Source organism: Mesorhizobium sp. CA15 (genome assembly GCF_020165215.1).
Lineage (GTDB): Bacteria > Pseudomonadota > Alphaproteobacteria > Rhizobiales > Rhizobiaceae > Mesorhizobium.
In genome coordinates, this window is the sequence record NZ_JAIUHQ010000004.1 from 57480 (window position 1) to 114139 (window position 56660).

Annotated in this window: 55 protein-coding genes and 1 tRNA gene (1 of these 56 only partly in view); 38 read left to right on the plus strand and 18 right to left on the minus strand. The window is 64.5% G+C overall.

What is annotated here, in order from left to right:
* Nucleotides 1-607 carry the 3' portion of a phosphotransferase family protein gene (locus tag LB515_RS09555; protein WP_224707545.1) on the plus strand. Its footprint begins 254 nt before the window's first position, so only the last 607 of its 861 coding nucleotides appear in the window; its start codon lies off the left edge, out of view; it ends in the stop codon at nt 605-607.
* A gap of 202 nt (nt 608-809) precedes the next feature.
* Here the strand turns inward: LB515_RS09555 and gyrB are convergent, their stop codons facing one another.
* Nucleotides 810-3281 carry a DNA topoisomerase (ATP-hydrolyzing) subunit B gene (gyrB, locus tag LB515_RS09560; RefSeq protein WP_224707546.1) on the minus strand — a complete coding sequence of 824 codons (2472 nt, stop codon included), beginning with the start codon at nt 3279-3281 and terminating at the stop codon, nt 810-812.
* Nucleotides 3282-3553: 272 nt separating this feature from the next.
* Between gyrB and LB515_RS09565 the strand changes: the two genes are divergently transcribed.
* Complete coding sequence (locus LB515_RS09565) at nt 3554-4924, plus strand: cytochrome P450 (protein WP_224707547.1); 1371 nt, start codon at nt 3554-3556, stop codon at nt 4922-4924.
* Between the two features lie 9 nt (nt 4925-4933).
* Here LB515_RS09565 and LB515_RS09570 read toward each other — a convergent pair whose 3' ends face one another.
* The 6 genes from LB515_RS09570 to LB515_RS09595 form a co-directional block, all read right to left on the minus strand.
* On the minus strand, nt 4934-5917 hold the full coding sequence (locus tag LB515_RS09570; RefSeq protein ID WP_140844809.1) for a complex I NDUFA9 subunit family protein: 984 nt from the start codon (nt 5915-5917) through the stop codon (nt 4934-4936).
* A gap of 374 nt (nt 5918-6291) precedes the next feature.
* Nucleotides 6292-7293 (minus strand): Ldh family oxidoreductase, encoded by a 1002-nt coding sequence (locus LB515_RS09575; protein WP_224629001.1) that lies wholly within the window; start codon nt 7291-7293, stop codon nt 6292-6294.
* Between the two features lie 101 nt (nt 7294-7394).
* Nucleotides 7395-8204, minus strand: a complete 810-nt coding sequence (locus LB515_RS09580; protein WP_224707548.1) for an ABC transporter permease — start codon at nt 8202-8204, stop codon at nt 7395-7397.
* The gene (locus LB515_RS09585) at nt 8204-8917 is read right to left on the minus strand and encodes an ABC transporter permease (protein WP_411962520.1); all 714 of its coding nucleotides are present in this window, start codon (nt 8915-8917) and stop codon (nt 8204-8206) included. Before LB515_RS09585 ends, LB515_RS09580 begins: the two co-directional genes overlap by 1 nt.
* A 145-nt stretch (nt 8918-9062) precedes the next feature.
* Nucleotides 9063-9860, minus strand: coding sequence for a transporter substrate-binding domain-containing protein (locus LB515_RS09590; protein ID WP_095769365.1), 798 nt, complete (start codon nt 9858-9860; stop codon nt 9063-9065).
* 57 nt (nt 9861-9917) lie between these two features.
* The gene (locus LB515_RS09595; protein ID WP_318011852.1) at nt 9918-10733 is read right to left on the minus strand and encodes an ABC transporter ATP-binding protein; all 816 of its coding nucleotides are present in this window, start codon (nt 10731-10733) and stop codon (nt 9918-9920) included.
* A 211-nt stretch (nt 10734-10944) separates the two neighbouring features.
* Between LB515_RS09595 and LB515_RS09600 the strand changes: the two genes are divergently transcribed.
* From LB515_RS09600 to LB515_RS09615, 4 genes are all read left to right on the plus strand, one after another.
* Entirely contained in the window at nt 10945-11817 is an 873-nt protein-coding gene (locus LB515_RS09600) for a dimethylarginine dimethylaminohydrolase family protein (RefSeq protein ID WP_224707549.1), read from the plus strand.
* Nucleotides 11787-12455: a TetR family transcriptional regulator C-terminal domain-containing protein gene (locus LB515_RS09605; protein ID WP_224707550.1), complete on the plus strand. Its 669-nt coding sequence runs from the start codon at nt 11787-11789 to the stop codon at nt 12453-12455. The genes LB515_RS09600 and LB515_RS09605 overlap by 31 nt, the downstream gene beginning before the upstream one ends.
* Nucleotides 12452-14032, plus strand: a complete 1581-nt coding sequence (locus tag LB515_RS09610; RefSeq protein WP_224707551.1) for a 5-guanidino-2-oxopentanoate decarboxylase — start codon at nt 12452-12454, stop codon at nt 14030-14032. Before LB515_RS09605 ends, LB515_RS09610 begins: the two co-directional genes overlap by 4 nt.
* Before the next feature lie 198 nt (nt 14033-14230).
* Nucleotides 14231-14938, plus strand: coding sequence for an SDR family NAD(P)-dependent oxidoreductase (locus LB515_RS09615; RefSeq protein WP_095769360.1), 708 nt, complete (start codon nt 14231-14233; stop codon nt 14936-14938).
* 119 nt (nt 14939-15057) lie between these two features.
* Here LB515_RS09615 and rpsA read toward each other — a convergent pair whose 3' ends face one another.
* The 3 genes from rpsA to aroA all read right to left on the minus strand — a co-directional run bounded on the left by rpsA (nt 15058) and on the right by aroA (nt 19215).
* The gene (rpsA, locus tag LB515_RS09620; protein ID WP_095769359.1) at nt 15058-16755 is read right to left on the minus strand and encodes a 30S ribosomal protein S1; all 1698 of its coding nucleotides are present in this window, start codon (nt 16753-16755) and stop codon (nt 15058-15060) included.
* A 194-nt stretch (nt 16756-16949) separates the two neighbouring features.
* The gene (cmk, locus tag LB515_RS09625; RefSeq protein ID WP_224545355.1) at nt 16950-17600 is read right to left on the minus strand and encodes a (d)CMP kinase; all 651 of its coding nucleotides are present in this window, start codon (nt 17598-17600) and stop codon (nt 16950-16952) included.
* Between the two features lie 256 nt (nt 17601-17856).
* On the minus strand, nt 17857-19215 hold the full coding sequence (gene aroA, locus LB515_RS09630) for a 3-phosphoshikimate 1-carboxyvinyltransferase (protein WP_224707552.1): 1359 nt from the start codon (nt 19213-19215) through the stop codon (nt 17857-17859).
* 196 nt (nt 19216-19411) lie between these two features.
* On the opposite strand from aroA, the gene LB515_RS09635 reads away from it, so the two are divergent.
* Both LB515_RS09635 and LB515_RS09640 read left to right on the plus strand, forming a co-directional pair.
* Entirely contained in the window at nt 19412-19807 is a 396-nt protein-coding gene (locus LB515_RS09635) for a TIGR02300 family protein (protein ID WP_224707553.1), read from the plus strand.
* Nucleotides 19808-19968: 161 nt separating this feature from the next.
* A tRNA-Ala gene (locus LB515_RS09640) sits at nt 19969-20044 on the plus strand.
* A gap of 22 nt (nt 20045-20066) precedes the next feature.
* Here LB515_RS09640 and LB515_RS09645 read toward each other — a convergent pair.
* Together LB515_RS09645 and LB515_RS09650 are read right to left on the minus strand one after the other, a co-directional pair.
* Nucleotides 20067-20567 carry a DUF6496 domain-containing protein gene (locus LB515_RS09645; protein ID WP_224638091.1) on the minus strand — a complete coding sequence of 167 codons (501 nt, stop codon included), beginning with the start codon at nt 20565-20567 and terminating at the stop codon, nt 20067-20069.
* Between the two features lie 63 nt (nt 20568-20630).
* Complete coding sequence (locus LB515_RS09650; RefSeq protein ID WP_224707554.1) at nt 20631-21089, minus strand: YbhB/YbcL family Raf kinase inhibitor-like protein; 459 nt, start codon at nt 21087-21089, stop codon at nt 20631-20633.
* A 503-nt stretch (nt 21090-21592) separates the two neighbouring features.
* Here LB515_RS09650 and LB515_RS09655 point away from each other — a divergent pair.
* Nucleotides 21593-21949, plus strand: a complete 357-nt coding sequence (locus LB515_RS09655; RefSeq protein WP_224707555.1) for a hypothetical protein — start codon at nt 21593-21595, stop codon at nt 21947-21949.
* A gap of 35 nt (nt 21950-21984) precedes the next feature.
* On the opposite strand, the gene LB515_RS09660 is transcribed toward LB515_RS09655, so the two are convergent.
* On the minus strand, nt 21985-22296 hold the full coding sequence (locus LB515_RS09660; RefSeq protein ID WP_224707556.1) for a hypothetical protein: 312 nt from the start codon (nt 22294-22296) through the stop codon (nt 21985-21987).
* Nucleotides 22297-22365: 69 nt separating this feature from the next.
* Between LB515_RS09660 and LB515_RS09665 the strand changes: the two genes are divergently transcribed.
* From LB515_RS09665 to LB515_RS09675, 3 genes are read left to right on the plus strand one after another with little or no spacing between them, the layout of a single operon-like run.
* Nucleotides 22366-22917, plus strand: coding sequence for a MaoC family dehydratase (locus LB515_RS09665; protein WP_224602356.1), 552 nt, complete (start codon nt 22366-22368; stop codon nt 22915-22917).
* A gap of 3 nt (nt 22918-22920) precedes the next feature.
* Nucleotides 22921-24081, plus strand: a complete 1161-nt coding sequence (locus LB515_RS09670; RefSeq protein ID WP_224707557.1) for a CaiB/BaiF CoA transferase family protein — start codon at nt 22921-22923, stop codon at nt 24079-24081.
* Between the two features lie 14 nt (nt 24082-24095).
* The gene (locus tag LB515_RS09675) at nt 24096-25223 is read left to right on the plus strand and encodes an extracellular solute-binding protein (RefSeq protein ID WP_224707720.1); all 1128 of its coding nucleotides are present in this window, start codon (nt 24096-24098) and stop codon (nt 25221-25223) included.
* Between the two features lie 40 nt (nt 25224-25263).
* Here LB515_RS09675 and LB515_RS09680 read toward each other — a convergent pair whose 3' ends face one another.
* The gene (locus LB515_RS09680) at nt 25264-26100 is read right to left on the minus strand and encodes an amidohydrolase family protein (protein WP_224707558.1); all 837 of its coding nucleotides are present in this window, start codon (nt 26098-26100) and stop codon (nt 25264-25266) included.
* Between the two features lie 167 nt (nt 26101-26267).
* Nucleotides 26268-27056: an IclR family transcriptional regulator gene (locus LB515_RS09685; RefSeq protein WP_095769349.1), complete on the minus strand. Its 789-nt coding sequence runs from the start codon at nt 27054-27056 to the stop codon at nt 26268-26270.
* Nucleotides 27057-27221: 165 nt separating this feature from the next.
* Between LB515_RS09685 and LB515_RS09690 the strand changes: the two genes are divergently transcribed.
* The 17 genes from LB515_RS09690 to LB515_RS09770 all read left to right on the plus strand — a co-directional run bounded on the left by LB515_RS09690 (nt 27222) and on the right by LB515_RS09770 (nt 43710).
* Nucleotides 27222-28538 (plus strand): ABC transporter substrate-binding protein, encoded by a 1317-nt coding sequence (locus LB515_RS09690; RefSeq protein ID WP_224707559.1) that lies wholly within the window; start codon nt 27222-27224, stop codon nt 28536-28538.
* 120 nt (nt 28539-28658) lie between these two features.
* Nucleotides 28659-29555, plus strand: a complete 897-nt coding sequence (locus LB515_RS09695; RefSeq protein WP_224631391.1) for a carbohydrate ABC transporter permease — start codon at nt 28659-28661, stop codon at nt 29553-29555.
* A gap of 2 nt (nt 29556-29557) precedes the next feature.
* The gene (locus tag LB515_RS09700; RefSeq protein ID WP_224707560.1) at nt 29558-30424 is read left to right on the plus strand and encodes a carbohydrate ABC transporter permease; all 867 of its coding nucleotides are present in this window, start codon (nt 29558-29560) and stop codon (nt 30422-30424) included.
* Between the two features lie 5 nt (nt 30425-30429).
* Nucleotides 30430-31527, plus strand: coding sequence for an ABC transporter ATP-binding protein (locus LB515_RS09705; protein WP_224545368.1), 1098 nt, complete (start codon nt 30430-30432; stop codon nt 31525-31527).
* Nucleotide 31528: 1 nt separating this feature from the next.
* Nucleotides 31529-32641 (plus strand): mandelate racemase/muconate lactonizing enzyme family protein, encoded by a 1113-nt coding sequence (locus tag LB515_RS09710; protein WP_224707561.1) that lies wholly within the window; start codon nt 31529-31531, stop codon nt 32639-32641.
* A gap of 10 nt (nt 32642-32651) precedes the next feature.
* Nucleotides 32652-32981, plus strand: coding sequence for an L-rhamnose mutarotase (locus tag LB515_RS09715; protein ID WP_135886830.1), 330 nt, complete (start codon nt 32652-32654; stop codon nt 32979-32981).
* Nucleotides 32974-34047 (plus strand): Gfo/Idh/MocA family protein, encoded by a 1074-nt coding sequence (locus tag LB515_RS09720; RefSeq protein WP_224707562.1) that lies wholly within the window; start codon nt 32974-32976, stop codon nt 34045-34047. Before LB515_RS09715 ends, LB515_RS09720 begins: the two co-directional genes overlap by 8 nt.
* Nucleotides 34048-34055: 8 nt before the next feature.
* Nucleotides 34056-34502 (plus strand): MaoC/PaaZ C-terminal domain-containing protein, encoded by a 447-nt coding sequence (locus LB515_RS09725; protein ID WP_224707563.1) that lies wholly within the window; start codon nt 34056-34058, stop codon nt 34500-34502.
* Between the two features lie 18 nt (nt 34503-34520).
* Nucleotides 34521-35252: an SDR family oxidoreductase gene (locus tag LB515_RS09730; RefSeq protein ID WP_224707564.1), complete on the plus strand. Its 732-nt coding sequence runs from the start codon at nt 34521-34523 to the stop codon at nt 35250-35252.
* Between the two features lie 52 nt (nt 35253-35304).
* Nucleotides 35305-36582 carry an L-fuconate dehydratase gene (locus LB515_RS09735; RefSeq protein WP_224707565.1) on the plus strand — a complete coding sequence of 426 codons (1278 nt, stop codon included), beginning with the start codon at nt 35305-35307 and terminating at the stop codon, nt 36580-36582.
* Nucleotides 36583-36650: 68 nt separating this feature from the next.
* The gene (locus LB515_RS09740) at nt 36651-37310 is read left to right on the plus strand and encodes a DUF2161 domain-containing phosphodiesterase (protein WP_095769340.1); all 660 of its coding nucleotides are present in this window, start codon (nt 36651-36653) and stop codon (nt 37308-37310) included.
* A 134-nt stretch (nt 37311-37444) separates the two neighbouring features.
* Complete coding sequence (locus LB515_RS09745) at nt 37445-38176, plus strand: FadR/GntR family transcriptional regulator (protein ID WP_224545376.1); 732 nt, start codon at nt 37445-37447, stop codon at nt 38174-38176.
* Nucleotides 38173-39375 (plus strand): PLP-dependent transferase, encoded by a 1203-nt coding sequence (locus LB515_RS09750; protein ID WP_224707566.1) that lies wholly within the window; start codon nt 38173-38175, stop codon nt 39373-39375. Before LB515_RS09745 ends, LB515_RS09750 begins: the two co-directional genes overlap by 4 nt.
* A gap of 24 nt (nt 39376-39399) precedes the next feature.
* Nucleotides 39400-40677: an ABC transporter substrate-binding protein gene (locus LB515_RS09755; RefSeq protein ID WP_224707567.1), complete on the plus strand. Its 1278-nt coding sequence runs from the start codon at nt 39400-39402 to the stop codon at nt 40675-40677.
* Between the two features lie 190 nt (nt 40678-40867).
* Nucleotides 40868-41791: a carbohydrate ABC transporter permease gene (locus tag LB515_RS09760; protein WP_224531429.1), complete on the plus strand. Its 924-nt coding sequence runs from the start codon at nt 40868-40870 to the stop codon at nt 41789-41791.
* A complete protein-coding gene (locus LB515_RS09765; protein WP_095769336.1) occupies nt 41791-42639 on the plus strand; it encodes a carbohydrate ABC transporter permease in 849 nt (282 codons plus the stop codon). The genes LB515_RS09760 and LB515_RS09765 overlap by 1 nt, the downstream gene beginning before the upstream one ends.
* Nucleotides 42640-42642: 3 nt before the next feature.
* Nucleotides 42643-43710, plus strand: coding sequence for an ABC transporter ATP-binding protein (locus tag LB515_RS09770; protein WP_224604067.1), 1068 nt, complete (start codon nt 42643-42645; stop codon nt 43708-43710).
* A 9-nt stretch (nt 43711-43719) separates the two neighbouring features.
* Here the strand turns inward: LB515_RS09770 and LB515_RS09775 are convergent, their stop codons facing one another.
* From LB515_RS09775 to LB515_RS09785, 3 genes are read right to left on the minus strand one after another with little or no spacing between them, the layout of a single operon-like run.
* On the minus strand, nt 43720-44565 hold the full coding sequence (locus tag LB515_RS09775) for a TIGR01459 family HAD-type hydrolase (RefSeq protein ID WP_411966467.1): 846 nt from the start codon (nt 44563-44565) through the stop codon (nt 43720-43722).
* 2 nt (nt 44566-44567) lie between these two features.
* A complete protein-coding gene (locus LB515_RS09780) occupies nt 44568-45842 on the minus strand; it encodes an FGGY-family carbohydrate kinase (protein ID WP_224604051.1) in 1275 nt (424 codons plus the stop codon).
* A 4-nt stretch (nt 45843-45846) separates the two neighbouring features.
* Nucleotides 45847-46887 carry a class II aldolase/adducin family protein gene (locus LB515_RS09785; protein ID WP_224707568.1) on the minus strand — a complete coding sequence of 347 codons (1041 nt, stop codon included), beginning with the start codon at nt 46885-46887 and terminating at the stop codon, nt 45847-45849.
* 194 nt (nt 46888-47081) lie between these two features.
* On the opposite strand from LB515_RS09785, the gene LB515_RS09790 reads away from it, so the two are divergent.
* The 9 genes from LB515_RS09790 to LB515_RS09830 all read left to right on the plus strand — a co-directional run bounded on the left by LB515_RS09790 (nt 47082) and on the right by LB515_RS09830 (nt 56610).
* Nucleotides 47082-47864, plus strand: coding sequence for a DeoR/GlpR family DNA-binding transcription regulator (locus tag LB515_RS09790; RefSeq protein WP_224604046.1), 783 nt, complete (start codon nt 47082-47084; stop codon nt 47862-47864).
* Nucleotides 47861-49240, plus strand: a complete 1380-nt coding sequence (locus LB515_RS09795; RefSeq protein WP_224604044.1) for an FGGY-family carbohydrate kinase — start codon at nt 47861-47863, stop codon at nt 49238-49240. The genes LB515_RS09790 and LB515_RS09795 overlap by 4 nt, the downstream gene beginning before the upstream one ends.
* Nucleotides 49237-50793: a sugar ABC transporter ATP-binding protein gene (locus LB515_RS09800; protein ID WP_224604030.1), complete on the plus strand. Its 1557-nt coding sequence runs from the start codon at nt 49237-49239 to the stop codon at nt 50791-50793. The genes LB515_RS09795 and LB515_RS09800 overlap by 4 nt, the downstream gene beginning before the upstream one ends.
* Entirely contained in the window at nt 50790-51788 is a 999-nt protein-coding gene (locus LB515_RS09805) for an ABC transporter permease subunit (RefSeq protein ID WP_140845601.1), read from the plus strand. The genes LB515_RS09800 and LB515_RS09805 overlap by 4 nt, the downstream gene beginning before the upstream one ends.
* An 83-nt stretch (nt 51789-51871) precedes the next feature.
* The gene (locus tag LB515_RS09810; protein WP_095769327.1) at nt 51872-52810 is read left to right on the plus strand and encodes an ABC transporter substrate-binding protein; all 939 of its coding nucleotides are present in this window, start codon (nt 51872-51874) and stop codon (nt 52808-52810) included.
* A 70-nt stretch (nt 52811-52880) separates the two neighbouring features.
* On the plus strand, nt 52881-53774 hold the full coding sequence (locus tag LB515_RS09815) for a sugar phosphate isomerase/epimerase family protein (protein WP_224604025.1): 894 nt from the start codon (nt 52881-52883) through the stop codon (nt 53772-53774).
* Nucleotides 53775-53862: 88 nt separating this feature from the next.
* Nucleotides 53863-54348, plus strand: a complete 486-nt coding sequence (locus tag LB515_RS09820; RefSeq protein WP_224602405.1) for a hypothetical protein — start codon at nt 53863-53865, stop codon at nt 54346-54348.
* 125 nt (nt 54349-54473) lie between these two features.
* Entirely contained in the window at nt 54474-55913 is a 1440-nt protein-coding gene (locus LB515_RS09825) for an aldehyde dehydrogenase family protein (protein ID WP_224604022.1), read from the plus strand.
* A 121-nt stretch (nt 55914-56034) separates the two neighbouring features.
* Nucleotides 56035-56610, plus strand: a complete 576-nt coding sequence (locus LB515_RS09830) for a DUF1349 domain-containing protein (RefSeq protein ID WP_224707569.1) — start codon at nt 56035-56037, stop codon at nt 56608-56610.
* Nucleotides 56611-56660 lie beyond the last annotated feature (50 nt).

The window sequence follows — 56660 nt, forward strand, 5'->3', positions numbered from 1 at the left end:
CAAACTGTCTGGACGGACGCTGGAGCCAGCCGACTACGCGAAGCTGGGCGATACGGCGCGGGCGCGGCTCGCGGAGGATCTCGCCCTGTTCTTCGCCGAGCTTCATGCCATTGATTCTTCCGTCATGCGGGCGGCGGGCGCCGAGCCGGTCGGCTGGTGGGACATGCAGGAGGACACGCTCGCACCAATCTGGCCGCTCCTGCCGCCGGAGCTGCGCCGAGACGCCGAAGCGGCAATCAAGGAATATCATGAACTCGGCCCCGACCCACTCGGCGAGGTCTATGGCTTCTTCGACGCGCATGGCTGGAACATGGCCTTCGACCATGACCGGATGCGGCTCACCGGCATTTTCGACTTCGCCGATTCCGGCTTCGGCCCGCCGCATCGCGAATTCGTGCAGGTGTCGCTCATCGATCCCGATCTCGCCCTGCGCAGCATACGCGCCTACGAGGCGCGCACCGGCAACCTGCTCGATCCGCGACGGGTGTTCCTTCTCGCCGCCTCCATGCGGCTCTCCGAGCTGGCGGGCGCTGTGGAGACGGGCGAGAACGTGCCGATGATCCTGGATTTCGCGGTCGACTGGCTGCGGCAGCAAGCGATCCGGTAGTTCTGTGGCTCGCCGAGGCCAACGTACCCTGTGACGCGACGTTTGAGCTGGACGACGTCATCTCTGAATTCGCGCGGGCTGACGTCGCTATGTCGTCGACGTCACCACCCCGTCCGCCGGCGACGACAAAGTCCTGCAGCAGGCGTCAAAAAGGAAAGGCCCGGCATCTGCCGGGCCTTTCCTTTGAATGCGTAAGGTACGCTCAAATATCCAGATTGGCCACCGACAGCGCATTGTCCTGGATGAACTCGCGGCGAGGCTCCACCTCGTCGCCCATCAGCCGCGAGAACAGCGAGTCGGCGTCGGTCGCGTCGTTGACCTTGACCTGCAGCAGCGAGCGCACATTCGGGTCCAGCGTGGTTTCCCAAAGCTGCTCGGCATTCATTTCGCCGAGACCCTTGTAGCGCTGCATGGTGAGGCCCTTGCGGCCTGAAGCGAACACTGCGTTGAGCAGCGCCAGCGGCCCCGAGAGGAGTTCCGAGGTCTCTTTCCGACGCAAGGCAGGCTGCTCGCCATAGACTTCCGCCAGGCGCGCTGCGTAGCGGTCGAGCTGGCGCGCATCGGCCGAATTGATCAACCCGGCGTCGAGCTGGACCACATCCTTCACGCCGCGCACGGTGCGCTCGAACACATAGCCGCCCGAACCGTCATTGGAGGTCGACAGCCTGCCGGTCCAGCCGCGCTCGGTCTCCTCGGCGATCATGTCGAGCCGCTTCGCGACGCGCTCGGCCATGGTGTTGGCGCGGCCGAGATCGGCAAGCACGTCGGGATTGAGCGCGCCGGCGATCGCCGCCTGCTCGACGACGCTGCGGTTATAGCGCGTGTGCAGCCCATTGATCAGCTGGCGCACCGAAAGCGCATCGTCGACCGAGGCGCGCAGGTCCTGTCCTGTCCGTACCTCGCCGGAGGCCAGCACCAGCGAGGCCTCATCCAGTCCGGACCCGATCAGATATTCCTCATAGGCGCTTTCGTCCTTGAGATATTGCGAGCTCTTGCCCCGCGTCACTTTGTAGAGCGGCGGCTGGGCGATGTAGAGATGGCCGCGCTCGATCAGCTCCGGCATCTGCCGGAAGAAGAAGGTGAGCAACAGCGTGCGGATGTGGGCGCCGTCGACGTCGGCGTCCGTCATCAGAATGATCTTGTGGTAGCGCAGCTTGTCGGCATTGAACTCGTCCTTGCCAATCGAGGTGCCGAGCGCGGTGATCAGCGTGCCGATCATGTCCGAAGAGAGCATGCGGTCGAAGCGCGCCCGTTCGACATTGAGGATCTTGCCGCGCAGCGGCAGGATCGCCTGGTTCTGGCGCGAGCGCCCGCCCTTGGCCGAGCCGCCGGCCGAGTCACCCTCGACGATGAAGATTTCCGACTTCGCCGGATCGCGCTCCTGGCAGTCGGCGAGCTTGCCGGGCAGCGAGGTGACGCCGAGCGAGCTCTTGCGGGTGATGTCGCGCGCCTTGCGCGCGGCCTCGCGCGCGGCCGCCGCCTGGATCACCTTCTCGACCACCACCTTGCCTTCGCTCGGATGCTCTTCCAGCCAGGTGCCCAGCGCCTCGTTGACCAGGCTTTCCACCACCGGGCGGACCTCGGACGAGACCAGCTTGTCCTTGGTCTGCGAGGAGAATTTCGGGTCCGGCACCTTGACCGATAGAACGGCGGTCAGGCCTTCGCGGCAGTCGTCGCCGGTCAGCGAGACCTTTTCCTTCCTGGTCTGGCCGGACGATTCGCCATAGCCGGTGATCTGCCTGGTCAGCGCCGCGCGGAAGCCCGCCAGATGCGTGCCGCCGTCGCGCTGCGGGATGTTGTTGGTGAAAGCCAGCACGTTCTCGTGGTAGCTGTCGTTCCACCACATCGCGACTTCCACGGTGATGCCGTCGCGCTCGGCGCGGATGGCGATCGGCGTTTCGATCAGCGGCTTCTTCACCCGGTCGAGATATTTGACGAACTCTTCCAGGCCGCCGTCATAATGCAGCTCGTGGCGCACCAGGTCGGCATGACGCGCGTCGGTCAGCACGATCCGCACGCCGGAATTGAGGAAGGCGAGCTCGCGCAGCCGGTGCTCTAGCGTGCCATAGTCGAATTCGACCATGGTGAAGGTCTCGGCCGACGGGAAGAAGGTGATCTCGCTGCCGCTGCGGCCCTCATAGGTGCCGGGCTGTTTGTTCTGCTCATATGTGCCCGTCACCTTCAACGGCGCGTCGGCATTGCCATGCGTGAAGCTCATCTCGAAGATTTCGCCGTTGCGGCGGATCTTGAGCTTGAGCCATGCGGAAAGCGCGTTGACCACCGAGACTCCGACGCCGTGCAGACCGCCGGAAACCTTGTAGGAGTTCTGGTCGAATTTGCCGCCGGCATGCAGCTGCGTCATGATCACTTCGGCCGCCGAAACACCCTCTGAGGAGTGGATGTCGGTCGGAATGCCGCGGCCATTGTCGATCACGGTGACGGAACCATCGGGGTTGAGCGTCACCGAGACGAGGTCGGCGTGGCCCGCCAGCGCCTCGTCGATGGCGTTGTCCACCACCTCATAGACCATGTGATGCAGGCCCGAGCCGTCATCGGTGTCACCGATATACATGCCCGGACGCTTGCGCACGGCATCCAACCCTTTCAAAACCTTGATGGAATCGGCGCCGTACTCGGCTTCCACGCCAATGGCGCTTTCGGTCTGGTCGCTCATGAATACCTGTCTGATTGATGTCGATGGTCCGGCACGGGAAAGTCACCCCGAATCGCGCCGTTTTGATGTCCTAGATATAGGCGCAAACGGCTGGTTTTCCAAGGTTTGCGGCCATTTTGCCGGCTTGGCGAGAAGCCTTTCATTCACCCCAGCCGACGGACCGGCAAGCTGGCTGAACGCGAGCCACATTTGGTGACGGTCGCGGACCTGCTCGGCCACATGGACGCCCGCCTCGTCGGACACTACATTCGGCTGTCAGCGGAGCATGCTTCATGGACACCAAGCCCGCCCCTTTCGTGCCGCCGGCGCCGACGCCGCGCACAACGCCGCCTTCGACGCTGGAGATGATGCGCATCGTCTACCGCAATCCGCTCGAGCTGTGGGGCGAGCATACCTATAACGAGCCCTGGATCTCGGTGACCGGCATCGGCGGCCCTCTGGTCATCGCCAACGATCCCGGCCTCATCCGCCATGTGCTGATCGATAACGCCAAGAATTACAAGATGGCGACTGTGCGCCAGCTGATCCTGCGCCCGATCCTGCGCGACGGGCTGCTGACCGCCGAAGGCGAGGTGTGGAGGCGCTCGCGCAAGGCGATGGCGCCGGTGTTCACACCGCGCCACATCTTCGGCTTCGCCGGGCCGATGCTGAAGCGCACGCTGGATTTCGTCACCCGCTACGAGGCCGGCGGCATGACCGATGTCGCGCATGACATGACGATGCTCACCTACGACATCCTCGCCGAAACGCTGTTTTCCGGCGAGATCGCCGGCGAGCCCGGCAGCTTCGCCAAGGAGATCGACCGCCTGTTCGAGACCATGGGCCGTGTCGACCCGCTTGACCTTCTGCGCGCGCCGGAATGGCTGCCGCGGCTAACCCGCATCCGCGGCCGCAAGACCATGGCCTATTTCCGCAATATCGTGGCCAACACAGTGAAGATGCGCGAGGAGCGGCTGAAGCGCGATCCCGACGGCGTGCCGCAGGATTTTCTCACGCTTCTGCTGCGCGCCGAGGGGCCGGACGGGCTGACCCGCGCCGAAGTCGAGGACAACATCATCACCTTCATCGGCGCCGGCCATGAGACGACCGCGCGGGCGCTGGGCTGGACGATCTATTGCCTCGCCGGGGCGCCCTGGGAACGCGACAAGGTCGAGCAGGAGATCGACGCCGTGCTGGCGCGCGAACCCGATCCGACCAGGTGGCTGGATGCCATGCCGCTCACCCGCGCCGCTTTCGAGGAGGCGCTCAGGCTCTATCCGCCGGCGCCCTCGATCAACCGCGAGCCGATCGAGCCGGAGACCTGGAAAGGCCTCTATATCCCGAAATACGCCGCCGTGCTGGTGATGCCCTGGGTGGTGCACCGCCACCGCAAGCTGTGGGACAGGCCGGACGCCTTCCTGCCGGAGCGTTTCCATCCCGAAAACCGCGACAGGATCGACCGGTTCCAGTACCTGCCCTTCGGCGCCGGGCCGCGCGTCTGCATCGGTGCAAGCTTCGCCATGCAGGAAGCGATCATCGCTCTGGCGATCCTGTTGTCGCGCTTCCGCTTCGACGCGACATCGCAGACCCGACCTTGGCCGGTGCAGAAACTCACCACGCAGCCGCAGGGCGGCCTGCCGATGCAGGTCTCCCGCCGGGCTTGAAGCGGCTGGTTACCGATCGGCGATCGGCCGGCGCTGCTGGAACTGGCCGGCGGCGCGGAAGCGCCAGAGATAGCTGGGCAGGATGGTGGCGATCGCCTGCGGCTGGATGCCGAGGCCGGCAAGCGTTCTGGCGGCCTTGGCGGCTTCGTCCGAGACGACATTGTGCTCGCGCAGTTGCAGCACCTGGTCCTTGGTCAGGAGCGGATTGGGTAACAGCTGCAGGATCGACGCCTGGATGTTCGCCACCCACCACGGTACCGGCACCAGCAACCGCCGGCGGTCGATGACCGCGAGCAGCTCTTCCATGCATTCCTTGAAGGTCAGCACCTGCGGGCCGCCGAGCTCGTAGATCTGGCCGCCCTTGACCTTGCCGTCGACCGAGCGCGCGATCGCTTCTGCGACGTCTCCGACATAAACCGGCTGCAGCTTATTCTGCCCGCCGCCGATCAGCGGCAGGACGGGCGACAGGCGCGCCATGCCGGCGAAGCGGTTGAAGAAGCGGTCCTCCGGTCCGAAATTGATCGACGGGCGGAATATGACGGCATCCTGAATCGTCTCGAACACTGCCCTTTCGCCCAGCGCCTTGGTGCGGGCGTAGTTGGACGGCGAATTGAGATCGGCGCCGAGCGCCGAGATCTGGGTGAGGCCGGCGCCGACCGAGCGTGCGGCCTCGGCGACGGCGCGCGCGCCGAACTCGTGCACGGCGCCAAATTTCTGGCGGCCGGTCTCATGCAGGATGGCGACCAGGTTGACGACATGGTCGGCGCCTTGCACGGCGCGGTCGACCGACCAGCGCACGCGCACATTGGCCTGCACGGGCTGAATCTGGCCGACATTGCCGAGCGGCTGCACATGGCCGGCAAGGTCGGGCCGCCGGCAGGCGACCCGGATGCGGTAGCCGCGCTTGGCCAGCGCTCGCACGACGTGGCGACCGACGAAGCCCGAGCCGCCGAAGACGACGACGAGCTTGGGGGTCTGCAGGATTTCGGTCATGACTGGCTCCGCGCGCAAATGCTTGGCTGAAGCCGTTTCTTAATCCGTTTCTCGCCAAAGGCAAAGAGCGACCGGAAGTCGCCGTCGGCTTGTTTTTGAACTTGCCCGGAATGCCTGCCCCGCCGCATTTGGGAGAACAGAAAACCCCGCCGAAGCGGGGTTTTCCGGGCAGTGTCCACACCGAAGCAGAGTCCAACGAGACGGCCTGACCTGAGACGGCATCAAGGTGGCGTGAAGCAAGCACGCCCGCCCTGAACGCCCGGCGTGACGCCGCCAGCCGCGAGCCGGACGAAGCCAATCGGGCGGCTCGCGGCGTGGGGTGCCGGATATGGGTCGTGTCACGTCGAAAAAAAGTTCAATCGCGGAGGGAAAAATCAGGCCGAATAACGCTCGGCGAATTCCGAAATGCGCTGCACCACTGCCCTGGACGTGGTGATGCCGCGCGCCTTTGCCTTCTCGGCGGCGTCAGCGCGCGAGCGGCCGGGGATATGCACGCCATAGCGCCGCCGCAACCGCTCGAGCTGGTCCTTCATGCGCCGCTCGAAATTCGGGTCGAGCAGCTTTGGCTCGATGGCCAGAACGAAAAGGCCGGTGCCGGGGCTCTCCGCCCCATCGGTGAACCAGGGCGCGTCGAGCGACCAGTTGGCGCCGGAAATGCCCGCGGCCAGCACCTCGACCATTAAAGCGATGTTGGCGCCGCGCTGGCCGCCAAAGGCAAGCATGGCGCCCTTCATCGCCGCCGCCGGATCGGTGGTCGGGTTGCCGCTGGCATCCAGCGCCCAGCCTTCGGGGATCTTCTTGCCGTCCTCGGCCGCCTTGCGGATGTTGACGAAGGCGGTCGCGCTCGACGACTGGTCGATGATCAGCGGCGGCCCGTCGGCGGCGGGCGACGCAAAGGACATCGGATTGGTGCAATAGACCGGCTTGACCGAGCCCGAGCCGGCAAGCACCGCCGGCCCGTTGGTGGCAGCGAAGGACACCAGCCCCTGTTCCGCCAGCCGACCGGTGAAATAGCCGAGCGCCCCGCATGTATAGGCGTTCTTCTGCGAGAAGATCGAGACCCCGAACAGTTTTGCCGCCTTGACCAGGTCGTCGATTGTGCGGTCGAAGCCGATATGGGCAAGTCCGCCGCGCGCATCCGAAAGATAGACGGCGAGCGCCGGCCGCGTGATCGCCGGATCGGCGTTGCCGTCGATGCGGCCGGCTTCGAGCGCTTCCAGATAGTCGATGAAATGCGACAGCCCCACCGTCGACAGGCCTTCGGCCTCCGCGGCGATGATCGAGGCTGTCAGCGACTGCGCCGCCTCCTCATTGGCGCCGGCGCCAAGCGCCGCCATCCGGCATAGGCCTGTTGCCTGGGCGAGGGTGAGTTGCATCAGTGTTGCCCTGCAGCGAGTAGCGAATAGGGAATAGCGAGTAGCGAGTAGCGAGTAGGGGGAAATAAAGAAACTACTCGCTATTCGCTACTCTCTATTCGCTATCCGATCTTGACCGGAATCCGTGCCTCGATCCGGCTGAAGACGAAGACCAGGATACCGGTGATCGTCATATAGATCAGCGCCAGCAGCAGCAAAGGCTCGTAGGTCAGGTAGGTGTCCTGGCGCACCTTGGAGGAGACGGCGAAGATATCGATGACGCTGATTGTCGCCACCAGCGGTGTCGATTTTAGCTGCAGCACCGTCTCGCCGGTCAGCGTCGGCAGCGCCCGGTAGAAGGCTTGCGGCAGCCAGATGCGCCGGAAGATTTTCCAGCGGCTCATGCCGAACGCACGGGCGGCCTCCAACTGTCCGCGCGGCACGCCGGCGAATGCGCCGCGCATCACTTCACCCTCGTAGCCGGCGAAGGAGAAGGTCAGCGCCACCACGCCATACGGCCAGGCCTGCCTGAGATACGGCCAGAGCCACGATTCGCGGATCCATGGATATTGCGGAAAGATCGAGCCGAGGCCGTAATAGAGCAGCCAGAGCTGCAGGAGTAGCGGCGTTCCCCGGATGATGGTGCAGAAGGCCTTTGCCGGTGCCGAGAACCAGATCGGTCCACCTGCCTGAGCGAGCCCGAGCGGCACGGCCAGCGCAAAGCCCAGCGCGCAGGTCACGGCGAGGATCCAAAGCGTCCGCCAGATGCCCATCAGGCCCATTTCCCAATATTGCGGCAGCCAATCCCAGCGCATGAAGACGGCGGCGCAGAGAACCAGCGCCAGCCCGATCAGGATCAGCACGATGCGGTGCGGCTTGAGCCAGATCGAGGCGCGCGCCGCCATGTGGATCGCGGAGGCTTCGGCGGACATCAGCGCGCCTCCCTGACGGAGGGCATGCCGCGCCGCGACCAGACCTCGACGCGGCCGATGATCAGGTTGGAGAACAGCGAGAGCGCGAGATAGAGCGCGCCGGCCGCAAGGTAGAAAAGAAGGTAGGCCTTGGTCACGCCGGCCGCCTGGCGCGTTGCGAGGGTGAGTTCGAAGAAGCCGACGACGGCAAGCAGCGCGGTGTCCTTGGTGGCGATGAGCCACAGATTCGCCAGGCCGGGGATGGCGAAGGGCAGCATGGCCGGCACAGTGATGCGTCGCAGCATCAGGCCCGGCGACATGCCGTAGGCGCGGGCGGCCTCGATCTGGCCTTGCGGGATGGCGAGGATGGCGCCGCGGATGACTTCGGTCGAATAGGCGCCCTGGACGAAACCCAGCACGAAAATACCGGCCGCGAGCCCGCTGATGTCGACACGGCTGTAGCCGATCGCCGTCAGCACCTGGTTGATGAGGTCGGTGCCGGCGTAATAAAGCAGCAGGATCAGCACCAGTTCCGGCACGGCGCGCACGACAGTCGTGTAGACCGCGAGCAGATCGCGCGTCACCGGGCCGCCATAGAGCTTGCCGAACGCGCCGGCGGTGCCGATCATGAGGCCGAGGCACGTCGCGCCTATAGCGATCTCGATCGAATGCAGCAGGCCGACCAGCAGCGTGCCGCCCCAGCCGGGCGCCACGGGCGACAGGAGTTCGATGATGCCGGCCGCGGAGGCCGGAAGAAAGGCGTCGATCAGCTTCGTCCCCGGATTGCTGGCGAGCCGCCGATGGTCAGGTCAGCGGCGGGCACGCGTGGCAAGATCGGGCATGGCGCGGACGCCATGCCCTCACTCATTTCGAGAGGGCTCAGTTCGACTGCGTGGCGCCGCCATAGATGTCGAAGTCGAAATATTTCTTCGAGATCTCGTCATACTTGCCGTTGGCGCGGATCGCCTTGATGCCGGCGTTGAACTTTTCCTTGAGCGCGGTGTCTTCCTTGCGGATACCGGCGCCGACACCCGGGCCAAGCACTTCATCGTCGGGCGCCACCATGCCCTTCAGGTCGCAGCAGGCCTTGCCCTGGTCCGACTTCAGGAATTCGCCGAGCGCGATCGAGTCGGCCTGCACCGCGTCGATGCGGCCAGCGGCCAGATCCTGGTTGGCTTCATCCTGGGTCTGGTATTCCTTGATTTCCTGCGCGCCGGTGAAATGCTTCTTCGCGTACACGGCATGCACGGTCGAGACCTGGACGCCGATCACCTTGCCCTTGAGATCGTCCGGCGTGGCGCCGAACTTCTGGTCCTTCGGCCCGATGATCGCGGTCGGGGTGTTGTAGTACTTGTCCGAGAAGTCGATCGTCTTCTTGCGCTCGTCGGTGATCGACATGGAAGAGACGATGGCGTCGATCTTCTTGGTCGTCAGCGCCGGGATGATGCCGTCCCAGGCCACCGGTGTGATCACGCAGTCAAGTTTCTCTTCGGCGCAGACGGCGTTGACGAAGTCGATCTCCCAGCCCACCCATTTGCCGCTGGCGTCGGGCGAGGTGAAGGGCGGGTAGGGTTCGGCGGCGACGCCGATCTTGACCTGCTCGGCCTTGGCCACTCCGCCCATCGCCGCGACGCCGAGAAGCAGCGCGGCGGCAAATGTCTTGAGAACAGTCTTCATGTCAGGACTCCCAGTTTGTTGTTGTTCCCGGTTTTTCGCTCCGCTTGATGCCGGCACCTAGCCGACATTGCGAAGGAATTGCTTGAGCCTTTCGGATTTGGGCGCGCCGAACAGCTGTTCCGGCGGACCTTCTTCCTCGACCAACCCGTTGTAGAGATAGACGACATGCGTCGCGACCTCGCGGGCGAACTTCATTTCATGCGTCACCAGCACCATGGTGCGCCCCTCGCGCGCCAGGTCGCCGATGACTTTCAGCACTTCGCCGACCAGCTCGGGATCGAGCGCGGAAGTCGGTTCGTCGAACAGCATGACGCGCGGATTGATCGCCAGCGCGCGGGCGATCGCGGCCCGCTGCTGCTGGCCGCCGGACAGGAAAGCCGGATAGACGTCGCGCTTCTCCGCCAGCCCGACGCGGGCGAGCAGCTTCTCGGCCTGGGCGATCGCTTCGCCGCGCTTGACGCCAAGCACATGCACCGGGACCTCGATGACGTTCTCGATCAGCGTCATGTGGCTCCACAGGTTGAAATTCTGGAAAACCATGCCGAGCCGGGAGCGGATGCGCTCGATCTGCCTGCGGTCGGCCGGAACGGTGTGGCCGTGGCTGTCGGCCTTGAGCTTGATCTCCTCGCCATTGACCCGGATGATGCCGCTTGTGGGGTTCTCCAGGCAGTTGATGCAGCGTAAGAGCGTCGACTTGCCGGAACCGGAGCCGCCGATGATGGCGACCACCTCGCCGTCGCGCGCCGACAGCGAAACCCCCTTCAGCACGTGCAGCTGGCCGAACTTCTTGTGCAGGTTTTCGACATGGATGGCTTCGGCGGCGCCGTTCTGCGCCTCACCGGATTGGACTGCGGCAGCTGCTGCAGCGCTCACCGGGTGACCTCTATCTGGCCGACGGCAGGTCGTCGAACGTCTATCCGGCTAATCAACATACGCTGCACTGACCCGCTCCAGGCTTCAGCATGGACCCGACAGCGCGAGCCCGTCAATCCCGCTCATTACGGCACTTGCGGCCTTGTTGCGCAAGTGTATAAATAGCCTTTCATGAAATTTTCACGATTTTTTTCATCTTAAAAGGGCATCGATGAGCGCTTTCGGGTCACAGTCCATGGCGGCGCCGCTGCGGCGCGTGCTGATGCGGTCGGCGTCCAACGCCATGCGCGACGCCGACAGGGCGGCCTGGCACTATGGCCCGGGATTCAACCCGGCGAAAGCAGCCGTGCAGCATGCGGCCCTTGCCGACATGGTGGCGGCTTCCGGCGCCGAGATCGAATGGATCGACGACACGGCCGACGGCCTTTCGGATTCGGTGTTCACGCATGACCCGTCGCTGATGACCGACCGCGGCGCGCTGATCCTGTCCATGGGCAAGCCATTGCGCGCCCGGGAGCCCTCGCTGCATGAGGAAACCTATAAGAGACTGGGCATTCCGGTCCTCGGTCGTGTCGAGGCGCCTGGTCAGGTCGAAGGCGGCGACTGCGTATGGGTGGATGCCCGCACGCTGGCGATCGGGCGCGGTGTGCGCTCCAACCAGGAAGGCATCCAGCAGGTTTCCAACCTGCTGACGCCGCTGGGCATTTCCGTCTACGGCTTCGATTTGCCGCTGTGGCAGGGCGAAGAGGCGTGCCTGCACCTGATGTCGGTGATCAGCCCGCTGGCCGACGACCTGGCCCTGGTCCATTCGCCGCTTCTGCCGGCCGCGTTCTATCAGATGCTGAAGGCGCGCGGCATCCGGCTGGTCGAAGGCGACGCCGAAGAGTTCGCCGCTTCCAACGGCCTCAGCCTGAACGTGCTGCCGACCAGCCCGCACAAGGTCATCGCCGTTGCTGGTTTTCCCAAGACCAAGGCCGCGATGGAAGCCGCCGGCTGCACGGTCGAGACATTCGAGGCGGATGCGCTCTGCATCGCCTGTGAAGGCGGGCCGACATGCCTGACGCGGCCGATCCTGCGCCAATGAATGCGCGCCGCAAGTTCCGCCGCGAGGGCGAGGAGCGGCGGCGGCAGGATCTGATCGATGCGACGCTGGACAGCGTGGCGGAATATGGACTTCAGGGCGCCACCTTGCGCACCATCGCCTTGCGCGCCGGCGTCACCGCCGGGCTGATCCGGCACTATTTTCCCGGCAAGGAAGAATTGCTGCAGGAAGCCTATACGGCGCTGGTCGGCCGCATGACCGAGCAGGCGAAGGCGGCATTGGTCATGGAAGACGCCTCGCCTCGCCAACGCCTCGCGGCTTTCGTCACCGCCAACCTCAACGCGCCGATCGTCGACCGGCGGGTGTTTTCGCTCTGGGCAACCTTCCTTGGCCGCGCCAATGCGGATCCGGCGCTCGCCCGTGCCCATCGCGAAGGCTATCTCGGCTTTCGCGACGAGGTGGAAGCGGTCGTTGCCGAGGTGCTCGCCGCCGAGCGGCGCAAGCCGGACGCAGGCGAGCTGCGTCGCCATGCCATCGCGATCAACGCGATCATCGACGGGCTCTGGATCGAAGCCTGCCTGGCAGCAGAGATGTTCTCGCCTGGCGAATTGGCGGCGATTGGCGTCAAAGCCATAGAGGCCGAGCTCGGCTTGGCGCCGGAAAAGGGAGGAAACCAATGACCACCATCGGCGAGGCGCTGATCAAATTGCTCGAGGCGCATGGCGTCGACACCGTCTTCGGCATTCCGGGCGTGCATACGGTCGAGCTCTATCGCGGCCTGGCGGGCTCGAAGATCCGCCATGTAACGCCGCGCCACGAGCAGGGCGCCGGCTTCATGGCCGATGGTTATGCGCGCGCCGGCGGCCGTCCCGGCGTCGCCTTCGTCATCACCGGGCCGGGCCTCACCAACACCATCACCGCCATGGGCCAGGCGCGCGCCGATTCGGTGCCGATGCTGGTCATCTCAGGCGTCAACGCCACCGACACGCTGGGAAAAGGGCTGGGCTTCCTGCATGAGCTGCCCGACCAGCGCGGCATGATGGAGAAGGTGGCGCTGTTTTCCGAGCGCATCACCGAGGCCGGGCAGTTGCCTGGCGCGCTCGCCCGCGCCTTCGCCGTTTTCTCCTCCTCACGCCCGGGGCCGGTCCATATCGAGATCCCCACCGACGTCATGGTCAAGCCCGCCGATGGTGTTGCGGCCATCCTTAGCAATGCCGCGCCGCCCGCTCCGGAGTTGGCGGCGATCGCCGAGGCGGCACGGCTTTGCAGGGCCGCACGCCGTCCGCTGATCCTTTCAGGCGGCGGCGCCAAGAAGGCCGATGCGGCGCTGCGGCGTCTGGCCGAGATGCTCGGCGCCCCCGTGGTCGAGACCGCCAATGCGCGTGGCCTGCTGCATGGTCATCCGATGTGCGTGCCGGCGAGCCCCAGCCTCAAGGCAGTGCGTGCGTTGATGGCGGGCGCCGATCTGGTGATTGCCGCCGGCACCGAATTCGGCCCGACCGACTATGACGGCTATGGCGACGGCGGCTTCGTGCTGCCGCCGAGCCTGATCCGCATCGATATCGGCGCCGACCAGATTGCGCGCCGGCCGGTGACGGTTGGCATCCACGCGGATTGCGCGGAAGCGATCGAGGCGCTGCTTGCAGCGATCGGATCTGGCCATGCCGCGGCAAGCGATGGCGAGGCTCGTGCGGCCGCCGCGCGGAAGGCAGCGCAAGCCGAGCTGAAGCCCGAATATCTGGCGCAGGTGCGCGCCGTGGAGGCGATCCGGGACGCGCTGCCGGGCGCCATCATCGTCGGCGATTCGACCCAGCCGATCTATGCCGCCAACCTCTATTACGACCACGACCGTCCCGGCGGCTGGTTCAACGCCGCGACCGGCTTCGGCGCGTTGGGCTACGGTCCGCCGGCGGCGATCGGCGCGGCACTTGCCGTGCCCGAGGCGCCGGTGGTGTGCCTCACCGGCGATGGCGGCTTCCAGTTCACCTTGCCGGAGATCGGCGCCGCGTTCGATGCCGGGACGCCGGTGATCTTCGTCGTCTGGAACAATCGCGGCTATCGCGAGATCGAAACCTCGATGCTCGATGTCGGCGTCGAGCCGGTCGGCGTCTCGCCGGCACCGCCGGATTTCTGCAAGCTCGCCGGGGCCTACGGCATCGAGGCCGAGCGCTTGGCCGGGGTCGGCGGTTTGGTGGAGGCGCTGAAGCGCGCGCGGGCGGCGGCCAAGCCGCGCGTCATCGAAATCACCGTCGACTGAAAGATCGGTGCATCTGCCGGTTGACCCCTTTCGGCGCCGGCAAATCGATGCCGCCCGCCAAGGTCCGACGCATGCAAAGACGCTGCGCCAGCCATGTCGATATTTCAATTGAGTGACAGCGCGAAAGGCGCGACGTTCGAGCCTGGGGCGGTATAACCCAAGATATAATCATAAAAAAATGACAGGAGCGGTCTAGGTATGACGGAAACGCTGAATGGCAGGCATGTCGTGGTGACGGGCGGCACTGGGGCGCTCGGCGGCGCGGTTGTCGGCAGACTGCTGGAGCAGGGCGCGATCTGCCACGTGCCAAATGCCCACGCGGCGGCCCCGCCGCATTTTCCTTATGCAGCCCATGCCAGCGTGCATCTGGCGCATAATGTCGACCTGTCGGATTCGGCCAAGGTCGAGGCCTTCTACCATCAGGTTCCCGAGCTCTGGGCCTCGATCCACCTTGCCGGCGGCTTCACCATGGCGCCGGTCGAAAAGATCGAGTCGGCCTCCTTCGCCGAGATGATGGACACCAACGCACGCACGGCTTTCCTGTGCAGCCGCGCCGCGGTGCGCTCGATGCTGGACTCCAACACGGCCGGCCGCATCGTCAACGTCACCGCGCGCGCCGGACTCGATCCGAGGCGCGGCTCCGGCATGGTCGCCTATGCCGCAAGCAAGGCGGCGGTCGCGGCGATGACGGTGGCCATGGCCGAGGAGTTGAAGGGCAAGGGCATCCTCGTCAATGCCGTGGCACCCTCGACGCTCGACACGCCCGCCAACCGCGCCGACATGCCCGATGCCGATTTCGCCAAATGGGTCAGCCTGGAGGCCGCGGCGGAAGCGATCGCCTACCTCGCCTCGCCCGCCAACCTGGCGATGAGCGGTACGCTGGTGCCGCTCTACGGCCGCGCCTGACCGCATAGAAATCCAGGCAATAGAAAAACCCCGCCGGATCGCTCCGGCGGGGTTTTTGTTGTCATCAAAGGGCTTACGCAATTCCGACGGAAAGCCGCAAACGGCTTTCCCGGAAGGCTTTAGTTGCCCTGCTTCTTCAGCGCGGCGCCCAGAATGTCGCCCAGCGAAGCGCCGGAGTCGGTCGAGCCGTACTGAGCGACCGCTTCCTTCTCCTCGGCGATTTCCAGCGCCTTGATCGAGACCTGCAGCTTGCGGGTCTTCTTGTCGAACGCGATGACGCGGGCATCGACCTTCTGGCCGACGGTGAAGCGCTCGGGGCGCTGCTCGTCGCGGTCGCGCGAAAGGTCCGAACGCTTGATGAAGGTCTCGATGCCGCTGTCGACCAGCCGCACGTCCAGACCGCCATCCTTCACGCCGATGACCTCGCAGGTGACGACGGCGTTCTTGCGCAGCTCGCCGCTGCTGGCCGCCTCGCCGACTGTGTCGCGGGCCAGCTGCTTGATGCCGAGCGAGATGCGCTCCTTCTCGATGTCGACGTCGAGCACCTGCGCCTTGACCATGTCGCCGCGATTGTACTCTTCGATGACCTGCTCGCCCGGACGGGTCCAGTCGAGGTCGGAGAGATGCACCATGCCGTCCACGTCGCCTTCCAGGCCGATGAACAGGCCGAACTCGGTCTTGTTCTTGACCTCGCCCTCGACCTGGCTGCCGACCGGATGGCTCGAGGCGAAAGCCTGCCACGGGTTTTCCAGCGTCTGCTTGAGGCCGAGCGAGATGCGGCGCTTGGCCGGATCGACCTCGAGCACCACCACGTCGACTTCCTGCGTCGTCGACAGGATCTTGCCGGGATGCACGTTCTTCTTCGTCCACGACATTTCCGAAACGTGGATGAGGCCCTCGATGCCCGGCTCCAGCTCGACGAACGCGCCGTAGTCGGTGATGTTGGTGACGGTGCCCTTGATCTTCTTGCCGATCGGGAACTTGGTGCCGATATCCGACCACGGATCCGACTCGAGCTGCTTCATGCCGAGCGAGATGCGGTGGGTTTCCTGGTTGATGCGGATGATCTGCACCTTGACCGTCTGGCCGATGTTGAGGATCTCGGTCGGATGGTTGACGCGGCGCCAGGCCATGTCGGTGACATGCAGCAGGCCGTCGATGCCGCCGAGGTCGACGAACGCACCGTAGTCGGTGATGTTCTTGACCACGCCTTCGACCACCTGGCCTTCCTCGAGGTTCTGCACGATTTCCGAGCGCTGTTCGGCGCGGCTCTCTTCGAGCACGGTGCGGCGCGACACCACGATGTTGCCGCGGCGGCGATCCATCTTGAGGATCTCGAAGGGCTGCGGGTTGTGCATCAGCGGGGTGACATCGCGGATCGGGCGGATATCGACCTGGCTGCGCGGCAGGAACGCCACGGCGCCGTCGAGGTCGACGGTGAAGCCGCCCTTGACCTGGTTGAAGATGACGCCTTCGACGCGCTCACCCTTGGTGAACTTCTCTTCGAGACGCACCCAGCTCTCCTCGCGGCGAGCCTTCTCGCGCGACAGCATGGCTTCGCCAAGCGCGTTTTCGATGCGCTCGACATAGACCTCGACGGTGTCGCCGACCTTGAGGGAGGATTCCTTGCCCTTGGCGCCGAATTCCTTCAGCGGCACGCGGCCTTCGACCTTGAGGCCGACATCGATGATGGCCATGTCCTTTTCGATCGCGGTGATCGTGCCCCGGACAACCTGGCCCTCGCCGGAATGGCCGGCGGTGAATGATTCTTCGAGCATGCTCGCGAAATCGTCGCGAGACGGATTAGCTACTGACATTGTTTCTCCTGGAATACCCCGGTCTTCAAGCGGGGCGGGCGCCGTGGGTTAGCGTTGCGTGAGCCTGCCGGCGTTCCGGGCTGAAAGCCCTTGGCCGCTGTTCAGGCGGCAAGTCCGGCGCATGAAGAATGCTGGCAGGCTGGTTCGTGCCCGATATGGGTATTTTCGCCGCCAGCGGCAATCGAAAAACCTGATCAGGCCTTGTTTCTCTTGGCAAGGACGTCGTCAACGATCGCCATCGCCGCCAGAAACGCGGCTTCTATAGCCATTTCGCTGGTATCAAGCAAGTGCGCGTCTGCCGCCGGCTTCAGCGGCGAGTCGGCGCGGCCCATGTCGCGCTCGTCGCGGCGCTCGATATCGGCAAGGATGGTGGCGAAATCGGCGCTGCCGCCCATGCTCTCGATCTCGGCCAGCCGGCGCCTGGCGCGCACTTCGGCGCTTGCCGTGACATAGAGCTTGATGTCGGCGTCCGGGCACACCACCGTGCCGATGTCGCGGCCGTCGAGCACAGCACCGGGCGGCGCCTTGGCGAAGGCCCGCTGCTTCTCCACCAGGATGCGCCGCACGGTCGGAATGACCGCGACCTTGGAGGCCGCCTCGCCTACCGCATGCGCGGCCAGCACGGTGCGGTCGAGGTTGGAGAGGTCCACCTGACGCGCAGCGGTTTCCGCCGCCGAGACATTGTCGAGCGGCAGGCCGAGTTCGAGCAGCTTGTGAGCGACCGCGCGATAGGTGAGGCCGGTGTCGAGCAGGTTCAGCCGGTAGTGGTCGGAAAGCCGGCGCGCGAGTGTGCCCTTGCCGGCACCGGCAGGCCCGTCGATGGCGATGGTGAAGGGGGTGCTCATTGGACGGGCACAGCGATCGGAAGACGCGCTGAATAAGACGGACGCCGCGATCCTTCGCGCCCCTCTCTGTCCTGCCGGACATCTCCCCCTCTAGGGGGGAGATCAGCCGTCATCGCGGCTTTCGCCGATTGTCTGTGTTGCAGGATTGAGCGGAACGCCAAAGCCGCCAATCTCCCCCCTTGAGGGGGAGATGTCCGGCAGGACAGAGGGGGGTGCTGTCCCGCCAGCCTTTCAGTTTGGGCCAATCTCATTGACCTCACCCAATCTCCGCGCCCAGCCCCTTCATCAGCCCCATGAATTCCGGAAAGCTCGTCGCGATCATGTTGGCGTCGTCGATCGTCACCGGCTTCTCGGTGGCTAGGCCCATCACCAGAAAACTCATGGCGATGCGGTGGTCGAGATGCGTCTTCACCGCCGTATCGGGGCCGTTGGGATGTGCGCCAAGTCCCTTGCCGCCCGGCCTGCCGCGCACGGCGAGCGAGGCTTCGCCCTCGGTGCAGTCGACGCCGTTGAGCTCCAGGCCCCGAGCCACCGCCGCCAGACGGTCGGATTCCTTGACGCGCAATTCCTCCAGTCCCTGCATCAGCGTCTCACCCTCGGCGAAGCTCGCGGCGACGGCCAACACCGGATACTCGTCGATCATCGACGGTGCGCGGTCGGGCGGCACGATGACGCCCCTTAGGTCGGAGGAGCGCACGCGCAGGTCCGCCACGTCCTCGCCGCCGGCATTGCGCGGATTGAGGATGTCGATATGGCCGCCCATTTCCTGCAAGGTCAGCAGCAGCCCGGTGCGGGTCGGGTTCATCAGCACGTTCTCGATGACGATGTCCGAGCCCGGCACGATCAGCGCCGCGACCAGCGGGAAGCTGGCGGAGGAAGGGTCGCCGGGCACGGCGATCGTCTGTCCGGTGAGCTTGCCCTGGCCTTCGATGAAGATGTGGCGCACGCCGCGCTCATCCGTCTCGACGCTCAGGTTGGCGCCGAACCCCTTCAGCATCTTTTCGGTATGATCGCGCGTCATCACGGGTTCGATCACCGTGGTGATGCCGGGCGTGTTCAAGCCGGCAAGCAGCACCGCCGACTTCACCTGGGCGGATGCCATCGGCACGCGATAGGTGATGGGCGCTGCATGCTTCGGGCCGCGCAGCGTGATCGGCATGCGGTCGCCGGGAGCGGCCTTCAGCACCTGCACGCCCATCTGGCGCAGCGGGTCGAGCACGCGGCCCATCGGCCGGCCGGAAAGCGAGGCGTCGCCGATGAAGGTCGTCTCCATGTCATAGGTGCCGACGAGCCCCATGGTGAGACGCGAGCCGGTGCCGGCATTGCCGAAGTCGAGCGGGCTTTCGGGCTGCAGCAACGCGCCGTTGCCGGTGCCGCGGATCACCCATTCGCCGCCGTTCTTTTCGATATGCGCGCCCATCGCCTTCATGGCGGCGCCCGTGCGCATCACGTCCTCGCCTTCGAGCAGGCCGGTGATGCGGGTTTCGCCGGAGGCAAGGCCGCCGAACATGAACGAGCGGTGCGAGATCGATTTGTCGCCCGGCACGCGCGCGGTGCCGGCAAGGGCAGGGGATTTGCGGGCCGTGGCCGGCTTAGCGGCGGCGGAGTGAGACATCCTTGTCTTCCAAATGAAATGCCGGCTGGCCGGCTCGGTTCGTCATGCTGCGGCGGTCTCGTATCACGGTGCGTTGCAATGGTCATCCCCTTGTGCGAGGCCTTCGAATACGAGCATTTTACAATGCCGGCTTTTGGCTTTGACAGCGCTCAAAACTGCGGTTATGGGGACCACTCTTTTATTGACGAGGCCTGCTGTGGCAAAAGCTGAACTTGGCACCAAGCGTGTCGACCCCGAAACGGGTCGGAAATTCTACGATCTCAACAAAGACCCGATCGTCTCGCCCTATACCGGCAAGAGCTATCCCCGCTCCTATTTCGAGGAAGGCAAGATTTCCGCCCTCGAGGAAGATGAGGAAGTCGCCGAGAAGGAAGTGGACGCCGACGAAGAGGAAGGCGCCGAAGTCGTCTCGCTCGAGGAGGCCGATGACGAAGTGAAGGGCGGCGCCGACGAGCTTCCAGATCTTGGTGACGATGAAGAGGATGTCGATCTCGGCGACGATGAGGACGACACCTTCCTGGCCGACGAAGAGGAAGAGGACGATGACGTCGCCGATATGATCGGCGTCGGCGACGACGATGACGAAGTCTGAGTTCGTTTGCCGGCCATTTTGGCCTGTGACGAAAAAGCGGCTTTTCAAGGCTTGATCTTGACCGAAGGCGGCGCTAGAAGCCGCCAGCACTAAACGACGGCGCGGTTCCCAACCGCGCCGGATCTCTTCGCCGGAAACGGCGCCGGCCGACTGCCGGGAGTGGGGCCATAGCTCAGTTGGGAGAGCGCTTGAATGGCATTCAAGAGGTCGTCGGTTCGATTCCGATTGGCTCCACCAAACAGTCCTTCCTGAAATTGCTCTAACCGCGCTGGGCGCGGGTTCTGGCTGCTTTGCGCGCTGCAGCCGATCGTCCGGCGGCGCCTTTGGTCTGCGCGGCCTTCCTTGCCGCCGCCGACTGCTCTTCGGCTGTGCGACCAGCTGCGGCGCTCTTGGCCTGCTTCGACAGAGCCTTGTGGGAGGCGGTGCTCTTCGGCTCGCCCTCAAGCACCTTCGACACCGCCTTCGAGACCTTCGGCTGGCGCTTCGGCTTCCGTTCGCCCTGGCCTGCCTCGTAAGCATATTTGGCGCTCTTGCGCGTGCTCTCCTTCACATCGCCTTTCTTCGGAGGCGGCAGGTCGACGCCCGCGCGGCGCGCCTCCGAAAGGCCGATGGCGATCGCCTGTTTGGTGGAGCGGGCGCCATGCTTGCCCTTGCGGACTTTGTCGATTTCCGCGTGAACGAATTCACCGGCCTGCGTGCTTGCCGACTTGCCTTCGCGCTTGTCCTCGCGCGCCTTTTCAATGGTTTTCTTGTCCGGCATTGTCTTTCTCCTCGTTCGAACGGGGGCATGATCGAATGCCGACAGGATGCGTCGGATCGCGCATCAGCGGCTTTCATATGTGCCGACGAGGTCGGCAGTGGCGATCATATGGGGCTCCGCCTGGGCCAGAAGATTCGCGATTTCCGGTTCTCCGCCGGGTTCCAGCGCCTCAACGTCGAGTGCCGAAAGGCGGAAGTGATAGTGGTGAACGCCGTGTCCTTTTGGCGGCTGGGGGCCGTCGTAATGGGCATTGCCGAAGTCGTTGACGCCTTGGCGGAAACTTTCCGGCCCGGCGGTGCCTTCAGGCAGGTGGTCCCGGCCGGCGGCAATGTCATAGACCGCCCAATGGCGAAACATGCCGCGTGGCGCATCGGGATCCTCGACGACAAGCAGGAAGCTTTTGGTCCCGGCTGGCGCGTTCTTCCACCGAAGGGGAGGAGACAGATTGCCTCCGTTGCGGACATAGGGCTCGGGAATGGTCTGCCCGTTTTCAAAGGCTGGACTCTCAAGCGTGAAAGCCATGGCTGGAACTCCGTGCTCTTATCGCGTTCTTCTCGAGAGATCCGCGAACGATCTTTGCTTGGATTGGTGGAGCGCAATCGCCGCTGGTTTCCTGGGAACGCGGGGCATTGGCGGGGGTTCCAGAATCATGCCCTCCGCGACGGAGCGTCGATGGATGCTTGCAGTCGAGATATCGTCCCTGGGAAAGCCGCTCCAACGGAAGCGAACGCAGGTCCTATTCGGCGAAACAAGCGCCCGAGGAAATCCCTATGCCGGTGGCCGCAACTAGGCTAAGGCTTCCTGTCGGAGGGATGCTTATGAGAGTTCCGGTTTTGGGTGGGAAACTGGTAGAGGAACGGGTTCAATCTGGACTGCTTGCGCGGCCAAACAGTCTCTTGCCGATGTTTTGCATTGCGGTCGCGCTTGCCGCTTGTCAATCGACTCCAGACACACAGCCTGTTGCTGACCCGCAACCTGTCCCGGCCGCCATTGCTGCTCCCGCTCCGGCTTCGCCGAATTCGGCTGTGCTGGATCAGGCGGTCGCGGTCGTTCCGCCCGGCAAGGGCGTTCCGGCCAGATACGCCGCATTCTCCGGTATTTGGGCGGGGCAGCTCAACGGCATGTATGACGGCAAGCTGGCTGTGCTGACCGTGTCTTCGGGCGGGCAGGTGACGGCCAGCTACGCTTGGGGCGATCTGGCTGACAACAAGCCGGGCGTCGCCGACGGCTCCGGCAGGATTTCCGGCAACACATTGAAGCTCGGGCGCTTGCCGAACGGCGCCGACATCACCGCCACGATGCCGTCGCCGGGAATGCTCAACGTCACCTACGCGCTTGCCGGCCAGACCTATACCGGCTCGTTCGCGCGGATCGGCCAGTGAGCAAAGTCAGTCGCTAAGAACTCCACTCGCTAAGATCAGGATTGAAGCCGGTCCTCGATGATCCGCACGCACATCGGCGTTCCGACCTCGTCGCTCTCGGCAAGCTTCTGTACGGCGAGCGTCGCCTCGTCGAAGCCGTAGACGCTGCGCCCTGGAAGTAGGGCGCCTCGCGATCGGGGCTGCCAACAAAGGCAAGACAGGCGCTTTGCATCGATCTTCCCTGGCGTCGCCGGCGGCTCCTCCGCTGGTGCCGGCCTTGCGAAAATTTCGCCGATCGTCGCTTGCAAGGGAATCCCATATGTGAAAATATTATTCACAAAAGAAAACTTTGGGAGGAAAGCGACCATGCATCTCGCCATCCGGCATCGCGCCCGGAACCGCTTTGCAGGCTGCGCCGGAAGCTCCCGGAGAGGATCATGAGCGCATTCTCGCCGACCGTCGGTGTCGCCTCGACGCATCCCGCCGACATGCCTGAGGCGCATGCCGAAATCCCTGTCTGGAATTCGGAAAACTGGTTCTACGAGGACTGGCAGGTCGGCCACCAAATCCGCTCGCTTCGCCGCACCATCGCCGAGGGCGAAAGCCATATGTTCAATGCGTTGGTGCTGGATATCCATCCTTACGTGCAGGACCAGATGTTCGCCGAGAAGGAAGGTATCTTCGGCAAGCGGCTGGTGGCGGGCGCCTTCGTCTTCTCGGCCGGGCTCGGCCTGGTCGCCACCAACTGCATCAACGCCTTTTCCTATGGCTACGACAGACTGCGCTTCATCAAGCCGGTCTTCATCGGCGACACCATCTATTCGATCCGCACCAACCTCGACAAAAAGCCGCGCTACCAGGATATGGGCCTGATCCGCGCCAGCTATGAAGTCTTCAAGGGTGAAGGAGAGCTGGTGCTCTACTGCGAGCATCTGCAGACGGTGAAATACAAGAACCCCGCCGATTTTGTCGGCAAGACCGAGAAGTGAATCGTGGCCGCTGACAACGAACTTCCGCTGACCGGCCTCGTCGTCATCGACATGAGCCAGTTCCTGTCGGGACCCTACTGCTCGCTGCGCCTGCTCGACCTCGGCGCGCGCGTCATCAAGATCGAGCGGCCCGATGGCGGCGACCTGTCGCGCCGGCTCTATCTCAGCGACACCGAGATCGGCGGCGATTCCACCATTTTCCACGCCATCAACCGCGGCAAGGAAAGCCTTGCCATCGATTTGAAGAACGAAGCCGACCTCGCCGCGCTGCGCGGTGTGATCGCCAAGGCCGACGTGCTTATCCAGAACTTCCGGCCGGGCGTCATCGAGCGGCTCGGCCTCGACTATGAGCGTGTCAGCACGATCAATCCCCGGCTCGTCTATGCCTCGATCAGCGGTTATGGCGAGGAAGGGCCATGGGTGAAGCGCCCTGGGCAGGATCTGCTCGCGCAGGCTCGTTCCGGCGTGATGTGGCTGAACGGCGACGAGGAGCAGGGACCGGTGCCGTTCGGCCTGGCGATCGCCGACATGCTGGCGGGCGCCGCCTGCGCCCAAGGCATCCTCGCCAAGCTGGTGCGGCGCGGCATCACGGGCGAGGGCGGCCTTGTCGAAACCAGCCTGCTCGAGGCGCTGGTCGATTTCCAGTTCGAGGTGCTGACCACGCATCTCAACGACGGCCGCCGCCTGCCGAAGCGCTCGTCCTCCCGCAGCGCCCATGCCTATCTCTCGGCGCCTTACGGCGTCTATCCGGCCAAGGACGGCTACCTGGCGATTGCCATGACGCCGATCCCGAAGATAGCCGACCTGCTCGAATTGCCCGAGCTAGACCCTTTCCGCGACAAGCCGGAGACCTGGTTCACCGCCCGCGACGAGATCAAGGCGATCATCGCCAGGCGCATCGCCGAGAAGACCATCGACGAGTGGCTGGCGGTCCTCGAGCCCGCCGACGTCTGGTGCGCCAAGGTGCTGACCTGGCCGGAATTGATGGCGAGCGATGGCTTCAAGACTCTCGACATGCTGCAGACCGTGACACGCGAGGACAACGTGTCGATCCTCACCACGCGTTCGCCGCTGCGCGTCGACGGCGCGCGCGCCAAAGTCGATCGCGCCGCCCCTCGGATCGGCGAGCACAGCGAGAAAATCCGCGCGGAGTTCGGCCTGTGATCCGGTTGAAAGGCATGACCTGGAACCATCCGCGCGGCTACGACCCGATGGTGGCATGCTCGGCGCTGTGGAAGGAAAGGACCGGCGTCTCGATCGAATGGGAAAAGCGCTCGCTGCAGGATTTCGAATCCTTCCCGGTGGAAGAGCTCGCCCGCGCCTATGATTTGATCGTCATCGACCACCCGCATGTCGGCCAGATCACCGCCGAGAAATGCCTTGCGCCGCTCGATGTGCCCGGACGCGAGGCGGAACGCGAAGCGCTGGCTGCGGCAAGCGTCGGCCAATCCTATCCGAGCTATACCTGGCAGGGCCGGCAATGGGCTTTCCCGATCGACGCCGCGACCCAGGTGCAGGCCTGGCGGCCCGATCTGATCGAAGCTGCGCCGGCGATCTGGACCGAAGTGCTGGCGCTTGCCGAGCAGGGCCGCGTGCTCTTGCCGCTGCGGCCGCCGCATTCGCTGATGTGCTTCTACACTTTGGCCGCCGATCTCGGCCGGCCATGCATAGTCGACGGTTCGGCCGACCTTGTCGACGGCGAGACCGGCGAAACCGTCTTGGAGATGCTGCGTGAGATCGCAGCACTTGTCGATCCCGCATGCCTGACGATGGATCCGATCGCCGTCTTCGAGAAGATGGCCAAGCCCGGCTCGCGCATCGCCTGCGCACCGCTGATCTATGGCTATGTTTCCTATGCAGTGGCGGGTTTCCGCCCGCACCGCCTCGCCTTCGCCGACATGCCGGTCGCCAGCGGCAACGGCCCGGTCGGCTCGGCGCTTGGCGGCACCGGCATTGCCGTCTCCGCCTTTTCCGCCCAGCGCCAGGCGGCAATCGACTTCGCCTACTGGATCGCCAGCGGCGACGTGCAGCGCGGCCCTTATGCCGCCGCTGGCGGCCAGCCCGGCCACGCCGCAGCCTGGGAAGATGATGCCGTCAACGCCCCGACCGGCGACTTCTATCGCGCTACGCGGGCGACACTCGAGGGCGCCTGGGTCCGCCCGCGCCATGACGGCTACATGGCCTTCCAGCAGCAGGCCTCGGACCGCATCAATGACGGCCTTGCCGGCCGGCAGGACGCCCGCTGCGTCGTCGCCGATATCAACCGCCTGTTCCGGGAGAGTTTCGCGCCGGCCGCCGCCGGCTAGATGTGCCGATCGCCGCCGCGACGCTCGGCGAGCTTGACGTCTATATCCGCCACAACCGGCGCGCATTGCCCGAGAGCAGGCAGGTCCGCTCTGAATCGCTTGCACCGGCCAGCAGCGCATGCGTGGCGGCGATCCAGGTCGTCAGCCCGCCGCCCAACGTGCAGACCGGCCAGTCGCTGCCCCAGATCACTCGGTCCCAGCCGAAGCACCGGATCGTGTGCTCGACATAGGGCCGGAGCGTCTCGACCGTCCACGTCGCCGGATCGGCATAGGCGACGACGCCGGAAATCTTGCCGACGACGTTGGGCCGCTTGGCAATTGCTTCCATATGCTCTCGCCACGGATGCTCGGCATTGCCCTTGATGTCGGGCACGCCGCAATGGTCAAGAACGAACTGGACGTCGGGCGCGAGGTCGGCAAGCGCCATTGCCTTTGGGATCTGATGCGGCAGCACCACAAGATCGAATGTCAGGCCAGTGCCGGCCAGCCGCTTGATGTTCTGGCGAAACAGCGCGCCTTCCGAGACATCGTCGGGAACGACATGCAGCACGCGGCGGAAACCCTTGACGAACGGCTCCGCCTTGACCGTTTCCAGATAAGCCTCGAAACCGGCCTCCTCGGGCCGGCAGGAGGCGATCGCTCCGCGAAGCAGGCTGCCCGCCTGGCCGGCGATCGACTTCACATGCGCCGTCTCGGCGGCGACGTCGGCGGAATCTACGTCGACCTCCATATGCAACACGGCTTCAATGCCTGAGCGCCGCGCGTCGGCGGCGTATTCCTCATAGGAGAAATCGCGGTTCAGCGCCGGCACGCCGGCCAGCCACGGATAGCGAAGCGCGCCCTGGTCTATGAGGTGCAGATGCGTGTCGATGATCATGGCGGCGTATCCTCCGTGGCCTGGAGAATGATCCTGAAAAGTTGCAGACTTTTCGGATAAGATCATGCTCCAAAAAACAAAGCGTTAGGACGGGATGACCGGCTGCTTTGGGTTCATCCCGCTCCAGGACACTATTTCGCCGAAAAATCTATTATTCAAATAAGAAATTACGACGATTGTGGCACATCCGACCCGGCGAGCTGCGAGAGCCTTGCCGCTGCATCCTGCAGATGCCGGATCGTTAGGGTGATGTCCGGCGCCGTGGGCGCGTTGACCAAGGTGATGTAGGGAATGGTCAGCGCCGCGATGGCTCTGCCGTCCGGCCCCAGCACCGGCGTCGAAAGATTGTAGACGCCGGCGGTCTGCAGCGACGCCATCATCTCGTAGCCGCGGTCGCGCACCTGGTCGAGGCGGGCGAAGAATTCCGGCGTCAGATTGAGATGCTCGGTGCTCTGTAGATGCTCGGCGATCATCATCTTGCGCTCTTCGGGCGAGCGGAAGGCAAGCAGCACATGGCCGGAACCAGTGTCGAACAAGCTGATATGCGAGCCGACGCGGATCGAGATGCCCCAATAGCGCGGCGCTTCCTGCTGCGCGATGACCACGGCGGCGCCGCGGTCGAACACCACCAACTGGTTGGCCTGCGATGAGGTTTCGGCCAGCTCCCGCATGATCGGCGTCGCATAGGACACCAGCCGGCGAACCGGTGCGTGCAATTGCGCGAGGCCGAAGAGCTTGAGCGTCAGCGAGTAACGGTCGCCGTCGATCTTGGTGACATAGCCGCGCCGCACCAGGCGGTCGAGCATGCGGTAGAACTCGTTCGGGCTGCGGTCGAGCCGCTTTGCGATCTCCGCCTGCGTCAGCCCACCGTCCACGCTGGACAACAACTCAAGAATATCCAGCCCCTTGTCCAGCGCCGGCGCGCGGTAGCGGTCCCCGTCTTCTTCCTCTGCCACCCGTCCCTCCAGTGAATTTCGATCTGCATATATGCATGAACTTCATTCCGCTGGAAGCACATTCGCCTTGACCCGGGAATGAAAATGCTATTTGCATATGAATGAAGCTTAAGCGATCGGTCGCGCACCCGGCGGATCGTCGCCGCGAGCCCATGGGAGGAGAACATGACGAGACTGGTTCTAGGCATTTCCGCCGGCCTGGCTGGCCTGCTGCTCGGCGGCACGGCTTTTTCGGCCGATCTGCCCGGCAAATTTCCGGGCGTGACGATCGACGTGAAGCTGATCGGCGGCCAGCAATATGAAAAGCTCTACGAGCGCATCCCCGAATGGGAGAAGGCGACCGGCGCCAAGGTCAACATCCTGACCAAGAAGAACGGCTTCGATATCGACAAGGAGCTGAAGTCCGACATCGCCTCGGGCAGCACCAACTGGTGCGTCGGCTGGAACCATTCTTCCTTCGCGCCGCAATATACCGGCCTTTACACCGACCTCAGCAAGCTCTTGCCGAAGGAAGAGATCGACGCTTTCGTGCCCTCGACGATCAAGGCCGCGACCATCGACGGCAAGCTCGAGATGCTGCCGCGCGCGCAGTTCGACGTCTCGGCGCTCTATTACCAGAAGAGCCTCTACGAGAACGCCGACAACAAGACCAAGTTCAAGGCCAAATACGGCTACGACCTTGCGCCGCCCGACACCTGGAAGGAAGTGACCGACCAGGCCGAGTTCTTTGCCAACCCACCCAATTTCTACGGCACGCAGTTCGCCGGCAAGGAAGAGGCGATCAACGGCCGCTTCTATGAGATGGTGGTCGCCGAGGGCGGCGAATATCTCGACAAGGATGGCAAGCCCGTCTTCAACTCCGAGGCCGGTATCCGTGCGCTGGACTGGTTCGTCAATCTTTACAAGGCCAAGGCTGTGCCGGCCGGCACCACCAACTATCTCTGGGACGATCTCGGCCAGGGCTTTGCCTCGGGCACCGTGGCGATCAACCTCGACTGGCCGGGCTGGGCCGGCTTCTTCAACGACCCGAAGTCCTCGAAGGTCGCCGGCAATGTCGGCGTGAAGGTCGCGCCCAAGGGGTCTTCCGGCAAGCGCACCGGGTGGTCGGGTTTCCATGGCTTCTCAGTGACCGAGAACTGCCCGAACAAGGAAGCCGCCGCCTCTCTGGCGTGGTGGCTGACCAATGAGGACAGCCAGAAGCTGGAAGCCGCCGCCGGCCCGCTGCCGACCCGCACCGCGGTTTGGGACTGGGACCTGAAGCAGGCTGAGAACGATCCCTACAAGAAGGAGGTCCTCGCCGCCTTCCAGGAGGAAGCCAAGCACGCCTTCGCCGTGCCGCAGACGCCTGAGTGGATCGAGATCTCCAACGCCGTCTACCCCGAACTGCAGGCGGCGATCCTTGGCGACAAGACGTCCAAGCAGGCCCTGGACGAGGCGGCCGCCAAGGCGACGCAGATCCTTCAGGACGCCGGCAAGCTCTAAGCAGCGCTCCCAAGGCTGCCTCCCCCATCGTGAATGGGGGAGGCGACAGCGTCTTGTCTGACTTTCCGCTGGCCATGCCCGTGGCGGCCCGAAATGAATGCAATACACCACAGGATCCTGATGAAGGGCTTCAAGCCATCCGCGCCGTTCCTGCTGCTGCTTCCGGCCATGGTCGTGCTGGCGGCTGTGGTGGTGCTACCGTTGATCCTGTCGCTCTATTCCAGCTTCACGCCCTTCCGCCTGACGCGGCCCGAGACCTTCTTCGTCTTCGTCGGCTTCAGGAACTATCTGTCGATCCTCACCAATGCGGATTTCTGGTGGGCCTTCGGCCGCACCGTTCTGTTGCTCACCATCGCGCTGAACCTCGAGATGCTGCTCGGCCTCGGCTTGGCCATGCTGGTCGAGAAGGCAACGCGCGGCCAGCGCATCCTGCGCACGCTGATGATGTTCCCGATGATGTTCTCGCCGATCCTCGTCGGCTTCCAGTTCAAATTCATGTTCAACGACAATATCGGCCTGGTGAACAATGCGCTGCAGTCGCTGGGCATCACTGAGGACGCCATCCCGTGGCTAATCGAAGGCCATCTCGCCTTCATCGCCATCTCGATCGCCGAGATCTGGTCGTCGACCTCGATCTTCGCGATTCTGATCCTGGCTGGCCTGCTCGCCATGCCCAAGGAGCCGATAGAGGCGGCCCGCGTCGATGGCTGCACGCCCTGGCAGACCTTCCGCTATGTCACATGGCCCTTCGTCATGCCCTTCGCCTATATCGCCATGACGATCCGTTCGCTGGACGTGGCGCGCGCCTATGACATCGTCAAGATCATGACCGACGGCGGCCCGGCCGGCCGCACGGAGCTGTTGTGGACCCTGGTCGGGCGCACCGCCTACAGCGATGCCCGCATGGGCCTCGCCAATGCCATGGCCTATTTCTCGATCCTGCTGTCGATCGCCTTCACCGTCTATTTCTACAACAAGCTCGCCGCGGCGCGCGCGCAGATCGGCGCGGAGTGGTGAGAATGGACGAGAACGCCTCCGCCCGCCTCACGCGCCGCGCGCTGACCGTCGCGCACCGCGTCGGCCTATTCCTTGCCATGCTGGTGATCTGCCTGCCGGGCATCTGGATCGTGCTGTCGTCGCTGAGGCCCACGGTCGAGATCATGGCCAAGCCGCCGGTCTGGATTCCGCAGCAGCTGTCCGTCGACGCTTATGTCGCCATGTTCAGCGGCATCGGCAAAGGCGGCATCCCGGTGCTCGACTATTTCCGCAACTCGCTGATCATCTCGGTCACCTCGACGGCGATCGCGGTGGCCATCGGCATGGCCGGCGGCTACGCCTTCGCGCGATACCGCTTCCGCGGCAAGTCGGGCATGTTCCTCGGCCTGATGCTGACCCGCACCGTGCCCGGCATAGCGCTCTCGCTGCCCTTGTTCTTCCTCTATGTGCGGCTGGGCATCATCGACACTCATATCGGCATGATCCTGGCTTATGTCGCGCTCAACGTGCCGTTCACCATCTGGCTGATCGACGGCTTCTTCCGCCAAGTGCCGAAGGACCTTGCCGAAGCAGCCCAGATCGACGGCTGCACGCGCTGGCAGGCGTTCTGGCAGGTCGAATTTCCGCTGGCGCGTCCGGGCATCGCCTCGGCCGCCATCTTCGCCTTCCTCACCTGCTGGAACGAGTTCGCTTTGGCCTCGCAGCTCACTCGTTCCGTTAATTCCAAGACGCTACCGGTCGGGCTGCTCGACTATACGGCCGAGTTCACCATCGACTGGCGCGGCATGTGCGCGCTGGCCGTGGTAATGATCATCCCGGCGCTGGCCCTCACCTATATCGTCCAGAAACACCTCGTCGGTGGCCTGACCTCCGGCGCGGTGAAAGGTTGATTTCCATGGCAACGGTTTCGCTGAAACAGCTCACCAAGCGCTACGGCAACATGGAGATCGTCCACGGCATCGATCTCGAGATCGCAGACCGCGAATTCATCGCGCTGGTTGGCCCGTCCGGCTGCGGCAAATCGACGACCTTGCGCATGATCGCCGGCCTCGAGGATATCACCGGCGGCAACATCGATATCGGCGGCCGCACGGTCAACGACCTGCCGCCGCGCTCGCGTAACATCTCCATGGTATTCCAGTCCTACGCGCTCTACCCGCATATGACGGTGCGCGAGAATCTCGGCTTCTCGCTCAAGATCGCGGGGGCGGCCAAGGATGACATGGACCGGCGCGTAGCCGAAGCCTCCGCCATCCTCGGCCTCGACGAACTGCTTGAGCGCCGCCCCTCGCAGCTCTCCGGCGGCCAGCGCCAGCGCGTCGCCATGGGCCGCGCCATCGTGCGCGATCCCGATGTCTTCCTGTTCGACGAGCCGCTCTCCAACCTTGACGCCAAGCTGCGCACGCAGATGCGCACCGAGATCAAGAAGCTGCACGCCAAGGTCAAGTCGACGGTCATCTACGTCACCCACGACCAGGTCGAGGCGATGACCCTGGCCGACCGCATCGTCATCATGCGCTCGGGCCATATCGAGCAGGTCGGCACGCCGGACGAGGTGTTCAGCCGGCCCGCGACCCGCTTCGTCGCCGGCTTCATCGGCTCGCCGCCGATGAACCTGCACCAGGCGACGGTGAGCAACGGGCGACTGATGTTCAGCGGCGGCGACAGCCTGCCGCTGCCCGGCCAGTTCAAGTCGAAGACGGCTGCCGGCGACAAGGTCGTGTTCGGCATCCGTCCCGACGATTTCTATCCGACCGGCCACGGCTTGAGCTCAGGCGGCGAAGCGGAAGTCCATCGTATCGAGCTGCCGGTCAGCATCACCGAGCCGCTCGGCAACGAAACGCTGGTCTTCGCCGAGTTCAACGGCACCGACTGGGTCTCGCGCATGCTCAATCCGAAGCCGCTGAAAGCAGGTGACAGGATCGGCATGAGCTTCGACCTGAGCCGCGCGCATCTGTTCTCCGCCGAAACCGGCAAGTCGCTGAGGAGCTGACATGGCGAAAATCGAGAAGATCGAGCTGCGCATGGTCGACCTCGTGCCGAAGGTGAAGCGCACCGACGCGATCCAGAGCTTCGTCAGCCAGGAGACGCCGATCGTCACCATCACCGATTCCGACGGCGCATCGGGCACCGGCTACAGCTATACGATCGGCACCGGCGGCTCGTCGGTGATGCGGCTTCTGGCCGACCATCTTGCGCCGCGCCTGATCGGCCGCGACGCCGACCGGATCGAGGCGATCTGGCACGATCTCGAATTCGCCACCCACGCCACCACCATCGGCGCCATCACGGCGATCGCGCTCGCCGCCATCGACATCGCCTTATGGGACCTGCGGGCGAGAAAACAGAACCTGCCGCTCTGGAAGCTCGCCGGAGGCGCCAAGGACCGCTGCCCGCTCTACACCACGGAGGGCGGCTGGCTGCATATCGAGACGCAGGCACTGGTCGACGATGCGCTGGAAGCGAAGGCCAAGGGCTTTGCCGGCTCCAAGGTGAAGATAGGCAAGCCGCACGGTTCTGAGGACGTCGCGCGGCTGTCGGCGGTGCGCAAGGCGGTCGGCGACGGCTACGAGATCATGACCGACTGCAATCAGGGCTTTTCCGTCGACGAGGCGATCCGCCGCGCCGAGCGGTTGCGCGAGCTCGATCTCGCCTGGATCGAGGAGCCGCTGCCGGCCGACGACATAGACGGCCATGTGCGGCTGTCGAACTCGACCGCGACGCCGATCGCGGTCGGCGAGTCGCTCTATTCGATAAGGCATTTTCGCCAGTACATGCAGAAGGGCGCCTGCAACATCATCCAGGTTGATGTCGGCCGCATCGGCGGCATCACCCCGTGGCTGAAAGTCGCCCACGCGGCGGAGGCTTTCGACATGCCGGTCTGCCCGCATTTCCTGATGGAACTGCATGTCAGCCTGGTTTGCGCCATCCAGAACGGCAAATATGTCGAATATATTCCGCAGCTCGACGAGTTGACGAGCGCCAAGATACGTATCGAGAATGGCCATGCGCTGGCGCCCAGCGAGCCCGGCATCGGCATCGACTGGGACTGGGACGCCGTGAAGGCAAAGAGCATCGCCGAGTTCACCACGGCGATCGCGAAATAGGGAGACGGATATGCAGCGGATGGGAATGGTGCTGGGCCTGAAGCCCGAAAAGGTCGAAGAATATGTCCGCCTTCACGCTGCTGTCTGGCCGGACGTGCTGACCATGATCTCGGCCTGCAACATCAAGAACTATTCGATCTACCTGAAGCGGCCGGAGAACCTGCTTTTCTCCTATTTCGAATATCACGGCACCGACTACGCCGCCGACATGGCCAAGATGGCCGCCGACCCCAAGACGCAGGAATGGTGGTCGGTCTGCATGCCGTGTCAGGAGCCGCTGGAGACGCGAAAGGAAGGTGAGTGGTGGGCGTCGATGGACGAGGTCTTCCATTATGACTGATGCCTTCGATCCGGCATCGCTGGCGCAGTCCTGGCCGAAGCCTTTAAAACCGCGCTCGATCGTGACGTTCGGCGCCGGCTCGATCGTCGGCGACGCGCATTTTCCCGCCTATCGTAAGGCCGGCTTCCCGATTTCCGGCCTCTACGATCCGGATCAGGCCAAGGCGCAAAAACTGGCCGAGACATGGGGCGTGACGGCGTTCCGTTCGGTCGAGGAAGCGGCTGCGGTAAAGGACGCGATCTTCGATCTCGCCACGCCGCCGGGCCGCCATGCCGAGGTGCTGAAGGCCCTGCCGGATGGCGCTGTGGCGCTGATCCAGAAGCCGATGGGCAACTATCTCGGCGAGGCCACCGAGATCCTCGAAATCTGCCGCGCCAAGCAGCTCAAGGCGGCGGTCAATTTCCAGCTCCGCTTCGCGCCGATGATCCTGGCGCTGAAGGACGCCATTGCCAAGGGATGGCTGGGCGAGGTGGTAGATTTCGACGCGCTTCTGGCGCTCGACACGCCCTGGCAGCTCTGGGAGTTCCTGCTCAAGGCGCCGCGTGTCGAGATCGCCATGCATTCGATCCATTATCTCGACCTGATCCGCCAGCTTCTCGGCAATCCTTTGGGCGTGCATGCCAAGACGCTTGGCCATCCCAATCACAAGGTCGCGCAGACGCGCACCAGCGCCATCCTCGACTATGGCGATACGGTGCGCTGCGCGCTCTCGATCAACCACGACCACAAATTCGGGCGCCGCCATCAGGCTTGCGAGTTCCGCATCTGCGGCACCGAGGGCGCAGCCTATGTCAAGCTCGGCCTCAACCTCGACTATCCGCGCGGCGAGCCGGACATTCTGGAAATCTATCCGAAAGGCGGGTCGGAGTGGGTCACCGTGCCGCTCGCCGGCGAATGGTTCCCCGATGCCTTTGTCGGCCGCATGGCCAATGTTCAGCGCTTCGCATCCGGCGAAGACGCGGAGCTGGTCAGCTCCGTCGAGGACGCTTGGCACACCATGGCGCTGGTCGAGGCCGCCTATAAATCGAGTGCCGCGCCGGCGACGCCGCTGGCCGCAAAGCCGTAAGGCCGGACATGGAACAGACCACCTATTTCGAGGACTACGAGATCGGCTCGTCGCGCCTCACCAGCGGCCGCACCATCACCGAGACGGACTTCGTCGTCCATGCTGGCCACACCGGCGATTTCTTCCCGCATCACATGGATGCCGAGTTCATGAAGAGCACGCCCTTCGGCCAGCGCATCGCGCATGGCACGCTGGTCTTCTCGGTCGGTGTCGGGCTGACGGCGAGCGTCGTCAACCCGGTCGCCTTCTCTTACGGCTACGACCGGCTGCGCTTCATCAAGCCGGTCTTCATCGGCGATACGATCCGCACGCGCACCACCATCGCCGCCAAGGAAGACGATCCGAAACGGCCAAACGCGGGACGCGTCATCGAACACGTCGAGGTTTTGAACCAGCGCGACGAGGTCGTGCTGGCGGCGGATCACATCTACATCGTCGAGCGACGGCCCGGCTGAAAGACGGAGACAAAGAACATGGCGGATATCACTGGCAAGGTCGTGGTCGTCACGGCGGCCGCGCAGGGCATCGGACGGGCAAGCGCGCTGGCTTTCGCCAAGGCGGGCACCATCGTCCACGCCACCGACATCAACGAGGCGGCCTTGGCCGAGCTTGGCAAGACGCCTGGCATCACGACGCGAAAACTCGACGTGCTGAACGACGAGGCGGTGAAGGCCGCCTTCGCCGAGATCGGCCAAGTCGACGTGCTGTTCAACTGCGCCGGCTTCGTCCATGCCGGTTCGATCCTGGAGATGAAGGACGAGGATCTCGACTTCGCCTTCAATCTTAATGTGCGCGCCATGATCCGCACCATCCGCGCCGTGCTGCCCGGCATGCTGGAGCGCGGCGATGGCTCGATCATCAACATGGCGTCGGTGGCGGGCGCCCCGAAGGGCGTCCCGAACCGCTTCGCCTACGGCGTGACCAAGGCAGCCGTGATCGGCCTGACCAAGTCGATTGCCGCCGATTATGTCGCCAAGGGCGTCCGCTGCAACGCCATCTGCCCGGGCACCGTCGAGAGCCCCTCGCTCCAGGGCCGCATGCAGGCGCAGGGCGACTATGAGGCCGCGCGCGCCGCCTTCATCGCGCGTCAGCCGATGGGCAGGATCGGCACGCCGGAGGAGATCGCCGACCTTGCGGTCTACCTGGCCGGCGCCACCTACACGACAGGACAGGCCTATAATATCGACGGCGGCTGGTCGATCTGAGGCCGTTTCGGCCGCCAGTTGAGTTGTGAGGCAAGCCAGTTACGAGGCAGCAATGACCAAAATCACAGACCTCAGAACCTTCGACCTGCGCTTCCCGACATCGCAAAGCCTCGACGGCTCGGACGCGATGAATCCGGACCCGGATTACTCGGCTGCCTACGTCATTCTCGACACCGATGTTCCATCGCTGAAAGGCCATGGCCTCACCTTCACCATCGGTCGTGGCAACGAGATCTGCTGCGCGGCGATCGAAGCGCTGCGCCACCTCGTCGTGGGGCTCGATCTCGACTGGGTGAAAGAGGATCCCGGCCGCTTCTGGCACCACGTGACCGGCGACAGCCAGCTGCGCTGGATCGGGCCGGACAAGGGCGCCATGCATCTTGCGGTTGGCGCGGTGGTCAATGCTGTCTGGGATCTCTGGGCCAAGGAAGCCGGAAAGCCGGTCTGGCGGCTGGTCGCAGAGATGAGCCCGGAAGAGATCGTGCGCATCGTCGATTTCCGCTACCTCACCGACGCCATCACGCCCGCCGAGGCGCTGGCGATCCTGAAGAAGGCCGAGACGGGCAAGGCCGAGCGCATCGCCACGCTCGAGCGCGAAGGCTGTGCCTGCTACACCACCTCTGCCGGCTGGCTCGGCTATCCTGACGAGAAGCTCAGGCGCCTTTGCCAGGAGGCGGTCGACGATGGCTTCAACCACATCAAACTCAAGGTCGGCCGCGACCGCGCCGACGACATCCGCCGTCTCAGGATCGCCCGCGAGGTCATCGGCCCGGACCGTTATTTGATGATCGACGCCAACCAGGTCTGGGAGGTCGACCAGGCGATCGACTGGCTCAAGGACCTCGCCTTCGCGAAACCCTTCTTCATCGAGGAGCCGACCAGCCCGGACGACATCGCCGGCCACGCCAAGATCCGCAAGGCTGTCGCGCCGATCAAGGTCGCGACCGGCGAGATGTGCCAGAACCGCATCATGTTCAAGCAGTTCATCGCCGGCGGCGCGATCGACGTGGTGCAGATCGATTCCTGCCGCATGGGCGGGCTGAACGAGGTTCTGGCGGTGCTTCTGATCGCCGCCAAATACCGCCTGCCGGTCTGGCCGCATGCCGGCGGCGTCGGTCTATGCGAATATGTCCAGCATCTGTCGATGATCGACTATATCGCGGTGTCGGGCAGCAAGGACGGACGGGTGATCGAATATGTCGATCACCTGCATGAACATTTCATCGAACCCTGCGTGATCCGCGATGCCGCCTATATGCCGCCCCGTGCGCCCGGCTTCTCGATCGAGATGAAGGCACAGTCAATCGAGGACTACCTGCATCGGCCCTGAAAGGTGACGCTGCAAACTGTTACTACGCCCGCGCGACTGGACCGCTGCGAATCGGCTATGCCTGCCGAATGCAGGAGACTTCCCTCTACGAGCCGGTGAAGCGGTTCCTCGAGAGCCTGGATTTCGCCGTCAAGGGCGAGATCGGCGGCTGCGACGTGGTCGGCGTGCGTGCCGGCGAGCCGCCGGTTGTCGTCATCTGCGAGTTGAAGCTGCAGTTCAACCTCGAGCTCGTCCTGCAAGCCGTCGACCGCGCGGCGGCCTGCGACGAGGTGTGGCTTGCCGCCTATATGTCGGCGCGCGGCAAGGGCCGCGAGCATGACCGCCGCTTCCGCGCGCTCTGCCGCCGCCTCGGCTTCGGCCTGCTAGGCGTCGGCAAGAAGGGCGAGGTGGAGCTGCTGCTCAGTCCGGCCGCCTTGCCGCCGCGCCGGGATCCCAGGCGGCGCTCACGCCTAGTCGAGGAGCATCACCGCCGCAAGGGCGATCCGTCCATCGGCGGCAGCACGCGCAAGAAGCCGATCATGACCGCCTACCGGCAGGAAGCGCTGGCCTGCGCCGCCGCCCTGGCCGACGGTCCGAAACGGCCGCGCGATCTCAAAACCCTCTCGCCGCGCGCCGCCAGCATCCTTCTGCACAATTACTATGGCTGGTTCGCCAGGGCCGAGCGCGGTGTCTACGCGCTGACCGAAGCCGGCCTTGCGGCGATCCAACCTATGTCGGTGACGTTGTAAGAACGATTTGCCGATTCGGCGCTACGAACCGGAAAATCCGCGCCGTTCGGCCAAGCCTCGTTTCGACTGTTGACACGTCCCGCCGCCTGTGCAGGAATTGGTTGGACCATTGAACCACTTTAGGCTCAGCCGGCGTGACCGATTTCCTGCCCCCCATCCAGACCACGGCGCGCGACGACGCGGTGCTGAAGGCCTTGGCGGGGTTCGTGCGGCAGGAGGCTCTGGGTCCCGGCGAGAAGCTGCCGACGGAGCGCATCCTGGCCGAACGCCTCAAGGTCAGCCGCAACACGGTTCGCGAGGCCCTGACCCGCTGGGAGGGTCTCGGCCTCGTCGAGCGGCGGCAGGGCTCGGGCACTTATCTCAAGGCCGCCGTCTCCCCTGATATGCTGCACATGCCGCTGACGCTGTCCGGCGGCAATGATTTTGCCGGCCTGATGCGCACGCTGGAGATCCGCCGGGCCCTTGAGGCCGAGGCGGCGGCCCTTTGCGCCATCCGCGGCGGCAAGGCCGAGATCGCCGAGATCGAGCGCAAGCTCGACATCATGGAAGATGCCTTCCGCACCCGCGCAGGCATGTCCTCGGAGGAAGACTGGGAGTTCCACCAGGCGGTCTACCGCGCCTCCGGCAATCCGCTGTTCGAGCAGATCATCAGCGCCATGCATGAGCTCTTCCACCGTTTCTGGGAGCATCCACTCGGCGTGCGTGACTTCGGCCATGCCAGCTTTCCCTACCACCGCACCATCTTCGACCGCATCGCCGCGCATGATCCGGAAGGCGCCCGCGCCGAGGCGCTGAAGCTCATCGCCACCGTTGAGGACGATCTGAAGCGCGGTGCCGCCAACCTCAAGCTTTCGGACCGCAGATGAACGAGCAGCCCAACACCTTCGACCCGGCCCCGCTGGCCGGCGACTATCTCGGCGAGGCGGCGACCTTGCTGGCGCATGACGATCCGTTTCCAGGCGGCGCCGTGGTGCCGCCGATCTACCAGACCTCGCTTTTCACCTTCGCCAATTACGCCGACATGGCCGACACCTTTGCCGGCAGAAGGAAGCAGCCGATCTATTCCCGCGGCGATAACCCGACGGTGATGGAGTTCGAGGCGCGCGTGGCTGCGCTCGAAGGCGCGGAGGCCGCGCGCGGCTTCTCGAGCGGCATGGCGGCGATCAGCGCCACGGTGCTCGCCTTTGTCGGCGCCGGCGAGCGTATGGTTGCCGTGCGCAACTGCTATGGCGACGCCTACCGCCTGTTCGAGCGGCTGTTCCCGCGCTTGCACATCAAGGTCAATTATGTCGACGGCTCCGATCCTGACGCGGTTGCCGCGGCACTTCCCGGCGCCAAGCTGCTCTACCTCGAAAGCCCGACCTCGATGATGTTCGAGCTACAGGACCTGGAGCATCTGACGCGACTGGCGAAGGAGCAGGGCATCGTCACCACCATCGACAATTCCTGGGCGACCCCCGTCTTCCAGAAGCCGATTTCGCATGGAGTCGACCTGGTGCTGCATTCGGCATCGAAATATCTGAGCGGCCACAGCGACACCGTCGCCGGTGTGGTGGCCGGCTCGGCCGCCCACATCAAGCACATCAACGAGCAGACCTATTCGCAGCTCGGCGGCAAGCTGTCGCCTTTCGAAGGCTGGCTGTTGCTGCGCGGCCTGCGCACGCTGCCGCTGCGCCTGCCGCACCACATGAAGAGCGGGCTCATCATTGCCGAGCGGCTGAAAGCGCATGGCAAGGTCGAGCGGGTCAACCACCCCGCTTATTCCAACCACCCCGGCAAGAAGACTTTAGCCGGCTATGCCGGGCTGTTCTCCTTCGAGGTCACCGAGGATGTCGACATCCCGGCCTTCGTCGACGCCCTGAAATATTTCCGCATCGGCGTCAGCTGGGGCGGCCATGAAAGCCTGGTCGTGCCGGCAAAAGCCTCGCTCGAGCAGACGCCGGGCATCAATTCGATGGCGCGCTTCGGCGTCAGCCCTCGAACCATCCGCTTCAACGTCGGATTGGAAAATGTCGAGGACCTCTGGGCCGACATCGCCCAGGCCTTCGACAGAGCAAAAAAATAACGGATCAAAATGGGAGTCCCGAAGATGAAAAAACTAAGCTTCATGTTTGCCGCCGTGGCCGGCCTGGCGATTTCCGCCAGCGGCGCGCTGGCCGATACCACCATCAAGCTGGTCGAGGTCATCACCAGCCCGCCGCGCACCGAATTCCTGAAGAAGCAGATCGCCGAATTCGAGACCGCTAATCCGGGCATCAAGGTGGAAGTGGTCTCGCTGCCCTGGGGCCAGGCCTTCGAGAAGTTTCTCACCATGGTACAGGCCGGCGACACGCCCGACGTCGTCGAGATGCCGGAACGCTGGATGGGCCTCTATGCCAACAACGGCCAGCTCGAGGATCTCGGTCCCTTCATGGCCAAATGGCCCGACGCCAAGACGCTCGGCGACCGCGCCAAGCAGTTCGGCTCGACCGTCAACAACACGCAGTTCATGATCCCCTATGGCTATTATGTGAACGCGCTGTTCTGGAACAAGAAGCTGTTCAAGGAAGCCGGCCTCGACCGTCCGCCGGAAAACCTCGACGAGTTCGTCTCCTTCTCCAAGAAGATCTCCGCGATCCCCGGCAAATACGGCTACTGCCTGCGCGGCGGCCCCGGCGCCTTCAACGGCATGCACATGTTCATGAACATCGCCGACGGCAAGGGCGGCTATTTCACCGATGACGGTGTCTCGACCATCAATGACGAAGGCTCGGTCAAGGGCCTGCAGATGCTGGCAGACATGTACAAGAACGGTCTGGCGCCGAAAGATTCGGTGAGCTGGGGCTTCAACGAGACGGTGACCGGCTTCTACTCCGGCACCTGCGCCATGCTGAACCAGGATCCGGACGCGCTGCTTGGCATCGCCGACAAGATGAGCGCCGACGACTTCGCTGTGGCGCCGCTGCCCGTGGGCCCGAGCGGCAAATCCTACCCGACGCTCGGCTATGCCGGCTGGGCGATGTTCGCCAATTCCCAGCACAAGGACGAGGCCTGGAAGCTGATGGCCACACTGCTGTCGCCCAAGGACAATCTGGAATGGGCCAAGGAAGTGGGCGTCGTCCCGATCCACAATGGCGCCGACCAGGATGCGCATTTCAAGACCGAGCAGTTCAAGGGCTGGTTTACCGAGCTCAACGACAGCTCCAAGTACGAAATGGTGACGCCGCCAACGCATCTGGAAAACCTCGGCAACTTCGTCGACCAGGTGGCGATCAAGAATTTTCAGGAAGTGCTGCTCGGCCAGAAGCCGGCCAAGGACGTGGCCGACGAATGGGCGAAGTTCCTGACCAAGGAACAGCAGGACTGGCTGGCGAAGAACAAGAAGTAAGCGCAGGCCATTTCCTTCTCCCCGTTCTACGGGGAGAAGGTGGCCCGATAGGGCCGGATGAGGGGCAGCGCTGACTTCTGAAAGGCTGGCTCCGCCCCTCATCTGCCTGCCGGCATCTTCTCCCCGTTTTACGGGGAGAAGAACGCTGTTTTGCCCGCCGGCACCCACTCACCACGTAGAGCCAAAACGCATGACCTACGCCGTCTCCGAAATCCGATCCGCCGCCCGGCCGCGAAAGCAACGGCTGAGCAAGGCCGCGATCGAGCCGTGGCTCTATCTATCGCCTGCGATCGTCCTGCTGGTCCTGGTGCTATTGGTGCCGCTGATCATCGGCATCAGCTATTCCTTCCGCAAATTCTCGGCCTTCAAGTCGCAATATGTCGGCCTTGCCCAATACCAGGCGATGCTCTCCGACCAAGTGCTCGGCCAGGCGCTGATCAACACGTTGTGGTGGACGGTTGCCAGCCTGTTCTTCCAGTTCTTCCTTGGCCTGGGTCTCGCGCTGCTCCTCGACAAGCCCTTCTACGGCCGCAAGGTCGTCCAGGCGGTGGTATTCCTGCCCTGGGCGGTGCCGTCCTTTCTCTCGGGCCTCACCTGGGCCTGGCTGTTCAACCCTATCATCGGGCCGCTGCCGCATTGGTTGTTCGCGCTTGGCCTGAAGGCGGAGCCGACCAACGTGTTGTCCGATCCCGCCACCGCCATGTGGGGGCCGATCGTCGCCAACATCTGGTTCGGCATTCCCTTTTTCGCCATCACGCTGCTGGCGGCGCTAAAGTCGATCCCCTCCGAGTTACATGAAGCGGCGGCCATCGACGGCGCTTCGCCCTGGCAGCGCTTCACCAAGGTGACGCTGCCCTTCCTGGCGCCGACCATCGTCATCACCGTCATGCTGCGCACCATCTGGATCGCCACCTTCGCCGACCTGATCTTCGTCATGACCGAGGGCGGGCCGGCCGGCTCGACCAGCACGGTGCCGGTCTACATCTATGTCAGCGCCTTCAAGTCGCTGGACAAAGGCTACGCTTCGGCGGTTGCGGTGCTGCTTCTGGTGCTGCTGATCGCCTACGCCATCGGCCTGATCGCCATCCGCCGCACCCTGGTGAGGCACGTCTGATGATCGCTGGTCGCTCCACCTCCTCGCGTATTTTCGGCGGCATCGGTCTCTACGGCGCTATCGCGGCCTACGTGATCTTCGCGCTGTTTCCGATCTTCTGGACGCTGAAGATCTCGGTGACGCCCGAACGCCTGCTCTATTCCGAAGGCATCACCTTCTGGCCGTCGCAGACGACCTTTCAGAACTTCGCCACCGTGCTCGAGGCCTCCGACTTTCCGCGCTATTTCCTCAACAGCGTCATCGTCTCGGTGTCGACGGCCGCCTTTGTCACCGTCATCGCCACGCTTGCCGGCTATGCCATGTCGCGCTTCACTTTCCGCGGCAAGGCGACTTTGGCGATCCTGTTGCTGCTCACCCAGACCTTCCCGCTGGTCATGGTCATTCCGCCGATCTACCGCATCATGGGCGATCTCGGCCTGACCAACAGCCTGATCGGCCTGATCATCATCTACACCGCCTTCAACACCGCCTTCGCAACCTTCCTGATGCAATCCTTCTTTGACGGCATCCCGAAAGACCTGGAGGAAGCGGCGATGATTGACGGCTGCACCCGCGCTCAGGCGATGCGCCGGGTGATCGTGCCGCTGACCTTGCCCGGCATGGGCGCGACGCTGGGCTTCGTCTTCACCGCCGCCTGGAGCGAGTTGCTGTTCGCGCTGATGCTGATCTCCAGCGACGAGCAGAAGACCTTTGCCGTCGGCCTGCTCACCTTCATCGGCAAGTTCGCCGTCGACTGGGGGCAGATGATGGCTGCCTCCATCCTGGCGCTCATCCCGGTCTGCGTCTTCTTCGCTTTCCTGCAACGCTATCTCGTCACCGGCCTCACCGCCGGCGCGGTCAAAGGATAAAAGATGGCTTCCGTCACGCTGCAAAACGTCGAGAAGGATTACGGCGCGCTGCGCATCCTGCACGGCGTCGATCTCGAGATCGCCGATGGCGAGTTCGTCGTGCTGGTCGGCCCGTCCGGCTGCGGCAAGTCCACGCTGCTGCGCATGATCGCCGGCCTGGAGGAAGTCACCGGCGGCGAGATCCATATCGGCGAGCGGCTGGTCAACGACGTCGCGCCGAAGGACCGGGACATCGCCATGGTGTTCCAGTCCTATGCGCTCTACCCGCATATGGATGTCTCCTCCAACATGGGCTTCAGCCTGCTTTTGAAGAAGGCCGAGAAGTCGACGATCGACGGCAGGGTAGGTGCTGCAGCCAGGCGGCTCGGCCTCGACGCCTATCTCGGCCGCCTGCCGCGCCAGCTCTCCGGCGGCCAGCGCCAGCGCGTCGCCATGGGCCGCGCCATCGTGCGCGACCCCAAGGTGTTCCTGTTCGACGAGCCGCTCTCCAACCTCGACGCCAAATTGCGCGTCCATATGCGCGCCGAGATCAAGGCGCTGCATCAGCAGCTCAAGACCACTTCGGTCTATGTCACCCACGACCAGGTCGAGGCGATGACCATGGCCGACCGCATCGTCGTCATGCATGACGGCTATGTGCAGCAGGTCGGCCGCCCGCTGGAGCTTTACGACCGTCCGGTCAACACCTTCGTCGCCGGCTTCATCGGCTCGCCGGGCATGAACTTCCTGCCGGCTAAGGTCGCCAAGGGTGGCAAGGCGGATTCTGTGCTCGCCGATGGCCAGAAGCTGCGGCTGCCGGATGGCCTGCCGCTGAGCGATGGCGACGACCTCACCATCGGACTGCGGCCGGAACACATCAAGCTCGTGGATGACGGCGCGCTGAAGGCCGAGGTCGAGGTGGTCGAGCCGCTCGGCCTGTCGACGCAGTTCTATGTCAGGCTGGCCAACCAGCAGGTCTGCGTCTTCGTCATGGGCCGCAGCGATGTGAGGCCGGGCGACACGATCCGCCTCGCCGCCGATCCGGCTGCGCTGCATCTGTTCGATCCGGTGAGCGGAAACCGGATTGGATAGGTCCGCGGATCAGCGCCAGCGGAAAGCGCCCAGAGTGTAGTCAGGCCACGCGCCTAGGTCTGCAAACAGCCCCGTCAGGTCGCTCCTGTCGGCCAATATTCCCGTCATCACCAGCGCGGTCGACACGCCGGCCGCGTTGCCGCCGGCTATATCGTGCTCGACACTGTCACCGACACAGATCACATCGCTGAGTGCCGGATGTCCCGCAAGCGCCAGCGCAGCTTCGTAGATCGCCGGGTAGGGCTTGCCGATACGGGTGACGCTGCCGCCGAGCTGTTCGTAAAGATCGGCGATCTCGCCGGCGCCGAAGCGCGGTCCGACCGCGGTCAGCATGATCCGATCGGGGTTGGTGCAGAAGCACGGCACCTTCCGCGCCGCCGCCGGGCCGAGAAGTCTTCGGTAGTGGTCGAGGTCGTAGCGGTCGCCTTCACTGGCCGCGATCAGCACCAGACCGGCGTCATCGCCGCGCTCGGTCAGAACGAGTGGCAGGCCCTCGATCGCCGAACGGTCCTCGTCGCGGCTGATCAGCAGGCATCTCGTGCCAGCCCGCAGCGCGCCCGAGTCCGCCATGTTTCGGAAGATGCGCCAAGCCACCTCGCCGGATGAGACGAAATGATCCCAGCTTCCCGCTTCAAAACCAAGCTTCAGCAGCCGCTTTTCGTTTGGCTCCGCCCGCTTGCCGGAATTCGAGATCAGCACCACGGTCTTGCCGGCGCGCTTCAGCGCCGACAGGGCTTCGACCGCGCCGGGATAAGGCTGTTGTCCGCCATGCAGCACGCCGAACTGGTCGAGCAGGAACACGTTGTAGCGCTCGGCAAGCGCTTCGATCCCGTCGAGATGCGCGGTGCGTTTCACGTTCACAACAGCCCCGCTTCCCTTGCGCCCGCCAGCGCCAGCCTTGCCGTCCCGGCCGCGGCCTCGTCCGAGAGCGCGGGCCGGAATTCGACGCCAAGCCTGCGCTGCCGGATCGCGGTCCAGGCGGCATTGGCGGCGCCGCCGCCGACGCTTCGAACCGAGGTGAGCTTCGGTGCGCCGAGTTCTGCGAGCCTCTGGTAGCCGAGCGCCTCGATGGCCGCGATGCCTTCCAGCATCGCCTTGAGATAGTCGGCGTCCGATTCCGGTCGGGGCAGGAGGCGCGGCTGGAGCTTTGGATCGGCAACAGGAAAACGTTCGCCGGCCGAGCCGAGCGGATAATAGTCGAGGCCGGTATCCGTCGCAGGATCGATCGCTGCGCTGAGTTCGAGGATGCGCGCGAGCGAAAAATGCTGGGCGAGCACCTTGCCGCCGGTGTTCGACGCGCCGCCCGCGAGCCAGGCATCGCCGAGCCGGTGGCTGTATATGCCGTAGCGCGGCGCCGAGATCGGCCGGTCGGACAGGATCTTGATGGTCAGCGACGATCCGAGAGCGGTGACGCCGTCGCCCGCGGCCGCCGCGCCCGTCGCCAAGAAAGAGGCGCAGCCGTCCGTGGTGCCGGCGACCACCGCGACATCGCGCGGCAACCCGAACAGGTCGGCGGCGGCGGCCGTAAGCCTGCCGGTCACGCTACCCGGCCTGACAATGGTGGGCAGAAGCTCCACGCGCATGCCGGTCGCCGCGATCCATTCCGGCCAGCGGCGCGCCTCGGCATCGTAGCCGGTCTTCAGGCTGTTGTTCTCGTCGCTGATGTCGAAGCGGGCCGAGAATTGCGCGGCAATCCAGTCGGCCTGGTGCAGCACGGCGTGGATGCCAGGCAGGCGCTGGAACCAGAGCGCCTTGGCGAGACCGGAGGTCGCCCCATGCGCAGCACTTGCCTCCGGCGCCGTGCCGGCGATCACGGCGAGGATGGCCGCATCCGGAACCTTGTCGTTGTACATCAGCGGCTCGGCCAGCGGCCGTCCGGCGTCGTCGGTCGGCAGCACGGTTCCCGACGTACCGTCCACGGCGATCGCGCGCACAGCCATGCGATCGATGCGCGAAAAAAGCTCGTGCAGTGTCGCTTCGACGGCGGCCCACCAAACGGCCGGATCGCGGCCGTTCGCGCCGAAGCGCTCGAGCGGCACGGCGGCGCTCGCGGCGGTGGAGAAGTCCGGACGCATCGCGACGGCGCGCGCTCCGGAGGTGCCGATGTCGATGCCTAATGCAAGAGGCGCCATTCGCCTAACCCGCCGCGTTGAGTCTCTGGCGATACTGCTCGGCATCCCAGTTGACCAGCTCGTCATTTTCGGCGGCGGTGAGATAATTCAATCGCGCCGTGGTGTCGATCCGCGCGGTCACGTCGGCGAGGCAGCGCTGCATAGCGTCCGCGCCGGAGCTGGCGTCGCCGCGCATCAGCACGCCGGCGCCTGGAAAGAGGACCGCGACGGGGTTCGTGCCCAGCCGCGCGACGACGTCGGCGACCTTCTCGCCAGGCCTTGCCACCACGGAGCCCCGGCCAAGGAAGATGACGTGGTCAGGGTAGAGGCTGCCGGCTTCGGCGATGCGGCGGCTGTCCGCATCGAGCGCCGCCGCATGCGCCTCGATATCCGCCGGCAATCGGTAACCGCTGCCGTCGGCAAGTGCCGCCAGCGCCGCTATATCCGGGATCGGTGTCTGCCGCGCCGGGCGGGCCAAAAGCGATCTCACCCGGTGCAGCAGACGCTCCGCCTCGGCCACGGTCTCCGCTGCGACGACCAGTCCGTGATTGCCGAGGATCAGCACGTCGACCCCCTGCCCGAGACGCTCGGCAATGCCCTGGGCAAGCGGCAGGCCCGGCCGGCGATAGGGGACATAAGCCCACGCGATGCCCTGGAGACGCCGCCCGGCCTCGATCTCGCAATCGGCCTGAACGGCGAGTGAAATTGTCTCGACGCAGTGGACATGCAGCACCACTCGCTGCGGCATCAGCGCGTGTACGATGGTCTCGATCGAAGGGCGCAAGCCGCGCGGATTGAGGGTATCGATGGCAAAGGCCTGCGGCTTGTCGGCGCTCGGATCGCGCCGTTCGAGGGCCTCGACGAGCGGACCCATCGCGACCGGTACCATGATGTCGTCAATCAGCGCGTCCCTCAACCAGGTGCCGGAGGCCTTGATCCACAGCGTGTCCCCTGCCTTCAGCGATGTGTTGCCGCCGGCTGCCTGTGTCAGGTGCGGATCGTCGCCGATGGCTGCCGAAAGTGTCCGCAAGGCGGTCAGCTCCTGCGCATCAACTGTGGTCGCCATGGCGATCTTCCTCCAACGGCTCGGTCGGTCTCGCACGATCTCCCGTTACAGGAGAATGATTGGTGCTGATATCGCAGGTGCGAGCGATCTACGTCAACAGTGATCTACTATCGTCAAAACGGGCTTGCAATCCGACTGATGTTGAGTAAGTTGCATCAATTGTCATGCAAAATGGCATTGTCGGGAGGGAAGAGTTGAGCGACTCCGGCCGCCAGCGTCAGATCGTCGAGCTATTGCGGGACCGGCCGTTCGCTTCGGTGCGTGAACTGCAGGAGCGGCTTGGCGTGTCGGCGGCGACGGTCAGGCGCGACATCGACAAGATCGACGAGGCCGGCGAAGCCAGGAAGGTCTATGGCGGCATCTCGGCGCTCGACGGCGCCGCGCATGCCGGCATCGCCTATGCGAGGCCCTATGACGAGAACCGTGACCTGGCGGTCGATGCCAAACGGCAAATCGCCGCTGTAGCCGCCACCATGGTGCGCGACGGCGATGCGGTCATCGTCCATGGCGGCTCGACCTGCTTCCATCTCGGCGTCAAGCTTGCCGACCGCAACATTCGCCTCTTCACCAATTCCATGCCGCTCGCCGCCTATCTCAGCGACCATGGCCATTGCAGCCTGACCATCGCCGGCGGCGATCTGCACCGCGAGCCCGGCATCATCCATTCGCTCACCCAGGCCGTGCCGTTTTATGCCTCGAAGTTCTTTCTCGGCGCGCAGGGCCTCGGCCATGAGGGCGTGCTGGAATCGCATCCGCTGCTGGTGCGCTCGATCATCGATCTCAGCCTTTGCGCCGACCAGATCGTGGTGCTGGCGGACAGCCGGAAGCTGTCGATCCACGCCCGCAATGTCGCGCTGCCGCTGTCGCGCATCGGCACGTTGGTGACCGATGACGGCCTGTCCGGCGCCGATGCGCGGATGCTGGAAGATGCCGGTGTCACCGTGCGTATCGCCTCGCCTTCGGGAGCCGTCCAGTGAAGGTGGCGGTGCTCGATTTCGGCAAGACCAATTCGAAGCTGTTCGTCTTCGACCAGGACGGGCGCATCCTCGACGAACGGCGCACGAAACCCGACTGGATACGCAAAAGCGGGCTCAGCGTGCTTGACGAAACGGCGCTGCATAACTGGGCGCTGGACGCCGTCAACGAGGCCGCTGATGCCCACGGCATCGAAGGTCTGATGGTGTCGGGCCACGGCTGCACCTTCGCGCTGGTCGACGATACGGCGCTGACGCATCCGATCCTAGACTATGAGCAGGAGCCGCCCGCCGAGATCGCCGCGCGGATCGATCGGCGCATTCCCGATTTCGCCGAGACCTTCTCGCCGCGCCTGCCGCTCGGCTTCAACTATGGCCGCCACATGCTGTGGCTGAAAGAAGTGGAGCCCGGCGCGTTCTCGGCGGCGAAGGCGATTCTCGGCTATCCGCAATATTGGAGCTGGCGCTTCGGCGGCCACGCCGTTTCGGAAGTCTCCTATCTCGGCTGCCACTCGCATCTGTGGGCACCGAGCAAGCGTGACTTCTCCTCGCTGGTCGATGCCGAGGGCTGGCGGGGCCGCATGCCCGCCTTCGCGCACGCCGGCGGCGTCATTGGCGAGCGGCGCTTTGGCCGGGCGGGCAGACCGGTCGCCATTCACAACGGCGTTCATGATAGCAATGCCGCGCTCCATGCCTATCGCCGGCAGGACCTCGGGCCGCTCACCGTGGTGTCGACGGGCACCTGGGTGATCGTTCTCAACCCTGACTGTCCGTTCGAGGCGCTCGACCGCGAGCGCGACATGCTGGCCAATGTCGATGTCGATGGCGGCGCGGTGCCTACGATCCGCTTCATGGGCGGGCGCGAATTCGCCGTGATCAGCGGCAACTGGCAAGGCGCGATCGCCTCGGCCGCCATACAGCGGGCGATCGACGCCGGCACGATGGCCGTGCCGAGCTTTGCCCCGGGCGGACCGCTGCCGGGCCGGACGGGCGAGATCCTCGGGCCCGTTTCCGGTGCTGGGGAGCGCGCCGCCGTAGCGCTGCTTTATGTGGCTCTGATGATCGATCTCTCGCTCGACCTGATCCGTTCGGCAGACACCGTCATCGTCGATGGCGGACTGAATGCGGATGGGATGCTTGCCGGCCTCCTGGCGGCGCTGCGGCCCGGCCAATCCTTCCTGCAGGGGGCCACGCTGGAAGGCAGCGCCACGGGCGCCGCGGCTCTCGCCTTCGAGAGCATCGGCCGCGAATTCGCCGCCGATAGGCCGGAGCCGGTACGCGCCGCGGACTTCAAAGGCCTGGATCGCTACCGCGACGACTGGCGCGGCCTTATTGCCGGACGCCACATCGCCGGCGCGGCGGCAGGAGGTGCGCAATGAGCGCCGCCGCCCGCGTCGAGGCGTCGCAAAGGCCGGTGCTGGAGATGCGCCACATCTCCAAGACTTTCGGTCCCGTCCGGGCCCTGCACGACGTATCGCTCACCGTCAATGCCGGCGAACTGCATGCGCTGATGGGCGAGAACGGCGCCGGCAAGTCGACGCTGATGAAGGTGCTGTCCGGCGCCTATCGGCCGGATGCCGGCGGCGAGATCCTGATCGACGGTACGCCGGTCGCCAGCGGCGATCCTATCAAGGCTCGCGCCCAGGGCATCGCGGTCATCTACCAGGAGCTGTCGCTGGCGCCGAACCTGACTGTGGCGCAGAACATCTTCCTCGGCAACGAGCCGCGTAGGTTCGGCATCGTCGACCGCGACCAGTGCAACCGTCGCGCCAGGGAAATCATCGAGCGGCTCGGCGTCTCCTTTTCGGCGCGCGCCTTGGTCTCTAGCCTGTCGCTGGGCGAGCGCCAGCTGGTCGAGATCGCCCGCGCGCTGTCGACCAGCGCCCGCATCATCGTCATGGACGAGCCGACCACCTCGCTGACCTCGCGCGAGACCGACCGGCTGTTCGAGGTGATCGGGGCGCTGAAGGCGCAAGGCATTGCCATCATCTACATCAGCCACCGCATGGAGGAGGTCTACCAGCTCGCCGACCGCGTCAGCGTGCTGCGCGACAGCGGCTATGTCGGCACGCTGGAACGCGCCGATCTCAATGCATCGCGCCTGGTCTCGATGATGGTCGGCCGCGATCTCTCGGCCTTCTACAAGAAGGATCACCGGCCGCCGGACAGTCAGCGCCGGGTAGCGCTGTCGGTGCGCGGCATGTCGGACGGCGGATTGCTGAAGGACTGCTCGTTCGATCTTTACCACGGGGAGGTGCTGGCGTTGGCGGGGCTGGTTGGTTCCGGCCGCACCGAACTCGCGAGGCTGATCTTCGGGGCCGACCGCCGCAGCGCGGGCGAGCTGGAGCTCGACGGCAAGCCGATTGCCATCGCTTCGCCACGCGAGGCGCTGGAGGCCGGCATTGCTTACCTCACCGAGGACCGCAAGGAGCTCGGGCTGTTTCTCGACATGTCGATCGCCGACAACATCAATATGGGCGTGCTTGCGAAAGACGCGCGCGCCGGCGGTTTTCGTGATTTCACCGCCGCCGAGCGGCGTGCCGCCAAGGCCATCGCCGATCTCTCGATCCGCACGCGCTCGGCGCAGGCCAATGCCGGCTCACTGTCGGGCGGCAACCAGCAGAAGGTGCTGCTTGCCCGCCTGCTTGAGACCGAGCCCAGGGTCGTCATCCTCGACGAGCCGACGCGCGGCGTCGACGTCGGCGCCAAGTCGGAGATCTATCGGTTGATCGACAGTCTTGCCGGCCGGGGCATCGCCATTCTCATGATCTCCAGCGAACTGCCCGAAGTAATCGGGGTGGCCGACCGCGTGCTCGTGATGCGCGACGGCGCCATCGCCGGCGAGGTGACGGCGTCGGAGGGCAGGCCGCTGCGTCAGGAAGAAATCATGGAACTCGCGACGGGGGCGGCCAAGGAAGGACCGACAAGATGACCGACAGCTCAACAGTGGCGAAAGCGGCGGATCAGGCAGCGGTCAGGAGCCGACGGCTGCGGACGGCCTTCGCCGCGCTCGGCATGCTGCCGGTTCTGGTGCTGCTTGCTGTCGGCTTCCAGTTCATCAACCCGCGCTTCCTTACCGGCACCAACCTGCTCATCGTCAGCCAGCAGTCGTCGATCAATATCGTGCTGGCCGCGGGCATGACCTTCGTCATCCTCACCGGCGGCATCGACCTATCCGTCGGCTCGATCCTCGCGGCCTCGGCGATGGTCGCTGTGCTGGTGTCGCTGGTGCCGGACTGGGGCATGCTCGGCATTCCGGCCGCCATTTTGCTCGGCCTCGGCTTCGGCGTCATCAACGGGCTGCTTGTCGCCTACATCAAGCTGCCGCCCTTCATTGTCACGCTGGGCTCGCTGACCGCCGTGCGCGGCGTCGCCCGCCTGCTCGGCGAGGATACGACAGTCTTCAATTCCGACCTGCCTTTCGACTTCATCGGCAATGGCTCACTGTTCGGCATTCCCTGGCTTGTCATCATCGCGCTGACCGTGGTGGTGCTGTCCTGGCTGGTGCTCAAGCGCACCGTGCTCGGCACCTGGATCTATGCCGTGGGCGGCAATGCCGAGGCGGCGCGCCTCACCGGCATCAAGGTGCCGCTGGTGCTGCTCTTCGTCTATGGCGTGTCGGGCCTGCTCGCGGGCCTCGGCGGCGTCATGTCGGCGGCGAGACTCTACGCCGCCAATGGCCTGCAGCTAGGCCAGTCCTACGAGCTCGATGCCATCGCCGCCGTCATTCTCGGCGGCACCAGCTTCGTCGGCGGCGTCGGCTCGATTTGGGGCACGCTGATCGGCGGGCTGATCATCGCCGTGCTCTCCAACGGGCTCATTTTGGCCGGTGTCTCGGACATCTGGCAGTACATCATCAAGGGATTGGTCATCATCGTGGCGGTCGCCCTCGACCGTTACCGGCTGCAGGCCGGAGCAAGAACGTGATTGACCTCGGTCGCCGGCCTAGACGGGCCGGATTGTGTGTAACGCACCGTGAGAGGCGCGGGGCAATCGGAGGAAGCAAGTAAATGAAGACCATCGCCAAACTGCTCTGCGGCGCAGCCCTCGCGGCCCTCGCCATCGCGCCGGCATCGGCCAAAGACCTCAACAAGGTCGGCATCTCGGTCGGCCTGCTCGGCAACCCGTTCTTCGTCGCCACCATCAAGGGCATCGAGGACGCGGCCAAGAAGATCAATCCGAAGGTCGAGGTGACGTCGGTGTCGGCCGACTACGACCTCAACAAGCAGGTCTCGCAGATCGATTCCTTCATCGCCGCCGGCGTCGATGTCATCATGCTCAATGCCGTCGATGCCAAGGCGATCGCGCCCGCGGTCAAGAAGGCGCAGGCGGCTGGCATCGTCGTCGCTGCCTTCGACGTCTCGGCGCCGGGCGCCGACGTCACCGTGATGACCAACAACGTCAAGGCCGGAGAGGAGGCCTGCCAGTATCTGGTCGATCACACCGGCGGCAAAGGCAACTACGTCATCCTCAACGGCCCGGCCTCGTCGTCGATCCTGGAGCGCGTCAAGGGCTGCAAGAACGTTCTTTCGCAGCACGCCGACATCAAAATCCTGTCCGACGACCAGAACGCCGAGGGATCGCGCGACGGCGGCCTGAAAGTGTTCCAGTCGCTGCTCACCCGCTTCGACAAGATCGACGCGGTGTTCGCCATCAACGATCCTACGGCGATCGGCGCGCAGCTCGCCGCCAAGCAGCTCAATCGCTCGGAATTCATCATCACCGCGGTCGACGGCGCCCCGGACATTGAGAAGGAGTTCGCGTCCGGCACCTCGCTGATCAAGGCCTCGGCCTCGCAGGATCCCTATGTCATGGCCGGCCAGTCGCTGACGATGGCGGCAGATGTGCTTGCCGGCAAGAAGCCGGCCGAGCCGACCGTGCTGCTCGATCCGAAGCTGATTACCGCCGAGAACCTGAAGGACTACAAGGGCTGGACGGCGGCCCGCTAAAAAGCCTGCTCCCAAGGCTGGCGCGGCCGGATCGGTCCGGCCGCGCCTCATTCATCGGACGGAGACGATCATGTCGCGCATTGGTATCCATTCTTTCGTCTGGTCTGCGAGTTCGGCGCAGGCGGATCTCGAACGCACGCTGGCCAACACGAAGGAAGCCGGCTTCGACCTGATCGAATTCTCCTATCTCGATCCGGCGGATGTCGATATCGGCAGGCTGGCCAAAAGCATCACCGATCTCGGCCTGGGCGTAGCGATCAGCATTGGCCTGCCTGCCGACGGCGACATCTCCAGCCCAGACAAGGCGGTCGCCGCGCGCGGCGTCGAGATCCTGAACCGCACCGTCGCCCTCACGCGCGATCTCGGCGGCCAAAAGATCGGCGGCATTCTCTCGGCAAGCCACGGCCTGCAAACCGAACCGCCGACGCGCGATCAGTGGAACCGCAGCGCCGCTGCACTTGCCGGGGTTGCGGAAACGGCCAAGGCCGCCGGCGTGACGCTCAATCTCGAAATCGTCAACCGCTTCGAAAGCAACCTGCTCAACACCGCCGCGCAAGGACTAGCTTTCATCGAAGACACCGGCTCCGACAACATCTTCCTGCACCTCGACACCTTCCACATGAACATCGAGGAGGCCGATGTCGGCCTGGCCATCCGCCATGCCGCGAGGAAGATCGGTTATGTCCATATCGGCGAGAGCCATCGCGGCTTTCTGGGCACCGGCAGCATCGATTTCTCGGCGATCTTCGATGCGCTGGCGGCGATCGGCTACAGCGACGATCTCAGCTTCGAATCCTTCTCGTCCGAGATCGTCGACGAGAATCTGTCGCGGAAGACGGCGATCTGGCGCAATCTGTGGACCGACAATATGGAGCTTGCTCGTCATGCGCGCCGCTTCATCGCGGTCGGCCTGGAGACGGCCCGGCGCAAGGCCGATCTCGTCTCGGCTTCGCAAAGGCCCTGACGTCTTCGAGAATGTCGAGCAGTGAATTGCGGCTTTCGAGGGCCATGCTCTGCTAGACTCCTGTTGATTCGTCTCGACAGGAAAAGGCATGAGCAAGGCCCTCGGCACATTCGCACTGGTCACGGTTTTGAGCGCTTTGCTGATGGCGCTGTCATTGGCCGTGGCGAGGCACGGCTATCCCTATGGCGCGTTCGGCGTGAAGCGTCTCGACGGCATCGCCGACGCCGGCTCATTCCTGGCGATCGCCGCCGTCTATTTCTTCGCAGCCATGCTGATGATGATCCTGCCCATCCGCGCCGCCGGCGTCGTACTGACCCATGCGGCCGATGCGATCTTCTGGGCGACGATCGTATTGTTCGCGACCATCGTCGGCTCGCTGATCGCCAGATGGGCCTTCGGCCAGCACGAGGTGCTCTGGGCGCTTTTCAACTGGCGTTTCCTGTTCGTGGCAGTGATCGTTGCGGCGCATCTCACCATGAACGAGCTTCGCCGCAACATCCTGCTCAGAAGCCTGTTCTTCGTCGCCTTCGGCGCGGTCACGCTCGCCTGTCTGTTCTGGTCGTTCTCGACCTGACGCGGCAAGACCCTAGGTTTGTCGCAGAAGGCCGGTAGACCTGCCACGGGACAATCATTATATCATTTGTCCGACAATTGACCGGCCGACGGACTGCCACTACCCCAGCTTCAAGGAACAAGACAATGACCGTGCTGCGTAAGAACCTGATCGACGGCGAGTGGCTTGGCGAGGCCGGCTCGCGCAACATCAACCCGTCGAACACCAACGACATCGTCGGCGAATATGCTTCGGCCGGGCCTGAGCAAGCCAAGCAGGCCATCGCCGCCGCTAAGGCGGCCTTTCCGGCCTGGTCGCGCTCAGGCCCGCTGGCCCGCCATGCCGTGCTGAAGAAAACCTCCGACGAGATCATGGCACGCAAGGACGAGATCGGCCGGTCGCTCGCGCGCGAGGAAGGCAAGACGCTGGCAGAGGGCGTCGGCGAGACGATCCGCGCCGCGCAGATATTCGACTTCTTCGCCGGTGAGACGCTGCGTCTGTCGGGCGAGATGGTGCCGAGCGTTCGGCCTGGCGTCGGCGTCGAGATGACGCGCGAAGGCGTCGGCGTCGTCGGCATCATCACGCCGTGGAATTTCCCCATCGCCATCCCCGCCTGGAAGATCGCGCCGGCGCTGGCCTACGGCAACACGATCGTCTTCAAGCCGGCCGAGCTAGTTCCTGAAAGCGCCTGGACCATCGTCGATATCCTGCACCGCGCCGGCCTGCCCAAGGGCGTGCTCAACCTCGTCATGGGTAAGGGATCGGTGGTCGGCCAGGCGATGCTCGACAATCCCGATGTCAACGCCATCTCCTTCACAGGCTCGGTCGGGACCGGCAAGCGCGTCGCCGCGGCAAGTGTGGAGCACATGCGCAAATTTCAGCTCGAAATGGGCGGCAAGAATCCGCTCGTCGTGCTCGACGACGCCGATCTCGCGGTGGCCGTCGACTGCGCGGTCAACGGCGCTTATTTCTCGACCGGACAGCGCTGCACGGCATCCTCGCGCCTGATCGTCACCGACGGCATCCACGACCGTTTTGTCGAAGCGATCAAGGAGCGCCTGGACAAGCTCGTCATCGGCGATGCGCTCGATGCCAAGACCCAGATCGGTCCGGTCGTCGACCAGACCCAGCTCAAGCAGGATGAGGATTACATCGCCATCGGCCGCCAGGAAGGCGCCGAGCTCGCCTTCGGCGGTGACCGGCTGGAACGCGGCGCGCCTGGCTTTTATCTGCAGCCTGCTCTGTTTGTCGGCTCGACCAATGCTATGCGCATCTCGCGCGAGGAAATTTTCGGCCCCGTCGCCAATGTCATCCGCGTCAAGGACTATGACGAAGCGCTGGCTGTCGCCAACGACACGCCGTTCGGCCTCACCTCCGGTATCTGCACCACCAGCCTGAAGCACGCGACGCATTTCAAGCGCAATTCCGAGGCCGGCATGGTGATGGTCAACCTGCCGACGGCCGGCGTCGATTTCCACGTGCCGTTCGGCGGCCGCAAGGGCTCGAGCTACGGCCCGCGCGAACAAGGCCGTTACGCGATGGAGTTCTACACTACGGTGAAGACCGCCTATACATTCGCCGGCTAGAGCAATTCCAGAAAAAGTGTTGGCGGTTTTCCGTCCGGAATTGCGCAAAAACAAGGAGATAGGGCGTTTCGCCGTTTCCATGAAACGGTGAAACGCACTAGTCCAATCCGGGAGGAGATCGATGAGCATGGCCGACATGACATGGCTCAACCCGCCGCCGCAGCACACGGTCCGCGACGGCACGCTCACCGTCCGAACGGGCAAGGAAACCGACTTCTGGCGCGAGACCTTCTACGGCTTCTGGCGTGACAACGGCCATTTCCTCTACCGTTCCGTCGAAGGTGACTTCAGCGCCGAAGTCACCGTCAAGGGCGACTACAAGGTGCTCTACGATCAGGCGGGGCTGATGCTGCGCCTGAGTGAAACGCACTGGATCAAGGCCGGCATCGAATACACCGACGGGCTGGCATACTTCTCCGTCGTTGTCACCAACGACACCTCCGACTGGTCGCTGGTCGCCATTGCCGCCGGCAAGGACGGCGTCAGGATCCGCCTGACCCGCCACGCCGAGGCGATCCGCATCCAGTATCTGGACGCCTCGGACGGCCACTGGAAACCGGTGCGCCTGGCCTATTTCCCGATCTCGAAAACGGTCGATGTCGGCATGATGTGCTGCTCGCCGCAGCGCGAAGGCTTTGAGGCGACCTTCTCCGGCTTCACGATCGGGCCGGCGATTGCAAGGGACCTGCATGGGTGAGTGCGGAACCGCGTGGTTCTTTCGCCCAGGCACCAGTCGCCGTCATCGGC

Excerpts from the sequence above, each read along its gene's own strand:
- gyrB (WP_224707546.1), bottom strand. The coding sequence starts at position 3,281 with ATGAGCGACCAGACCGAAAGCGCCATTGGCGTGGAAGCCGAGTACGGC.
- LB515_RS09565 (WP_224707547.1), top strand. The coding sequence starts at position 3,554 with ATGGACACCAAGCCCGCCCCTTTCGTGCCGCCGGCGCCGACGCCGCGC.
- LB515_RS09570 (WP_140844809.1), bottom strand. The coding sequence starts at position 5,917 with ATGACCGAAATCCTGCAGACCCCCAAGCTCGTCGTCGTCTTCGGCGGC.
- LB515_RS09575 (WP_224629001.1), bottom strand. The coding sequence starts at position 7,293 with ATGCAACTCACCCTCGCCCAGGCAACAGGCCTATGCCGGATGGCGGCG.
- LB515_RS09580 (WP_224707548.1), bottom strand. The coding sequence starts at position 8,204 with ATGTCCGCCGAAGCCTCCGCGATCCACATGGCGGCGCGCGCCTCGATC.
- LB515_RS09590 (WP_095769365.1), bottom strand. The coding sequence starts at position 9,860 with ATGAAGACTGTTCTCAAGACATTTGCCGCCGCGCTGCTTCTCGGCGTC.
- LB515_RS09600 (WP_224707549.1), top strand. The coding sequence starts at position 10,945 with ATGAGCGCTTTCGGGTCACAGTCCATGGCGGCGCCGCTGCGGCGCGTG.
- LB515_RS09605 (WP_224707550.1), top strand. The coding sequence starts at position 11,787 with ATGCCTGACGCGGCCGATCCTGCGCCAATGAATGCGCGCCGCAAGTTC.
- LB515_RS09610 (WP_224707551.1), top strand. The coding sequence starts at position 12,452 with ATGACCACCATCGGCGAGGCGCTGATCAAATTGCTCGAGGCGCATGGC.
- LB515_RS09615 (WP_095769360.1), top strand. The coding sequence starts at position 14,231 with ATGACGGAAACGCTGAATGGCAGGCATGTCGTGGTGACGGGCGGCACT.
- rpsA (WP_095769359.1), bottom strand. The coding sequence starts at position 16,755 with ATGTCAGTAGCTAATCCGTCTCGCGACGATTTCGCGAGCATGCTCGAA.
- cmk (WP_224545355.1), bottom strand. The coding sequence starts at position 17,600 with ATGAGCACCCCCTTCACCATCGCCATCGACGGGCCTGCCGGTGCCGGC.
- aroA (WP_224707552.1), bottom strand. The coding sequence starts at position 19,215 with ATGTCTCACTCCGCCGCCGCTAAGCCGGCCACGGCCCGCAAATCCCCT.
- LB515_RS09645 (WP_224638091.1), bottom strand. The coding sequence starts at position 20,567 with ATGCCGGACAAGAAAACCATTGAAAAGGCGCGCGAGGACAAGCGCGAA.
- LB515_RS09650 (WP_224707554.1), bottom strand. The coding sequence starts at position 21,089 with ATGGCTTTCACGCTTGAGAGTCCAGCCTTTGAAAACGGGCAGACCATT.
- LB515_RS09660 (WP_224707556.1), bottom strand. The coding sequence starts at position 22,296 with ATGGTCGCTTTCCTCCCAAAGTTTTCTTTTGTGAATAATATTTTCACA.
- LB515_RS09665 (WP_224602356.1), top strand. The coding sequence starts at position 22,366 with ATGAGCGCATTCTCGCCGACCGTCGGTGTCGCCTCGACGCATCCCGCC.
- LB515_RS09675 (WP_224707720.1), top strand. The coding sequence starts at position 24,096 with ATGACCTGGAACCATCCGCGCGGCTACGACCCGATGGTGGCATGCTCG.
- LB515_RS09680 (WP_224707558.1), bottom strand. The coding sequence starts at position 26,100 with ATGATCATCGACACGCATCTGCACCTCATAGACCAGGGCGCGCTTCGC.
- LB515_RS09690 (WP_224707559.1), top strand. The coding sequence starts at position 27,222 with ATGACGAGACTGGTTCTAGGCATTTCCGCCGGCCTGGCTGGCCTGCTG.
- LB515_RS09695 (WP_224631391.1), top strand. The coding sequence starts at position 28,659 with ATGAAGGGCTTCAAGCCATCCGCGCCGTTCCTGCTGCTGCTTCCGGCC.
- LB515_RS09700 (WP_224707560.1), top strand. The coding sequence starts at position 29,558 with ATGGACGAGAACGCCTCCGCCCGCCTCACGCGCCGCGCGCTGACCGTC.
- LB515_RS09705 (WP_224545368.1), top strand. The coding sequence starts at position 30,430 with ATGGCAACGGTTTCGCTGAAACAGCTCACCAAGCGCTACGGCAACATG.
- LB515_RS09710 (WP_224707561.1), top strand. The coding sequence starts at position 31,529 with ATGGCGAAAATCGAGAAGATCGAGCTGCGCATGGTCGACCTCGTGCCG.
- LB515_RS09715 (WP_135886830.1), top strand. The coding sequence starts at position 32,652 with ATGCAGCGGATGGGAATGGTGCTGGGCCTGAAGCCCGAAAAGGTCGAA.
- LB515_RS09720 (WP_224707562.1), top strand. The coding sequence starts at position 32,974 with ATGACTGATGCCTTCGATCCGGCATCGCTGGCGCAGTCCTGGCCGAAG.
- LB515_RS09725 (WP_224707563.1), top strand. The coding sequence starts at position 34,056 with ATGGAACAGACCACCTATTTCGAGGACTACGAGATCGGCTCGTCGCGC.
- LB515_RS09730 (WP_224707564.1), top strand. The coding sequence starts at position 34,521 with ATGGCGGATATCACTGGCAAGGTCGTGGTCGTCACGGCGGCCGCGCAG.
- LB515_RS09735 (WP_224707565.1), top strand. The coding sequence starts at position 35,305 with ATGACCAAAATCACAGACCTCAGAACCTTCGACCTGCGCTTCCCGACA.
- LB515_RS09740 (WP_095769340.1), top strand. The coding sequence starts at position 36,651 with ATGCAGGAGACTTCCCTCTACGAGCCGGTGAAGCGGTTCCTCGAGAGC.
- LB515_RS09750 (WP_224707566.1), top strand. The coding sequence starts at position 38,173 with ATGAACGAGCAGCCCAACACCTTCGACCCGGCCCCGCTGGCCGGCGAC.
- LB515_RS09755 (WP_224707567.1), top strand. The coding sequence starts at position 39,400 with ATGAAAAAACTAAGCTTCATGTTTGCCGCCGTGGCCGGCCTGGCGATT.
- LB515_RS09760 (WP_224531429.1), top strand. The coding sequence starts at position 40,868 with ATGACCTACGCCGTCTCCGAAATCCGATCCGCCGCCCGGCCGCGAAAG.
- LB515_RS09765 (WP_095769336.1), top strand. The coding sequence starts at position 41,791 with ATGATCGCTGGTCGCTCCACCTCCTCGCGTATTTTCGGCGGCATCGGT.
- LB515_RS09770 (WP_224604067.1), top strand. The coding sequence starts at position 42,643 with ATGGCTTCCGTCACGCTGCAAAACGTCGAGAAGGATTACGGCGCGCTG.
- LB515_RS09780 (WP_224604051.1), bottom strand. The coding sequence starts at position 45,842 with ATGGCGCCTCTTGCATTAGGCATCGACATCGGCACCTCCGGAGCGCGC.
- LB515_RS09785 (WP_224707568.1), bottom strand. The coding sequence starts at position 46,887 with ATGGCGACCACAGTTGATGCGCAGGAGCTGACCGCCTTGCGGACACTT.
- LB515_RS09800 (WP_224604030.1), top strand. The coding sequence starts at position 49,237 with ATGAGCGCCGCCGCCCGCGTCGAGGCGTCGCAAAGGCCGGTGCTGGAG.
- LB515_RS09805 (WP_140845601.1), top strand. The coding sequence starts at position 50,790 with ATGACCGACAGCTCAACAGTGGCGAAAGCGGCGGATCAGGCAGCGGTC.
- LB515_RS09810 (WP_095769327.1), top strand. The coding sequence starts at position 51,872 with ATGAAGACCATCGCCAAACTGCTCTGCGGCGCAGCCCTCGCGGCCCTC.
- LB515_RS09815 (WP_224604025.1), top strand. The coding sequence starts at position 52,881 with ATGTCGCGCATTGGTATCCATTCTTTCGTCTGGTCTGCGAGTTCGGCG.
- LB515_RS09820 (WP_224602405.1), top strand. The coding sequence starts at position 53,863 with ATGAGCAAGGCCCTCGGCACATTCGCACTGGTCACGGTTTTGAGCGCT.
- LB515_RS09825 (WP_224604022.1), top strand. The coding sequence starts at position 54,474 with ATGACCGTGCTGCGTAAGAACCTGATCGACGGCGAGTGGCTTGGCGAG.
- LB515_RS09830 (WP_224707569.1), top strand. The coding sequence starts at position 56,035 with ATGAGCATGGCCGACATGACATGGCTCAACCCGCCGCCGCAGCACACG.